The sequence below is a fragment of the Paenibacillus sp. J22FR83 genome (genome assembly GCF_059691955.1).
Genome location: NZ_JCAUAM010000001.1, coordinates 403,700 through 461,370, shown reverse-complemented (window position 1 = coordinate 461,370; position 57,671 = coordinate 403,700). Strand labels below are relative to the sequence as shown.

At 46.4% G+C, this 57,671-nt stretch carries 38 protein-coding genes (2 of these 38 running past the window's edge); 33 read left to right on the top strand and 5 right to left on the bottom strand.

The window, feature by feature from the left end; all coding sequences use genetic code 11:
• The 8 genes from AC58PV_RS01475 to AC58PV_RS01440 all read left to right on the top strand — a co-directional run.
• Positions 1–1,359, top strand: partial view of an extracellular solute-binding protein gene (locus AC58PV_RS01475; protein ID WP_497430521.1) — the 3' portion only. The gene continues 159 nt to the left of window position 1, outside the view; 1,359 of the gene's 1,518 nt are visible here — the last part of the coding sequence; the start codon falls outside the window, past its left edge; the stop codon is at positions 1,357–1,359.
• 196 nt (positions 1,360–1,555) lie between these two features.
• A complete protein-coding gene (locus AC58PV_RS01470) occupies positions 1,556–5,035 on the top strand; it encodes a right-handed parallel beta-helix repeat-containing protein (RefSeq protein ID WP_497430520.1) in 3,480 nt (1,159 codons plus the stop codon).
• 34 nt (positions 5,036–5,069) lie between these two features.
• On the top strand, positions 5,070–8,534 hold the full coding sequence (locus AC58PV_RS01465; protein WP_497430519.1) for an endo-1,4-beta-xylanase: 3,465 nt from the start codon (positions 5,070–5,072) through the stop codon (positions 8,532–8,534).
• Positions 8,535–8,597: 63 nt separating this feature from the next.
• Positions 8,598–9,515 (top strand): carbon-nitrogen hydrolase family protein, encoded by a 918-nt coding sequence (locus AC58PV_RS01460; protein ID WP_497430518.1) that lies wholly within the window; start codon positions 8,598–8,600, stop codon positions 9,513–9,515.
• Positions 9,516–9,537: 22 nt separating this feature from the next.
• Positions 9,538–10,329 carry a sugar phosphate isomerase/epimerase family protein gene (locus AC58PV_RS01455; RefSeq protein WP_497430517.1) on the top strand — a complete coding sequence of 264 codons (792 nt, stop codon included), beginning with the start codon at positions 9,538–9,540 and terminating at the stop codon, positions 10,327–10,329.
• A gap of 33 nt (positions 10,330–10,362) precedes the next feature.
• Complete coding sequence (locus AC58PV_RS01450) at positions 10,363–11,430, top strand: Gfo/Idh/MocA family protein (protein WP_497430516.1); 1,068 nt, start codon at positions 10,363–10,365, stop codon at positions 11,428–11,430.
• A complete protein-coding gene (locus AC58PV_RS01445; RefSeq protein ID WP_497430515.1) occupies positions 11,423–12,421 on the top strand; it encodes a hydroxyacid dehydrogenase in 999 nt (332 codons plus the stop codon). Before AC58PV_RS01450 ends, AC58PV_RS01445 begins: the two co-directional genes overlap by 8 nt.
• A gap of 53 nt (positions 12,422–12,474) precedes the next feature.
• Positions 12,475–13,509: a zinc-dependent alcohol dehydrogenase gene (locus AC58PV_RS01440; RefSeq protein WP_497430514.1), complete on the top strand. Its 1,035-nt coding sequence runs from the start codon at positions 12,475–12,477 to the stop codon at positions 13,507–13,509.
• Between the two features lie 67 nt (positions 13,510–13,576).
• Here the strand turns inward: AC58PV_RS01440 and AC58PV_RS01435 are convergent, their stop codons facing one another.
• Positions 13,577–14,674, bottom strand: coding sequence for an SGNH/GDSL hydrolase family protein (locus tag AC58PV_RS01435; protein ID WP_497430513.1), 1,098 nt, complete (start codon positions 14,672–14,674; stop codon positions 13,577–13,579).
• A gap of 144 nt (positions 14,675–14,818) precedes the next feature.
• Entirely contained in the window at positions 14,819–15,607 is a 789-nt protein-coding gene (locus AC58PV_RS01430) for a helix-turn-helix domain-containing protein (RefSeq protein WP_497430512.1), read from the bottom strand.
• 230 nt (positions 15,608–15,837) lie between these two features.
• Between AC58PV_RS01430 and AC58PV_RS01425 the strand changes: the two genes are divergently transcribed.
• From AC58PV_RS01425 to AC58PV_RS01390, 8 genes are all read left to right on the top strand, one after another.
• Positions 15,838–17,607, top strand: a complete 1,770-nt coding sequence (locus AC58PV_RS01425) for a sensor histidine kinase (protein WP_497430511.1) — start codon at positions 15,838–15,840, stop codon at positions 17,605–17,607.
• A 3-nt stretch (positions 17,608–17,610) separates the two neighbouring features.
• Entirely contained in the window at positions 17,611–19,278 is a 1,668-nt protein-coding gene (locus AC58PV_RS01420; RefSeq protein WP_497430510.1) for a response regulator transcription factor, read from the top strand.
• A gap of 182 nt (positions 19,279–19,460) precedes the next feature.
• Positions 19,461–21,158 carry a type 2 periplasmic-binding domain-containing protein gene (locus AC58PV_RS01415; protein WP_497430509.1) on the top strand — a complete coding sequence of 566 codons (1,698 nt, stop codon included), beginning with the start codon at positions 19,461–19,463 and terminating at the stop codon, positions 21,156–21,158.
• Between the two features lie 73 nt (positions 21,159–21,231).
• On the top strand, positions 21,232–22,131 hold the full coding sequence (locus AC58PV_RS01410; RefSeq protein ID WP_497430508.1) for an ABC transporter permease: 900 nt from the start codon (positions 21,232–21,234) through the stop codon (positions 22,129–22,131).
• Positions 22,132–22,145: 14 nt separating this feature from the next.
• Positions 22,146–23,030 carry a carbohydrate ABC transporter permease gene (locus tag AC58PV_RS01405; protein ID WP_497430507.1) on the top strand — a complete coding sequence of 295 codons (885 nt, stop codon included), beginning with the start codon at positions 22,146–22,148 and terminating at the stop codon, positions 23,028–23,030.
• Between the two features lie 188 nt (positions 23,031–23,218).
• Entirely contained in the window at positions 23,219–24,661 is a 1,443-nt protein-coding gene (locus tag AC58PV_RS01400) for an L-arabinose isomerase family protein (protein WP_497430506.1), read from the top strand.
• Between the two features lie 16 nt (positions 24,662–24,677).
• On the top strand, positions 24,678–27,170 hold the full coding sequence (locus AC58PV_RS01395) for a hypothetical protein (RefSeq protein WP_497430505.1): 2,493 nt from the start codon (positions 24,678–24,680) through the stop codon (positions 27,168–27,170).
• Between the two features lie 213 nt (positions 27,171–27,383).
• A complete protein-coding gene (locus tag AC58PV_RS01390; RefSeq protein WP_497430504.1) occupies positions 27,384–28,928 on the top strand; it encodes an ADP-ribosylglycohydrolase family protein in 1,545 nt (514 codons plus the stop codon).
• 2 nt (positions 28,929–28,930) lie between these two features.
• Here AC58PV_RS01390 and AC58PV_RS01385 read toward each other — a convergent pair whose 3' ends face one another.
• The gene (locus tag AC58PV_RS01385) at positions 28,931–29,836 is read right to left on the bottom strand and encodes an AraC family transcriptional regulator (RefSeq protein ID WP_497430503.1); all 906 of its coding nucleotides are present in this window, start codon (positions 29,834–29,836) and stop codon (positions 28,931–28,933) included.
• Between the two features lie 191 nt (positions 29,837–30,027).
• On the opposite strand from AC58PV_RS01385, the gene AC58PV_RS01380 reads away from it, so the two are divergent.
• The 11 genes from AC58PV_RS01380 to AC58PV_RS01330 all read left to right on the top strand — a co-directional run bounded on the left by AC58PV_RS01380 (position 30,028) and on the right by AC58PV_RS01330 (position 47,978).
• Complete coding sequence (locus AC58PV_RS01380) at positions 30,028–30,861, top strand: class I fructose-bisphosphate aldolase (protein ID WP_497430502.1); 834 nt, start codon at positions 30,028–30,030, stop codon at positions 30,859–30,861.
• A gap of 25 nt (positions 30,862–30,886) precedes the next feature.
• On the top strand, positions 30,887–32,044 hold the full coding sequence (locus tag AC58PV_RS01375) for a Gfo/Idh/MocA family protein (RefSeq protein ID WP_497430501.1): 1,158 nt from the start codon (positions 30,887–30,889) through the stop codon (positions 32,042–32,044).
• Positions 32,045–32,046: 2 nt separating this feature from the next.
• Positions 32,047–33,273 carry a carbohydrate kinase family protein gene (locus AC58PV_RS01370; protein WP_497430500.1) on the top strand — a complete coding sequence of 409 codons (1,227 nt, stop codon included), beginning with the start codon at positions 32,047–32,049 and terminating at the stop codon, positions 33,271–33,273.
• Complete coding sequence (locus tag AC58PV_RS01365) at positions 33,270–33,818, top strand: D-lyxose/D-mannose family sugar isomerase (protein WP_497430499.1); 549 nt, start codon at positions 33,270–33,272, stop codon at positions 33,816–33,818. The genes AC58PV_RS01370 and AC58PV_RS01365 overlap by 4 nt, the downstream gene beginning before the upstream one ends.
• A gap of 10 nt (positions 33,819–33,828) precedes the next feature.
• The gene (locus AC58PV_RS01360; protein ID WP_497430498.1) at positions 33,829–34,854 is read left to right on the top strand and encodes a DUF4432 family protein; all 1,026 of its coding nucleotides are present in this window, start codon (positions 33,829–33,831) and stop codon (positions 34,852–34,854) included.
• 44 nt (positions 34,855–34,898) lie between these two features.
• Positions 34,899–35,660, top strand: a complete 762-nt coding sequence (locus tag AC58PV_RS01355) for a DeoR/GlpR family DNA-binding transcription regulator (RefSeq protein WP_497430497.1) — start codon at positions 34,899–34,901, stop codon at positions 35,658–35,660.
• A gap of 261 nt (positions 35,661–35,921) precedes the next feature.
• Positions 35,922–36,821 carry an ABC transporter permease gene (locus AC58PV_RS01350; protein WP_497430496.1) on the top strand — a complete coding sequence of 300 codons (900 nt, stop codon included), beginning with the start codon at positions 35,922–35,924 and terminating at the stop codon, positions 36,819–36,821.
• A gap of 12 nt (positions 36,822–36,833) precedes the next feature.
• The gene (locus tag AC58PV_RS01345) at positions 36,834–37,742 is read left to right on the top strand and encodes a carbohydrate ABC transporter permease (protein ID WP_497430495.1); all 909 of its coding nucleotides are present in this window, start codon (positions 36,834–36,836) and stop codon (positions 37,740–37,742) included.
• A gap of 86 nt (positions 37,743–37,828) precedes the next feature.
• Positions 37,829–39,385 carry a DUF3502 domain-containing protein gene (locus tag AC58PV_RS01340; protein ID WP_497430494.1) on the top strand — a complete coding sequence of 519 codons (1,557 nt, stop codon included), beginning with the start codon at positions 37,829–37,831 and terminating at the stop codon, positions 39,383–39,385.
• A gap of 130 nt (positions 39,386–39,515) precedes the next feature.
• Positions 39,516–46,841: an Ig-like domain-containing protein gene (locus AC58PV_RS01335; protein WP_497430493.1), complete on the top strand. Its 7,326-nt coding sequence runs from the start codon at positions 39,516–39,518 to the stop codon at positions 46,839–46,841.
• 84 nt (positions 46,842–46,925) lie between these two features.
• Positions 46,926–47,978 carry a zinc-binding dehydrogenase gene (locus AC58PV_RS01330; RefSeq protein ID WP_497430492.1) on the top strand — a complete coding sequence of 351 codons (1,053 nt, stop codon included), beginning with the start codon at positions 46,926–46,928 and terminating at the stop codon, positions 47,976–47,978.
• 66 nt (positions 47,979–48,044) lie between these two features.
• Here the strand turns inward: AC58PV_RS01330 and AC58PV_RS01325 are convergent, their stop codons facing one another.
• Positions 48,045–50,426, bottom strand: a complete 2,382-nt coding sequence (locus AC58PV_RS01325; RefSeq protein ID WP_497430491.1) for a helix-turn-helix domain-containing protein — start codon at positions 50,424–50,426, stop codon at positions 48,045–48,047.
• A gap of 267 nt (positions 50,427–50,693) precedes the next feature.
• On the opposite strand from AC58PV_RS01325, the gene AC58PV_RS01320 reads away from it, so the two are divergent.
• The 3 genes from AC58PV_RS01320 (at position 50,694) to AC58PV_RS01310 (ending at position 53,462) form a co-directional block, all read left to right on the top strand.
• A complete protein-coding gene (locus tag AC58PV_RS01320; RefSeq protein ID WP_497430490.1) occupies positions 50,694–51,806 on the top strand; it encodes an SGNH/GDSL hydrolase family protein in 1,113 nt (370 codons plus the stop codon).
• Between the two features lie 169 nt (positions 51,807–51,975).
• Positions 51,976–52,908 carry a helix-turn-helix transcriptional regulator gene (locus AC58PV_RS01315; protein ID WP_497430489.1) on the top strand — a complete coding sequence of 311 codons (933 nt, stop codon included), beginning with the start codon at positions 51,976–51,978 and terminating at the stop codon, positions 52,906–52,908.
• Between the two features lie 71 nt (positions 52,909–52,979).
• Positions 52,980–53,462, top strand: a complete 483-nt coding sequence (locus tag AC58PV_RS01310; protein ID WP_497430488.1) for a GyrI-like domain-containing protein — start codon at positions 52,980–52,982, stop codon at positions 53,460–53,462.
• A gap of 66 nt (positions 53,463–53,528) precedes the next feature.
• Here the strand turns inward: AC58PV_RS01310 and AC58PV_RS01305 are convergent, their stop codons facing one another.
• Complete coding sequence (locus tag AC58PV_RS01305; protein ID WP_497430487.1) at positions 53,529–54,338, bottom strand: SDR family NAD(P)-dependent oxidoreductase; 810 nt, start codon at positions 54,336–54,338, stop codon at positions 53,529–53,531.
• Positions 54,339–54,639: 301 nt separating this feature from the next.
• On the opposite strand from AC58PV_RS01305, the gene AC58PV_RS01300 reads away from it, so the two are divergent.
• The 3 genes from AC58PV_RS01300 to AC58PV_RS01290 all read left to right on the top strand — a co-directional run.
• Positions 54,640–55,914, top strand: coding sequence for a glycoside hydrolase family 1 protein (locus tag AC58PV_RS01300; protein WP_497430486.1), 1,275 nt, complete (start codon positions 54,640–54,642; stop codon positions 55,912–55,914).
• A 22-nt stretch (positions 55,915–55,936) separates the two neighbouring features.
• A complete protein-coding gene (locus tag AC58PV_RS01295) occupies positions 55,937–56,698 on the top strand; it encodes an SDR family oxidoreductase (RefSeq protein ID WP_497430930.1) in 762 nt (253 codons plus the stop codon).
• A gap of 176 nt (positions 56,699–56,874) precedes the next feature.
• A protein-coding gene (locus AC58PV_RS01290) for an ABC transporter permease (RefSeq protein WP_497430485.1) crosses the window boundary here: on the top strand, positions 56,875–57,671 show its 5' portion. Its footprint extends 169 nt past the window's final position; 797 of the gene's 966 nt are visible here — the first part of the coding sequence; the start codon lies at positions 56,875–56,877; its stop codon lies off the right edge, out of view.

Genomic DNA, 57,671 nt, shown 5'->3' with positions numbered 1-57,671 from the left:
AAAATTGTGACGGTTTACAATGCGGCAGCGGAAACATTTAAAAGTGGGATGGAGCTCAATAATAATCCGATTTTTGCCTTGCATCAACAGAAATCGGGTTATAATCCGACGTTTGAATTGTTGCCCAAAGATGATTCCAAACAAAAGATTTCTTTGATCTTAGCTTCTGGCGATGTGCCAGATTGGCTGCCGATCGGAAGTAAGGAAGATTTCTACAAGCTTGCTCGTCAAGGCGCCTTCATGCCTTTGGATGATTTGATCAAGAAAGCACCTAATTACCAAAAACTGCTCTCTAAGGAAGAGTTGGATGTAGGGCGAGTGGATGGCAAACTATACGCTTTTCCTTACCCGAATACGACTTCATTGGCTAAAGGATTACTACTTCGAACTGATTTGCTAACAGAGTTGAATCTCAAACAGCCAACGACGCTCGATGAGTATTATCAAGTTTTCAAAACAATCAAAGAGAAAAAAGGGATGATTCCGTTTACCTTTGCTGCAGGAGGTCCAGAAGACATTGATACCTCATTAGGATCCATTGCAGGTGCCTTCGGAGTCAGTTCCAGAACCGTTGTGAAGAACGGCAAGCTGGAGTTTGCGTATACACAGCCGGAATATAAAGAATTTCTGACTTTTATGAAAAAGCTCTATGATGAAGGGCTCGTTGATCGGGAGTTTGCCGTTACCAAAATTTCTAACGTTAAAGACAAGATCATTGGCGGGCAAGCAGCATCAGCCGATATCGCCTGGTGGGAAGCAAAAACGATTGCTGACACATTAGCTACTAAAATACCGACAGCCAAAACGCAATACACAACGTTACCTGTTGGTGCATCCGGCAAATCGGGCATTATTCAAGAGACGGTAACCAATCGCTTCTCAACGATTCCGAAAGGAGCCAAAAATCCGGAAGGCATGGTGGAATTCCTCAATTACTTCTCGTCACCTGAGGCGCTAAAACTCCAGGATTACGGTATAGAAGGCACGGATTATAAAGTGGAGAATGGTAAGGTAAATCAAACGGTTGAACAAAGCACAGCTATTGGCTGGAGAATTCTGTATCAAATTATGGATACGAAAGAGAATTTCCAGAATCGACTAGCGGCTAAAGGCTTCGTTCCTTACTATGAACCGTTAACCAAAAATGCACAGGTAAAAGAAGAAACGTTCTATGCTCCTTCCATTGATGCTTATGATAAAAAGCTTACTGATCTGACTACGTTCAAAAATGAGAATGTTGTCAAATTTATTATGGGTGCTCGGAATTTAAATGAATTCGACACATTTGTTAAGGAGTTTAACTCCCGTGGAGGCACGGCAGCTATTGACGCGATGAATGAATGGTATACGAAAAAATAATGATTATCCTTATGAAATCCCGGCCTAGGTTCAGCCTAAGGCTGGGAGGGAACAGGGCTGTTCGGTACTAACATTAATTTACTGAATATTCAGACTAAATTATTTGTTCTGCGGACAGCTTTATTTTCTGATGCAAGAAATAGCGCTTACAAAGAAAGATGCAGCCAAATGATGTACCCAAAAGGAGGCAAATGATTTGTTAATCAAACAGATTCGCAAAGAGATCGTTCTCTTCTTGTTTCTGTGTGTTGGATTACTCAGTGTGCTGTCACTGTCGGATGTGACTTATGCTGCCGGAGCAACTTATTATGTGGATGCCTCAGCAGGAAATAACAGCAATGACGGTACTTCGTCAGCAACGGCTTGGCAAACGATTACGAAGGTAAATGGCGTATCGTTGCAGCCTGGAGACCAAGTCTTGTTTAAACGCGGCGAGATTTGGCAAGGCAGTACACTTCGGCCATCTAGCTCTGGCGTAGACGAAAATCCAATTCGATATGGATCTTATGGAGATCCAACGCTGGGCAAGCCCATCATCAGTGGTGGGACACGAATAGACACGTGGATCGGCCCAGATGTGAATGGTGAATACAAGAAAACCGGGCTGACCGGGGATGGCCTAAGGGTCACCGTGCTTGAGGATGGAAAAAGGCTGAAAGGCAATCATATCGATGCTAGATTGCCGGGACCGACAATCGGTTCTTTGACACCTGGCTCCTTTGTTGCAGATTCCGTAACTGGAAGCGTTTATTACAAACCGTCCACGGGTGTTGCCAATGATCATGTCATTGAAATAGCGAGTAAAAACAGCAACTTTGCCTTCTCATCAAATGGCAAAAATTATCTCCTCCTTGATGGAATAGACTTCCGTGGTGGGTACGACTTTGCCGTATTTATTGGTACAGGAAGTCATCATGTTACGGTTCAGAATTCTGCTATTCATGGTGCCGACAGAGCGGGGGTACGCATTAGCGGAGCCAGCTATAATCAACTTCTTAATAACCAAATCTACGATATGAATTACTTCGGGATTGCGCTAGAAGGAGGGGCATCCAATAATGTCATAAGCGGCAATCATGTACATGACATTGGTTTGCTTGATACAGACGATGGCGATACGGTCGGGATTCAAATCGTTGGGGGCGCGGCTGGATTAAATTCAAAGCAGAATACGATAGAGAAGAATGAAATCGAAGGGATTGGCCGTGATATTTACAAAGGCAAAGGAGGTACAACCGCACGGGGTAACTTGTATCACGCAGGTATTCTTGTGGATTCTTCCACCGATACGACGATTGTGCAAAACCACATCCATGATCTGTATCGTTCAGGAATTCTCATCTTTACCGCTACGGGAGATGCCACGAATACAGCTATCCGCAATAATGTCATCGACCATGTGGGCAAAGTTACGTCTGTCGATTTTTTCAATTCGGCTATTTATTTAAATACGAGATCGGGTTACATTGATGGCACAACCGTGTATAACAACACGATTGCCAATTCACGTTTCAAAGCGGATACAGTTAACAGGGAAGCAGCGGTGTTCATTCGTGTTCAGGGTAAATCCGTTACGGGAGCTTTGGGTAAGCTGAATGGTGTGAGCATCATGAACAATGTGATCGCAGGCAATGATGGCAACTATATGCTGTCCTTTCATGCCGATAATGAAGCGACGATCAGTGGGCTTGCCATTGATCATAATTTATACACACGTTCGGACGCCACTGCTGGCGGTGTGTACTGGAATCAGGATGGTACGGAGAAAATCTACAAAGCGAATCAAATGTTTGGAGCTCTAAGCAGTTATTCGGTTGAAAAAAGTCAGGATTCGCATGCGATAGTGGGGGACCCACTCTTCCTAAATGCGAATCAAGCAAACTATGCCTTGCAACCTAGTTCACCGGCTATTGATGCGGGGGCAAATGTCGGACTCACAGTTGATTACCTAGGGAATCCTAGGCCGGTAGGGGATGGGACGGATATCGGTGCCTATGAGGAACAGCATCCCATTGTCGCAGCTCCCGTTGTCTCAGGAGTGACGACTGGACAGATCTATCCAAGTGTGGTTTCGGCAACCTATGACCGTGGTGAGGCATGGCTTACTCGCAATAGTGATGCACCGATTGTGTATCTCTCAGGCTCTCCTATTACACAACCAGGTAATTATGAACTCCGTGTAACGTATAAGTCGCAGACGACCGTGGTCAGTTTCACTATCGAATTCCCTGGCGCACTGATCGAGGGCGTTCAAGACGGAGCCTCCTACAACCAACCTGTCAAGATCGTGTACAGTTCGGGACAAGGAACGTTGTCTCGCAACGGAGGCGATTATCAGACCTACACATCTGGTACATGGATTCAGCAGGAAGGTGCTTATATTTTCTCCCTGCTTGACTTAAACGGACATGTGAGACAGATACGATTCACAATCGACACGACCGCACCCGTTATATTGGGAGTCGTAGATGGCCAAATCTATTCGGAAGACGTTACTCCCATATTTACAGAAGGAAAAGCGAAGCTGTATCTGATGTCAACGTCAGAAGGAGAACAACAAACCGAGATAGGCACCTATGAGATTGTTTCACAGGTAGAGGCCTCTGACGGCATCTTAGATAAAGAAATAAGTGAATGGGTGAAAGATTACGTGCTATCCAATGTCATGTTGCAGACCGAAATCTTGGTGAACCCGAACTTCTTGTCAGGGACAGTGATCCATGAACCAGGTTCTTATCGTTTAACCGTAACGGATGCTGTTTATAACGTTGCGCAGGTTTCTTTTCAGATTCAGAATCATCCCGTGACAGAACCAGAACCTGAACCAGAGACAAATCCGAGCGTAGTCGTAACGGGGCCTACGAATGTCCACTCAGGTGCGGAAATGGCTGTAACGGTAGGACTTAAGAATGCGGTGAACGCATCTGCCATGCAATTTACAGTTGTATATGATCCGGAACGCTTCACCTACGTAAGTTCCCAAAGCTTGCGAAGCGGTATTGGCATTGTTCAGGAGCAGCATGATGCCGTACAGGGTAAGATTCATTTCATTCTGGCTAGTTTGGGCAGCAGCAATGTGATAACGGGAGCAGCGAGCATAGTGGAAATGAATTTCGTAGCCAAAGAAACGGTTACTTCGCAAGCTTCAAGTTTGGTAGTTAGGCAAGTGAAGATTGCCAACGGGCAAGGTGTTGAAACGAATGTGGCAGAGGGCAGTTATACAATTCAAATTCTCGGTAATGTAAACAAAGAGCTGCTGATTGCTAAGATCGCTGAGGGAGAAGCTCTCCTGCAAGCTGCCATCGAGGGCAATGCTATCGGCAACTACTTCCCTGGTTCGATTGCACTTCGAGGCCCAGCACTTACGGCAGCGATTCTTGCTGCGAAGTTAATTGTGCAATCAGATACAGTTACACAAGCTGAAGTGGATGCTGCTCTTCAAGCAGTAGAGACAGCGATTAACCATTTTGAATCAGGAAGAATTCTGACCGAAACAGGCAATCTCAATAACCAACCAGGTATTACGGTCGGAGACCTGGGCATTGTTGCTTATTACTATGGCAGTACGTCTTCAAGCGCCAATTGGTCAGAAGCTCAAATCGCTGATATTGATCATGATGGCGTCGTTGGCTTAAGTGATATGACGTTTATTGTATCGAGGATGAATAATGAATGAACATTTGTACAATTAGATTAGGGAGGTAAAAAGGATGAACATGAGTAACAGGCGCAGAGGTATGACAGCCCTGATATGGTTAATGATTTCAATTCTAGCACTTTCCGCACTACCGTTGATGCCCACTGTTGGGAACGCGGCCACCACGAATGCACAAAATACGTATTATTACCAAACCGATACGTTATTTAAGCATTACACGCGGGGGATTCTGCGACCTGATCAAGGCACCATTGAAATGACGATGCATCCTACGAAGCCGGCGGCGGAATCGGGAAATGATTTTGAATTCGCGTTCGCTGTTACACCTTCAAGGGATTTAGGCGAAGGTCGTAATACCTTGTTAGGTATTTATATACCGCCAGTCGAAGAGAACGCTCAGTTGAAATTTGTTATTCGTAAAGATGCCACGAATTCATTTAGCGGCGCACTTACATCATTTTCATACACCTCGGGAGAGCGTGTAAACGTGGCATTGACCTGGAATTACTCCCCGTCGACGAACATTAGCCGGATCCGTTTATATGTCAATGGGATGCAGCAGCAGCTCTCGATACCGAGTGGAGTGGTCAGTGAAGTGTCCATGACTGGGCCTTTAAATGAAGACTTGTATTCACATGTATTTCAAGTCGAAAAGGCAGAACCTTTCAATGTTGAGCAATTAAAAATTTCAACGAGAGAGTTATCTTCGTCGGAACTGCTAAGTATGCCCGACAGTAAATTTCAAGCGGACAGCGATACAAGTCTGCTTGTCAAAAATGATATGAAAACCGTGGAGCGGTATAGAACGAATTGGCATCGATCCACCAATTACCAAACATTAGCTCCCGCTTGGCGTGCTGAAACACAGCAATATGTTGTAGGAGAAAGCATTAGTTTTCCTATGCTTTCACTGAATTACAGCGGTGAAGATCTCAATTATAACGTTAACATTGAAGCCACAGCCGTTAACTTCGATGTTGCAAATACGAGCAGTCAACCGATCCTGAGCAAGAATTTCACTGTGTTGTCCGAAAATGGCGGTAAATATGCAATTCACGATTTGGCTTTGCCTGAGTTAAATGGTGAGGGATATTACAAGTTGAAAACGACGGTATCTTTAGGCAGCAGCCTCATCGCCGACTATGAAAATGCCATTGCCGTACTTCCAGTTAATGATACTTCGGTCACAGATGGGGTCTATGCAGATTTTTATGGATTTCATTCCAAATATGACTGGGATCCGAAAGTCTGGACGGATGTGAATGCTCGAATAACACGCACGTGGGCTGAAGCTAAAGTATTCCTCTGGAATGTTGTGGAACCTACGAAAGGCAACTTTAATTGGGAGAAAACAGATCAATACGTTACGAAAAGCAGAGCAGCGGGGCTTGAAGTTCTAGGCGTGTTAGGCTACCCGTCCCGTTGGGCGACGACGAAACCGACGGATGCGATCATGCTAACGAGCATTTTGGCAAATCGGCCTGAGCGCTGGGTCCCTAAAGATTTTGAGGGCGAGTGGGCCAATTATATCTATCAAACGGTAAGCCGCTATAAGGGCGAAGTAAAATATTGGGAAATTTATAATGAAGCCAATTTCAATGCGGAGTCGAGTGTTGCTGCGACGTTAACGGGAACAGATGCCCAATACATGGAATTGCTCAAAATTGCTTATCGGGAAGTCAAACGAGCAGATCCCAATGCACAAATTTTGACGAGCGGGTATTCGGATCACGCCGATAATGTGAAACTGCCGACGGTTTTCTTCGATAATGCGGCTCAGTATCAGAATGGCGTCGACTATTTTGATATTTATAATGTTCATGGCTATGAGGGGGCCAAATCAAACTCGAAAACGACACCATGGGTGAATAAATTAAAACAAGCTCGTCCGGGAACCGAGTATTGGATGAGTGAGCAGATGCATTTTACAACATCAGATCGAGATACCCGGTTATACATGACGGTGGAATGGCTCGTCGACTATTTGAAGATGGGTTACAGCAAATTTATTAATATGGGCACGTTTGAAGTGTTCTTTAATCGCTATACCCTATCACCGGAACCCGATTACTATGTGTTAGGTGTATTCAATAACAAAATTCGTAAAGCGAGTTCCATTAAAGAGACGTTGACGTGGCCGGGAATCTCAACGAATACATTCAAAGTCAGACAGTCTTTTGAATTAACCAATGGGAAAAGGCTTTCTATTCTTGGAGCGAACAATACAACGGCAGGTGCTTACGAGTATGAATTGAGCGGAGATATATCGTCTGTTGTCGATCTTTATGATCACCCGATTACAATAACAACGAAAGCTAACGGCAATAAAGTGATTCAGATTTCGAATATTGCTTATATCGAAAGCACGGGTCCGATACAAGTGGCAAGTGCAGTCGCCTTAGAAGCGAGGCCGCTGCTCAGAAACGCTGATTTTATTAATTTAACCGGGGATGCCAATATGAATTTGTGTACGGCAATTCCGCAAGAATGGGAGTATTTATTTACGGCTTCGAAAGGTGGCAGCGTCTGTACGGTTCATGGTCAGCAGGCAGGAAACTATGCGGTTCAAATGAGTGCGACTGGCCAGGAGCGGGTAACGATCAGACAGACAGGGATCATGCCTCCGGAGCCCGGCACGTATAGATTATCTGCGAAAATCAAAAAAATAACTGAAAATCCGAATGTCTACTTGTGGTATCAAGGTACGGCTTATGCTGCTAAGCAAATAACGGATTTAGGGACGGATTACGTGACGATTACCAAAGATATTGTGATAGATCCAGTGCCAACGAGTGCGGTTTCTGTAGGGATTGGCATAACAGCAAACAGCAGCGGCTCCTTTGTCGTCGAATCACTCGACTTCGTCAATGTCGTTGATATACCGCAAGAGGTGACGATGCAGTTGGACACGTCTAAAAAATCGTATATCTCCTTATCGTCTTTGGCCAATCAGTCGTATAGTGACGAAACGCCTGCAGGAGATGGGCAGGGGGGCTGGGCAGACTTTGGTCCAGAGAACATTGCCAACTCGAATTTCCAAACGGGGGAGCAAGTGATCGGCGGTATTCCTTATCAATTGCCAACGAGCACGACGGATCCCAGCGTTGTGATGATTGCTGGTGGTTCGACAATCAGGCCGAACTTGCCAGTAAGTTTGACGGGGATTCCTGTGAATCAAAAGTTTAGCAAAGTTGGATTTCTTCACACCCTGATGTATCCGATCGCACCAAGCGGTACAACGATTGGGAATTATATCATTCATTATGCCGACGGCACACAAGTGGCTCAACCTATTGTGTTCCAACAAAATATTGATGATTGGTATGTGCCTTCCATTAATCCTGCAGTCGTCATTGCCAAGAAATATACCATGTCAGCTGGGGGAGAACGTGCCGTGTTTAACACGTTGTTTACGAACCCGAATCCAGAGAAAACAATTACTACAATTGATTTGAGCGGTCAGTCCAAAGCGATTATTGCATTGCTAGGCATTACGGGAGAGCTTGCAAATTCGTAGTGTGATAACGAAAGAGAATGGTGGGGCCGTCCTATGACGGCCCTGCATGAAGGAGTAAACAGCATGCCAAGAAAAGTGAATGTCATTAGCACCTGCTTTAACGAAGAACTCATTCAAGGCTCTACACAAGAAGACAATTTGCAAAGAGCTATGAACATGCTGAATGCTTTCACAGAGCTGAAGCCAGATCTTGTCTGTTTCCCTGAAGTGTTTCTCGTAGCCGGGGGCGACCATCTCCATGAAACTTCAGATGAATTGACGCAGCAAACGTACCATGCCCTCTCCAAACAAGCCGAGCGACTCAACAGTTACATTATCGCAAGTGTCCACGAATGGATCGGTGGCAACAAATATGTCGCTGCTTGGTTATTTGACCGAGAAGGCAATCTGGCCGGGAGATATCTCAAATATTATCCGACCGATGGTGAGATGAAGCTTGATGGCATAACACCCGGTACTGAAATACCTGTGTTTGAGACGGATTTCGGTAAAGTCGGCATTGCCATTTGTTTTGATATCGGTTATCCGGATCTATGGCATTCACTGAAATTGAAGGGCGCTGAACTTGTTGTATGGCCATCCGCCTATGATGGCGGCTTTCCGCTTGAGGCACATGCCTGGTTCAATTCGTACTATGTCGTCTCCTCGGTAAGAACGAACCATTCCAAAATAATTGATAAGACAGGCAAAATTCTTGCGTCGACTTCCAAGTGGGGAGGATGGACGGCAAAGACAATCGATCTGGAGAAACAAATCTTTCATATCGACAATCAGTATGACAAGCTTCTAGAAATTCAAGGCAGACTGGGAAGCAAAGTGACCATCGAAAGCTTTTCTCAAGAAAATATATTCACTATGGAGTCCAATGATCAAGAGTGGCCCCTAGCGAGGATACAAGAAGTATTCCAGCTTGAAACATATAAGGAATACCACAAGAGGTCTGAGAATGTTCAGCATGCCAAAAGGAAAGCAGATGTTTAACTCAAAAAAAGGAGTGTTACAAATGACGCAGTCACCTGTACAATTTTCTGTTTTTACCAAACCGTGGAGAACGACGCCCGTGCAAGAGTTAGTCAAGTTTGTGAAAGAGAGCGGCTTTGATGGTGTAGAGTTTCCCTTACGAGAAGGATTCCAACTGGAGCCCGCTGATGCGGCAAAAGGCTTACCGAAGCTCGCTTCTTATTTTGCCGATCATGGATTGCGGATATTTAGCGTGGCTAGTCAAACTGATGAACGCATTTTTTCGGCTTGCGCAGAGGCTGAGATTCCTAGCATTCGAATTATGCCGGCCATTTCACTTGAAGAAGGCTATCTCCAATCGGTCGCTAAGCTGCGTAAGCACTTAGAAGACGTATCTCATCTTTGTGAGCAGTACGGGGTTAAAGTTAGCGTTCAGCAGCATTACGGTGACTTTATTCCGGATTCTTCGGGTCTGATGCGCTTGCTGCAAGATCTCAATCCTAATTATGTAGGAGCTGTCTGGGATTGCTCCCATGATGCTTTGGCTGGTCAACAGCCTGAATTTGGGTTAGATATTGTGTGGTCACATCTGCATATGGTTAATCTCAAAAATGTCTTTTATACACGCAGCAACGGACCGGAAGCAGAGCAAGCTCAATGGGAGCGTCATTTTACATCCGGGCGTCAAGGCATGGCTTCTTGGGAACGTGTTGCGGCCTACCTAACCAAACGAAAATATGAAGGGGTTATCTGTTTGACGGCAGAGTATACGGCAGAGTCGGAAGTTGATCGACTAATTCGGGATGACATCCGTTATGCCAGAACACTCTTTTAATCTAACTAATGTGCAAGGAAGGATGGCGTGTGTATGGCGGATAAAATACGCTTAGGAGTCGTTGGATTGGGCAGGGTAGCTAGCTCGCATTTGCCAGCGATTGAAGAGTTGCGAGATAAAGTCACTTTACAGGCCATTGTTTCCCGTGACCCGGATAAAGCGGATCGGGCGGCGGCAGGTTGGGTTGGCGTAAGCCTATACACTTCCTTTGATGATGCCCTTGGGGATCCAGCAATTGATGCCTTTCTGCTCCTGCTGCCGCATGATTTGCATGCACCTTATGCCATTAAAGCGATGGAGGCAGGCAAGCATGTGCTAATTGAAAAGCCAATGGCACTCAACTATTCCGAAGGCAAGCAAATGGTCGAAACCGCCGAGCAGAACGGAGTAACCTTAATGGTCGGACAGAGTCGAAGATTTTTCGGTCCTGTGATGAAGTCGATTGACAAAATCCATAGGGGAGAGATTGGCGATTTATTCACTATTCATGCCATGCTGTTAGCATATATCGATAAACCGGCAGCGGATTGGTGGAAGGATGTTAAGCACATCGGAGGCTTTATCATTCCCCTGTGGGGCAGTCATATCTTGGATTATATCGTTTGGGCATACGGCGAACTGCCGGAAACCGTCTATGCGCAAGGCTACTCCCATAATCCGAATTGGGAAGGGGAAGACGAAGTTAGCATCTCGTTGAAATTTTCGCGCAATCGGATGGCAAACGTGATGATGTCTTTCAACGCCGGAAGAGTTCCGGGCGACGAGGAAGGACTTGGCAGCGAACGGATCTGGCGTACGCAAGACAGCGTATACCTCCGTTACATGACAGGAACCAAAGGTGTATTGCATCTGAAGGACGAGTATGAGCTTTGGGACAATGGCGAGAAAGTAGAATGCTGGGGCAAGCATGCTTCAAACTTTACATGGCAGCTAGAGGAATTTGTTGATTCGCTATTGGAGAAACGCAAGCCTTTGGCGGCAGGAGATGAAGTGCTGGGAGTTATGCGTGTGATGGATGCCATATTTACGTCTATGACGACGAATTCGGTGGTTCGGCTAGATGATGCCTTACAGGAGAGAAGGGAAAAAGACTGTGACTAGGAAAATTGTTGCGCAGATACAACAAAATGAGCTGTCTGCTTTTTTGGAACCGGACGTAGTGGAGAAGTTAAAACAGGTAGGAGAGCTTGTATTAAATCCATTCGATCGTCCATTCACTCCGGCTGAACTGATTAGTCATCTTGAGGATGCTTCCGCTTGTATTTCCACGTGGGGGAGTTTACCCATTACGAGGGATATGCTTGACTCAGCTCCGAAGCTTGAGTTAGTCGCTCATATGGCAGGCTCGGTGAAACATGTCGTAGCGGCTGAAGCTTTTGATAGAGGCATAACGGTGTTATCAGGAGGTCACGCAATTGCTGAATCAGTTGCGGAATCGATCATGGCACTAATCCTTGCTGTAGGTCATCGGATTAAGCTTGTAGATGAGTCGATGAGATCGGATGTCAGCTGGAAATCTCTCGCGATGGAGGCGGATGAGCTGCGAGGGAAAACGGTAGGTTTTGTCGCGCTTGGCATGGTGGCTCAGGAGGTCATTCGCTTAATGAAGCCGTTCCAGGTGCAATTTATCGCATATGATCCTTACATGAAACCAGATAAGGCCGCAGAGCTCGGCGTAGAATTGCTTCCCTTGCATGATGTATTGAAGTGTGCACACGTAATCTCCCTACATTTGCCTATGATTCCCGAAACGGACCACATGATCGGACGAGATGAGCTTCGCTTGATTCAAGATGGCTGCCTCCTCATTAATACGTCTCGGGGAAGCGTCATTGATGAGCAAGCACTGATTGAGGAACTGCGAACGAATCGTATTTTTGCTGCGTTGGATGTATTTGAACAGGAGCCGTTGCCACTGAACAGTGAGTTGCGTCAATTGCCTAATGTGCTAATCAGGCCGCATATTGCAGGTGTGAACCCGTCTTCCCGGAAACGAATTGGAAGATCTTTAGTTGAGGATATATATCGTTATTGGCATGGAGAACCTGTCCAGCACGGCGTGAGCAAAGCTCGCTTAGCGCTAATGACATAATTGTTTCTTACTTCTAGTCGTAACACTGAATTATCTCAGAGAGGTGTGGATGTATGGTTAGGAAAATGTCTGTTCCTCCCATGGAACTAGTTGACGATAAAGGACCACATACGCAAGTATGTGCCGTAATGGACGGAATTGGAAAGGTTAGTAATCGCATAGCGTTGATCCCTGAACCGAACGAAGGTGAAGTACGTGTCAAAGTGAAATGGGTAGGGATTTGCGGTAGTGATGTCGAGGTGTTCCGGGGGGCCCGCGAACCCGAATTTATTTCGTATCCGACACGCCTTGGTCATGAGGTCGCAGGCGTTATTGATAAAGTCGGCAAGAATGTTACGGGAATCAAACAAGGCGATCATGTGGCATTGCGTTATGTGTGGGGAGCCTTTGCGGAATATGTCTGCTGTGAGCCGTTCTCGGTTAAAGTGCTTCCTAAAGATTTGCCGCTCATCGAAGGCTCCTTAATCGAAGTGTTGCCAGGCATCATCCACGCAGCCGAGCTAGCTGAAATCTCGCCGAATAAGAATGTGCTGATAACAGGACAAGGGGTTAGTGGGCTTATCATGACGCAAGTGGTCAGCTTGTACAGTCCGCGAAATCTAGTCGTAACAGACTTATTCGATGAAAAGCTTGCACTTGCTCGCAAATACGGCGCAACGCATACGTACAAAATTCCCCATGAGCATGCCGATACCATGGAAATATTAAAGCATGATTTTCCTGATGGTTTTGACGTCGTAATTCCTTGTCTGCTAGAAGGCGAAGGCATGGTAGACGCCATCCAAGCAGCTGCTCAGAATGGGCGAATTGTCATGTACGGTTGCATCGGCACCTGCCATAAGCCTGTAGATTTTTTTAAGATTCACAAGAAAAGATTGGACATCCTCTCAACCGAGCCGAAACGTGATATCGACAACCGACGATATTTCGAGGAAGGGCTCCGGCTTGTACTGGATGGACTAGTGAATACGGAAGAAATGATAACGCATGTGGTGCCGCTCAATGAGGTGGAACGTGCCTTTCAATTGCGGAACGAGCACAAAGGCGATACGATTCATGTGATGGTTGACTGTGAAATCAAAGAGTAGTTACATGCCAAAAGCAAAGGAGCTAAGCGCAAAACCGCCTAGCTCCTTATTCGTATCTTGATTTGCCTCAAGTTTGTAGAAGTTTCGCTATAACCGGTTGAAGTCTTTCGGCCATGTTCTTATAGCCTAAGTCAGAAGGATGAATGCCATCCGTCGTGGCTTCTTGGAAGTCTGCCCCCAGCAGCTCTGAGCCGTCACAGAAGTGAACATGAGCATCCCCCTCTTGATTCAAGCGTTCTACCGTTTCACGCTGCAGTATTTTGAGGCCTTCTTGACGTTGACGCAGTTCCTCGTCAAAGGCTTCTTTGGCGTAAGGAATTTTGGAGATCACGAGGATAGGGACATCCGGATAGACATCGCGATAGATGCGAATAAAAGTGGGCAGCGATTGTGCCAAATGCTCTTTGCTTGGCGTATTCCCTTCATAATCGAGAACAAGCAAGGCGGGATCTTGGATTTGGCTAATGAGATGAGCCAATTCGGGCTCACCCTGTGCGTTGCCTGAGAACCCGAGACTTACGATCTCGAGGGGAAACATGCGGCTTAACTGATTAGGATAAGCCATGCCAGGTCGAGAGGCACAAGCACCATGGGTGATGGAGGTGCCATAGATCAGTACTTTTTTATCGGAGGCGAACCCTTGAAATTCAGCTACGGAAGAAGTAGGAGAAGTACCAATCCATAGCTCCTTGACCCCTTGATACAAGGGGAGATTTAACGTAATCTCCCGCATTTCCTTGGAGAAGGATTCGAAGAGAACGCTCTCATATTCCGCTTGCGCAAGATCGAAGCGCGTGGTGTTTATATACTGCTGAGCTCCTGACGGACCGATATAACAATCGATGCCGCATTGCGCCGTAGCGGGCATTTGGTACATCGTGGCTCTGTCCGCCAGTACGACTCTAACGGCAAGCTTCGGGGAGTTCGTTGCAAAGCGTACCTGCACACCGGTTGTATAGTTGGCAAGACGATCCACTTCGGATCGAATGGGGTGGCTCGGATGCAGCGGCAATCTTCGATAAAGTCCATCCTGAGCAAGCCAAGGAAGACCGGTGATTCGGAAGGGGGAGACAAGCGGCGAATGCCATTCCCACTGATCCGTACGAGGTTCGTCGGGCTGTAAGTTCGCGTCAAGCTGATGTGTGGCATTAGCGGATGTGTCCATCGGTGATTCCTCCAGTCAATGGGTAGTAAGATGATCTGATTACCTTTCATTGTAGGAAAAAACCAGCACGGAAACAATGAACACCGGGATGGTTTTTGGAGTAATTCTACGATTTTTTGACATGTGGATTCATAGCTCGTGAACTTACTGCCATACCTTCAACCGCTCTTTTACATACGCGGAGGGCATAGTTCCCGTTACTTTTTTGAATACTTTATTAAAATAGGATTGCTCACAAAAGCCGAGGAAATCGGAGATTTCTCCGATGCTCATCTGAGAGCCGGTCAAGAGATCGCATGCGGCAGCGATTCGAATTTGCTGGATATAAGCTGTAATCGTCTGCCCAGTAGTTTCACGGAAAACAGTGCTGATATAGTTCGGTGTTCGACCGATATGATTGGCCATTTCTTCCATGTCGAGTTGTTCGCGGTAGTGATGCAAAATATAGTCCTTCAGCTGCATGGTAATGCCATGAGCTTTAGGATGTGAAATTGCTCCTTTATGAGCTTCATCATTGATAATAGCGATGATTTCTAGCAGTACACTATGGCAAAGCGTATGCGTATAGGTAGATTTTTGAAGCCAGTACTGCGTGAGCGAAGAGAAGCGCTGCTTAATGTATTCAAAGTTGTGCGGTCTGGAAAGTTGACAAGCGGGCTCGGCCAGCAGCGGCAACTCGTCTCCAGTCCCCTCATAACGAAAGTGTGCAACATACATATCGTGGTCGCGCTTGGAGATGTTCAGCGCGCTTCGAATATGGCCTTCCGGCACGAATAGCAGATCCCCTTTTTTGAGGATAAATGTTTGGTTGCCAACGGTATATGTGATTTCGCCGCCAGTCATCATGATCAGGATATGATTATTCGCTGCTGCACGGGGGACATGCCATTCCGCCTCGCAGTGCTCGAAGTAAATAGCGATTGGGTGAATCATCGTGCAATCCTCCTTACATTCTCAATCCTTAGAAGTCTAGCTGATTATATCAAAATCGTAGCATTCCTCCAATAATGATTGTGATTTTCATAGCTTAATTGAAGTGGAGTTGATTATGCTGAAAGAAATCCAACAGTATTCGGTAGACGCAGTCTCCTATATAATAAAAAGAAAAGAAAGATGCGGGTGAATCTGTGCGAAACGGATGGGGAAATAGAAGGTTTTCAATTTTGAGTAAACTGATTGTAACGTTCTTGATCGTCATCTCCCCGATGTATGTTGTCGGTACGCGGATTAACGATTGGGGCTCCACACTCGTGCGCAAAGAGATTTTTAAATCGCTCCAGTTCCAACTTCTCTTCTATCGCACATCGCTTGAAAATGAGATAGATCGCTTGCAGCGCCTGCAGCGGGAGTATGTGAACGACGAAGATTTGGAATCGCTCAGCATTACGAGTGAAAGTTTAACGGATTACCAGAAGCTTGCCGCCATCAAGCGATTTCAAGCCAGGTTGAACGTGATGAAGCAGTCAAGCCTTTACGTTGCTAGAGCCAGTGCTTATATTCCGCCAATCGGGAAGACCATATCGTCGGACGAGCTGTCCGGTAACTTGCTTCAGGATAAGTTGCTAAAGTTGAAGAAAGACGCTGCCATTGCGCACCGCGGACTCTTTTATCATGACGAGGAAAAGGTGCTGTTGCGGGAATATTACCCAACAACGCAAGTCGCGGACGGGCGCGACCCGATGTTCGTTTTGGAACTAGAGTTGTCCATTCCGAAGATCAAACAATACTTGGCCCAGATGTCCGATAGTAAACTGGGGGGCGCGGCCGTTATTCACCCGGATTGGGCCATCGTAAGTACGAGTAACGAAGCAGCGTATGAATCGATCAGCCTTCGGTTGCGAGAACAAGCTTTACAATTGGAGAAAACCGGAACGATGGAAGCTCCAGCAGATATGAGGACCATTTCCATAGATCGGCAACCGTTTTTAACAGTTTCGGCTTATTCCCCCGCGCTCGGGATCACGCTGCTTGCCTTTGTGCCTGAAAACGCTGTTATGGGTGCGCTTGACCGATATCGGTTATATATGTGGCTGATCACGCTCGTCGCCATCGTAGTTGTCGTGCTTTTCTCGCTGTATATGTATCGGTTGATTCACAGACCGCTGCAAAAGTTGATCCGTGCCTTTCGGAAGGTGGAGTCCGGTGATCTGCAGGTCGCACTAACGTACAAAAGCAGTGATGAGTTTCACGATTTATATGAACAATTCAACTTCATGGTGACCCATCTCAATAAGCTTGTATTTGAAGTCTATGAGCAACAAATTCGCGTGCAGCAGTCGGAGCTTAAGCAGCTCCAGTCGCAGATTAATCCGCACTTTTTATATAACAGCTTCTATTTGCTCTATCGAATGACCAAGGCGCATGATTTTGATAATTCGACCCGGTTTTCCAAATATTTGGGTGATTATTTTCAATATGTCACGCGAAACGGTGTGGATGAGGTACCGATAGAGCAGGAACTGCAGCATGTTCGAGCACTTTGTGAAATTCAAACGATTCGATTCTCCGGACATATTACATTCTCAATCGAACAAGTGGAGGAAGGGTTGAAGAAGGTCTTGATTCCTCGCCTCATTCTACAGCCGATTGTTGAGAACGCCTACCAACATGGCTTCGAACTTGAGCATGAGAATAGGCATGTCACAATAGGTTTCACTGTCCATACGGAACAAAGTGGGAATGAACTATTGCTCATCCATGTTGAGGATAACGGAAAAGGGATGACGGAAGATGAACTTGAACGTTGGCACGGCTTGCTGAATGGCAAAGACCAACCAACTGAAATTACAGGCGTATTGAATGTTCATCGCAGGCTCCGGCTCAAATACGGTGATCTAGCGGGTATTCGCATAGCGACAATACCTAGCGGAGGACTGCGTGTATCGCTTGTTATTCCGCTCCCCGCAATAGCCATTGAAGAAAGAGGGGCTTAAGCCATGATGAAGGTAATGATTGTTGATGATGAACCTTTAGCTGTTAAATACTTGGCAGACGCCCTCATGGAGCTGGAATGGCTGGAAGCCGAGATCGTGAAGGCATATTCGGGAAGAGAGGCTCTTCAGAAGTTTGACGAAGGAAAAATGGATATCCTGCTCACCGACATTCGCATGCCCGGCATGAGCGGAATGGAACTGGCGGACCTTGCACGTGGCAAATGGCCTCGCTGTCGCGTGATTTTCCTGACCGGATACGATGATTTTGGCTATGCTCAGTCAGCGATTCGCAAGGGAGGTATCGACTATGTCCTCAAAACAGAGGGGGACGAAGCGATTATTCGTGCGATTCAGAAGGCACTTGACGATATCGCGCGGGAAGTTGACAGTGAAGCCATTTTGAAGAGATCTCGCGAACAGCTGCATATCGCTGTCCCCTCACTACAGCGTGATTATTTGTTGCAGCTGGCACAAGGGGAAGTGGATTCTCTCGATGCACGGATCCGGCGGTTCGCTGAGCTGGAGATTGGACTGGACGCTAGGTTACCGGTGCAGATTGCCTTGGGACGCATCGATGAATGGGGTTCCTTCACCTTGCCTGGTGATAAAGCGCTGCTGTATTATTCCATTCAAAATATTGCGGAAGAATATTTGAAGGACACGCTGAAATTTGCGGCTTTCCCCTATGACCGTGGCAGGTTCATATGGCTCGTGCAGTTCCCCTCAGGTGAAGAAGGGGCGCTTGCTGAAGAACAGGCATACAAGCTGCTTGCGGGAAATGCTGAGCTTATTCAGAATGCCACAAAGAGCTCACTTAAAGTTCCTATTTCGCTCATACTTGCTTCTACGCCATCTAAGTGGGAGGACTTGTCCACACGCGTGGATATGCTCAAGATTCAGCTGGCAGGCGGCGCGTATAACGATCTCGAGGTATTGATGAGAGAGCTTCCTGAATCAGCAGGCGAAGAGCAAAGGTCAAGCCGAGATTTCTTCGCAGAGAATGATATGCGAGCTTATACGCGTAACCTCGACTTACTGGAAACCTATCTCGATAACGGTGAGAGAGAGGCTTGCCGTAAGTTGTTTGCCGAACTTGCGGTTAAGGCGTCTGTTCTGCCGGATGGTCAAGAGGGAGAGCTCCTGAAACTGGAGATGGTCGTCAATATGTCCTCCTTTTTCATTACCTACATCAATAAACGTCGATTAGCTTCACTGATTGGTGCGGCATTTAGCCTAGAAGCGCTCGTTCAACTGCCTGGGCAAGTCGACCTCCGTGCCACCGTACACCGACTGGCTGCCATTGCCGACTCCCTGGCTGAGTATAACGGACGAAAGCAGGCGGAGCGGACGACCGACTTGATTGGGCGGATCAAGCAATATGTCAACGAATTCCTGAATGAGGAATTGTCCTTGACGAAGATTTCCGAACTCGTTCATCTGAGTTCCCCCTATCTGTCTCGGATGTACAAGCAGACGACGGGGCAAGGCTTACTGGAGTACGTGACGGAAGTTCGAATAACGAGAAGTAAACAACTGCTGCGAACAAGCGATCACAAAATCCAAGAGATTGCCGCACTTGTCGGCCTAGATTCGGCAGCCTATTTTACTAGACTATTCAAGAAGGAGACAGGGGTAACTCCACAGGAATACCGAGAATCCGTGATGAAATAGTTTGTTTTAGCGACCATACTTTGGCCGCTTTTTTTCCATTATTTTGCTAGAAATAGCCATATGGAAAACTAGTTAAAAAAAGTCAACTGGCGCAAAAATGTCCCGTTTCGAACAGGGATCACTTGATTTTATAATAAAGGAGTACCAAACAAGATCGAATTGCCAAATAGGGGGAAACGGAAATGAACATGGGAAATAAAAAGTTGGGAGCTGCATCACTAGGCGCGGTTCTTGCCTTATCAGTTCTCGCAAGTGCCTGTGGAAAGACAGAAGATCAGCCGGCTGCAACCAGCACCACATCGGTAAGTCCTTCGCCAACGGCAGCGACTAGCGCTCAACCATTAGCCAAGTACAATCCGCCAATCGAGGTTTCTACGGTCCGCTCTGTTGATGCAACGATGAAATACGCCGAGGGGGACTCCATCGATAGTAACATTTGGACAAAGATTTTCGAGAATGACTATGGCATTAAAGTGAAGAATGTATGGTCTGTCGATGCTTCGCAGTATCATCAGAAGTTGAACGTCTCGGTAGCATCGGGCGATCTTCCTGATTTTCTGGAAGTCAATAAAGAAGAGATGAAACGGCTTATTGATGCAGACATGTTGGAAGATCTTACGAAAGTGTGGGCACAATATGCTACCCCTTACTTGAAAAACGTCCTCAATCAGGACGGCAGTGTAGGGTTCAAAGCTGCAACAGTTGGCGGCAAACTGCTCGGTATCCCTAGAACATATTCCAACGGTGGTACTAGCACAGCCGCTATGCTTTATGTTCGAACGGATTGGCTGCAAAAGCTTAATTTGCCAGAGCCAAAAACGATGGACGACGTGTTCAAAACCGCAACAGCATTTGCTAAGCAGGATCCAGATGGCAACGGTAAAGCAGATACGATCGGTCTTGCCTTGAACAAGGACTTCATGGATGGGGGACATGGCTCGCTAAACGGATTTTTTAACAGCTATCATGCTTATGTCGATCTGTTCGTCAAGGATGCAGGAGGCAAGCTTGTATACAGTTCTGTTCAGAAAGAGCTAAAGGAGCCTCTCAAAAAGCTGCAGCAGTTGTATAAGGATGGCGTGATTGATAAGGAGTTCGGTGTGAAACCGGCAACAAAAATTCAAGAGGATGTGGCAGCGGGACGTGTCGGCTTGGCTTACGGGACTGTAGCAGATGGCGGCTATATCCAAAAAGAGAACCATACGAAGGATCCGAAGGCGCAATGGAAGGCGTATCCGCTCATTTCCGCTGATGCACAGCCCGCTATTCCGCAGCTCGGGGATACCGCCAACACATTCTATGTAGTGAAGAAAGGCTCGAAACACCCAGAAGCTGTCATTCAGTTGGCTAACATTTATATGAATCGTTATTACGAAACCTCTTATGCTCCTAATCCGAATCCTTTTATCACAGACAGCAAGACAGGGATATTCCCAGGCAAGTATGCACCAGTCATTATCGATCCGTTGAATACCAATCTTGAAGCGTTCCGCAAAGTACAAGAAGCGCTTAAGAAAGGTGACGGAAGCAAGCTCGATTTCCCAGCGACCATTCATTTCGAACGCTTGTCGAAATTTAAAGCAGGCGATGATACGATGTGGTTTTCGAATATGGTATTTGGTGCCGACGGTACTTTCAGTGTGATTGAAAAGTACGAACAGGCTAAACTTGGTCAGTATAACCAGTTCCTGGGTTCTGCAACACCTGCGATGTCGGAGAAATTGCCAACCCTCAAAAAGAAAATATACGAGACGTATACGAAAATTATTATGGGTGACACATCCATCGACGACTTTGATAAATTCGCTGATGAGTTTAAGAAGCTTGGCGGCGATGCCATCGAGAAAGAAGTAAATGACTGGTATAGCAAGAATAAATAGAGCTATCAGGGGCGGAGCTTAAGCTCTGCCCTTTATGCTTTCATTACGAATGTTGGAGTGGAGGGAAGACAGAATGAAGGGTAGAAACTGGAGAATCCAGCTCCCACTGCATATGATGTTGATTCCGGGATTGGCAGCTATCTTCATATTCAGTTACTATCCAATGGCAGGTGCGGCCATTGCGTTTCAGAAGTATATACCGACGAAAGGATTATTCCATTCCAAATGGATTGGTTTAGATAATTTCCGCTACGTCATGGAGCTCCCGGATTTTTATCAAGTGTTGTGGAATACGGTTTACATTGCCGTTATGAAAATTATTGTTGGGCTCATTATACCGATTGTTGTAGCGTTGCTGCTAAATGAAGTTCGTAAAGAAGCGATGAAACGGTTCATGCAAACGCTCATTTATTTGCCGCATTTCTTATCCTGGGTCATCTTGAGCGGTATTCTGATCGACGTGCTTTCACCGAAAACAGGGATCGTAAACGCTGGACTTCAGAGTCTTGGTATCGAACCCATATTTTTCCTTGGCGATAATCGTTGGTTCCCATTCACATTGGTTATCTCCAATGAGTGGAAAGAATTTGGGTTTAGTACGATAGTCTATCTAGCAGCCATTCTAGGCATTAATCCTGCTTTGTACGAAGCTGCAAGGGTAGACGGGGCAGGTCGCTGGAAACAGACGCTCCATATCACACTGCCCGGTATGGCACCCATTATCGTGTTGTTGGCTACGCTCAGTATTGGTAACGTGCTCAATGCCGGCTTTGATCAGGTATTCAATCTATATAGCCCCATCGTTTACCAAAGTGGGGACATTATCGATACATTTGTCTATCGTATTGGGATGGTTGATGCACAGTATGGGGTTGCAACAGCGGTTGGGTTATTTAAATCACTCGTGTCACTTATCCTCATCTCGACTTCTTATTTCTTAGCCTACCGATTTGCCAACTACCGAATCTTTTAAAAGGAGGACTCGTGATGCTCGATTCTACATCATGGCCGCGAAAAGTGTTCGTCATCTCGAACTACACGGTTCTTTTGGGCTTATCCATTTTATGTATCTTGCCGCTCATCCACTTGCTATCGATGTCGCTTAGCTCTAACAATGCTGTGGCAGCAGGCGAAGTAAGCTTTTGGCCGATTGATTTCACTTGGAAATCATATGATTTTATTTTGAGTAAACCAGAATTTCTAACATCGCTATACGTCACACTTCAAAGAGTGGTACTGGGTGTTACGCTGAATATGGTACTGACAATCTTGGTCGCGTATCCACTCTCTAAGGAGGCATATGCGCTCAAAGGGCGGACAATTTACGTCTGGCTATTCGTGTTTACGATGTTGTTTAGCGGTGGTATTATTCCGCTCTATATGACAATACGCTCACTTGGGCTGCTTGATTCGATCTGGGCACTCGTGCTGCACCATGCAGTTCCGGTATTCAACGTCGTGATTCTGCTCAATTTCTTCCGCAGTTTACCCAAGGAATTGGAGGAAGCTGCTCTGATGGACGGCGCCGGACATTGGCGCATTCTGTGGCGCATTTATGTACCGTTGTCTACGCCATCCTTAGCGACATTGACGCTATTTGCCATAGTTTCACATTGGAATTCTTGGTTTGACGGCATCCTCTTCATGAATTCGCCAACGCATTATCCGCTTCAAAGCTACTTGTACACGGTCGTGGTCGGCCTCGATTCGCTGGTTAAGAGTAATATCGATCTAGAGGTTATCGCGCTCGTTTCTGACAGAACGGCACGCGCAGCGCAAATCTTTCTTGGGGCGTTGCCAATCTTGATTGTATATCCATTTCTACAACGGTATTTTACGAAAGGGATTGTTCTGGGCAGTGTGAAGGAGTAGGGCTTGTCATTCGTTTGTCATACAAAGGAGGATTTAAAACAGTCAGCTGAACAATAGCTGACTGTTTTTCTTTTGTGAATTACAAATTCGTAGAATTACTCTAATAATAATTGTACTGTTCATTGTTATAAAAGCGCTGATTTTATACTCTATAAGTGTAGTCATTACCAATCAAAGGGGAACTGAAAATGAGTGTATCATTCAAACGTGCATCAGCGCGTGTAGGCGTCATTAACGTTGGGCATGAGCCCTATTGGGAGCAATTTCCCGGACTTCGGGAAGAATTGATCGGTTACGGTAAAGAGTTCGAAGCGATGCTAGGCGTTCATGACGTTGAAGTCGTTTCGGCTGGCTTTGTAGATAATGTTGATAAATCATTCGCGGCAGCTTCGCATTTGAAGCGGCAAGATATCGATTTTCTGTTTGTCTTTTTGAGCACTTATGTAACCTCATCCTCGGCAGCAACTGCCATTCTGAACGTCGGCGTGCCAACGGTTCTCGTCGCGCTTCAGCCGAGGAAGCGGCTTGATTACCGCAATACGACAACGTACATGCAGCTAGCCAACGATAATATATGTTCGCTTCCTGAAATCGGAGGAGTACTCATCCGCGCGGGTAAACCTGCGGCTGGCATGATCGTGGGCACGCTGCATGATGATCCACGAGCTGCGAGTGAACTGAAGTCATGGTGCCAGGTCGCGAATGCGCGTCGTGCTTTCAAGCATGCAAAGATCGGCTACTTGGGTCACACTTACGAGGGTATGTACGATATGAATTCGGACCCGACAGCATTTACAGCTGCATTTGGCTCCCATGTGCAGATGCTGGAGATGTGCGATTTGGCTAAGCTGGTGAACGGGGTAACCGCCGCCGAAACAGCAGACAAACTTGACGAGATCAAGAGCATATTTACGATCTCGGATCCGTTCATTGATCCAGTTACAAGACCGATTAAACCGGAAGACTTGGATTGGTCGGCCAAGGTTGCTGTCGGGCTTGATAAACTTGTGGCGGAGAATGGTCTCACGGGACTCGCGTATTATTACCGAGGTTTGGACGGAAATGAATACGAGCGAATCGGTTCCAATATGGTGCTGGGGAATTCCCTGCTGACAGGTAAAGGCATCCCGCTTGCGGGCGAAGCGGATCTCAAAACATGCGCAGCGATGCTGATCATGGACAGGCTCGACGCAGGCGGTTCGTTCGCAGAGCTGCATCCATGCGACTTCGTGGATGATATCGTACTGGTCGGCCATGATGGTCCGCACAATATCAAAATCAGCGATGGCCGCCCAATCATTCGCGGGCTGGATCTGTTCCACGGCAAGCGAGGATCCGGCATCGGCGTCGAATTCAGCATTAAGTCAGGCCCCGTCACGTTGTTGGGAGTTTCACAAACGGCTGACGGCAAGTTCAAGATGATCGCGACGGAAGGCGAGTCGATCAAAGGAGAAATTCCGCAGACAGGCAACACGAATACGCGCTGCAGTTTCGGCTGCTCCGTTGCCGAGTTCGTTGAGAAGTGGTGTTCAGCTGGTCCAACTCACCATTTCGCGCTAGGTGTTGGGCATGTCGCACCGAAAATCCGCAACGTTGCTAAAGTGCTGGGCATTGAACTGGAGATCGTTTAAGGGAGAGTGAACTGGCTTGAACAAGGTGACGCACAAAGCAAACAGCGGTACTAAGCAGTTGAAACGCGCAACGCTGGAAATGAGTCTAAAGCCGTTCAAGAGTCTTGAACAGGCTGCAATTGATGAAGTTTGTACGGAAGCACTGCGGCAATGGCAACCGCTCATCGGCATGGCAGATTCAGCTTCGGTGCTGCTGTGGGTTTCGGATGGCAGTGAAATTCTAACATGGAACGGTCAGCATGAAGACGAATTCGAGTGGGGTCGCTATATCGGTTTTGCCAACGAAGAGATGTTCAGTCATATCAAGGACAAGAGCGATCCTCACATTGCCCGCCTGTATACCGACAATCCGGTTCGATTTACCTACGGTGATTTGCGCCGAGTCGTCGATTCGTTCAAACGGATTGCAGCAGATCAATTCGGTGTTCAACTTGAGATCGGTATTCCTTTCGATGCGGGTCCGGAGTTTGCCTATTCGGATTTTAAATATAAAGATCATCCAGAGATTAATCGCGCGGAGCTTGGCGGTACGTATGTATCGCTGAAGGCCGATTATACCGTTGTCTGTCCCTGGTCTAAGTTAACTGAAGATCACACGGCTTATGCCGCATATCCAGACGGAATTCCAGAAGGCACGCCATTCGGGGAGTTTCTTGGGCGCCAATGTGCAAGTTTCCTCCCTGCGATCGGTTTCGATTATATTTGGTTCTCGAATGGCTTTGCCCTATCTTATTTCCCTTGGACATACCTCGGCGCCAATTATAACGGGACAGAGCTACCGTTGGCCGATTATAGCGAGCTTTCCTCTAAAGTCATGTCGTTCTGGGATCTGTTCAAGAAGGAATGCCCAGGAGTGCGGACAGAGGTGAGAGGGACCAATTATGGAACCGGCATGGACTTGGCCAAAGATTACATTCCTTTTCTTGAGCTATATGAGAAGAAGTATTTGGAATTCCCTCCACCAAACTCGCCTTGGGGAGCGCTCAATTACGATTTCGGGCTGGAGCTGACAGGCTATATGTCAAGAATTGCCGAGCTGCCGGGGGAAACTTTCCCATACCGTTTTTACGTGAATGATCCATGGTTTTGGCAAAATCCGTGGTGGGATTACTATGATCGGGAGCCTCACGATATTTACGGGCCTCTGTCGGTAACACGCATTAATGCTGATGGTGCAGCCGAAATGCCGGGCATCGTGGAAATTCTGACCATTGATACGGAGAAAGGTGAGCTGTGGGGTGACGGGCCTGCGGAGGTTATTCCTCATATTCAAAAGGCTTTCCGTGAAGCGCCGGATGAACCGGGGCTTGTCACTTGGCTTTATCCGTTTCGTGAACTGCATGAGACGGTTGAAGGAGATAACGAAGCTTCAAGCCGCGTGTTTTTCCACGATTGGTTCGTGCGCTGCGCGATTAATCAGGGTTTCCCGGTCAACACGGTAATCGGCACAGACACGTTCCGTGAAATGTCAGTCGAAGCTCGGCGTAAGCTCAAAGATACGATCCTATTCGTATCGGCATTGTGGCTGGACGAAGCTAGGATTGCGGAGTTGGCAGCGATTGTCCAAAACGGCGGCAAAGTGCTGCTGTACGGCGATGTGCGGCAGCCGCAGCTGTTGGATCTGTTGAATTTACAAGCTGCCGACGGCGGCGGACTGGAGGGAGATTTGACCCTCGCGCTTTCATTCGAGGAAGATAACGTATACAGCGACAGTGGTGAACGCAAGCTGCGGCATCGTGCCGACATCGGAGATGGTACGCTGGGGGTAACACTGCGCAACAAGGAAGATGCCGGTACACGGGTTGGTGCAGTCGCAGTACAGGACGGGGAAGAACGGATCTTCGCCTTATCCCGTTCGCTGCCCGCATGGAACGGCGGCCGCATTGGCTGGGTACGAGGTTCGCTGCCGTTCGTTCAGGCTGGCATTACACATCTGCCGGTTCGGCAGGACCTCGAATGGATGGATACGTCCCTGATTCTGCGATACATGCTGCAGGACTTTGGCCTCTCGCTGCGCCAAGTGAAGCAAGATCCGGAATCACAATCGGCCCTTCTATTCGTATCGCGGCATCAGAACGGTTTCATTGTGACAGGTTGCAAGCAGGATTCGTCGGTACAGCTCCAGATGCGGTTTCCCGATGGAGTCCCATTGTTCACAGGACAAACGGTCATTCTTGGCAACGGAAACGCTGGGCAGTATGCGCTTGACCGAACGTTTCGCGATGAATGCCGTGTGTTCGTGAACCAGCAGGAACGGAGCCGGGTGACGTGCCGCGAGAATCAGCCAACACCGTCCAAGATGAAGCAGACGATCCGCACGATCACTGTTAGTAATTTGTTGGATGCCGAAGTGACGGTATATCCTCCCCTAGACATGTTAGATTCGGGGGCCATTGAAATTAAACATGGAGATGGCCGAGAAGGCAGTATTATCAATTGGAGCGGCATGCAGGAAGACAATCGGTTGCGTCTTGTAGGTATAACAGGAACGATCCACGTTTCATGGTAATGAGCTAAATCTTAGTAGTTCCAGTAATTGAGATCAAAAGCATGTCATCCTACAATGACATGCTTTTGGTCTCATTTTGCATAGTAAGCATGGACAGGATGGACAAAAGACAGATTTTTAACAAATAGAACTATCCTTCCTTCATGTTAACCGTATGACTTTGCTTGCTATACTTCATGTAGCAAGTATGACGATATAGGAGGAATTATCACGATGAATCAAAGAAAACTAAGTTTACAGGAATACAGATCCAAATTAATGGGCTGTTGGATTGGCAAAAATGTAGGTGGCACTTTAGGAGCGCCTTTCGAGTGCAAACGTGGCGTATTCGAAGTTGATTTTTATACACAAGATTTGAATGGAGAACCGCTTCCGAACGATGACCTCGATTTACAATTGGTGTGGCTGAATGTGGCAGAGAAGTATGGCCGTAATGTCACAGCAACAATTCTAGGTGAGTATTGGCTCTCTTATATTGTTCCTAATTGGGGCGAATACGGAGCTGGGAAAAATAATTTGCGACAGGGACTCGTTCCTCCACTTTCTGGTTATGTAAATAATGTATTCGGGGATAGTAACGGGGCATTTATTCGATCCGAAATTTGGGCTTGTCTCGCTCCTGGAAATCCAGATGTAGCCGTTAAATACGCGTATGAGGATGCTATTGTCGATCATTGCAGCGAAGGCGTATATGCCGAAATATTCTTTGCAGCTATTGAAAGCGCAGCCTTTGTAGAGAGTGATCGAGATACCTTAATAGATATAGGCCTATCTTATATCCCTGCCGACTCAGGTGTAGCCAAAGGAGTTGCGTCAGCGAGAGATGCCTATGCAAGGGGATTGTCATGGAAGGAAGCCCGAATTCAAGTGCTCAACGATGTACCGGGAAGTTTTGGCATTATCTCTATGCGACCGGAAGATTTACCAACGGATGTACCCATCGGTCGAATGGGCTATGATGCGCCAAGTAATGTAGGCATTACTATTATTGGATGGTTGTACGGCGAAGGCGATTTTGGCAACAGTATTTGTATTGCGAATAATTGTGGCGAAGATACGGACTGTACAGCTGCTACGATAGGTTCAATCTTAGGAATAATCGGCGGAGCTGAACGTATTCCGAGCAAATGGACGGATCCTATTGGAGATTCGATCAAGACATTGTGTTTAAATCTAGGTGATCAGGGACTGCGCATTCCCAAAACAGTAACAGAATTGACGGAGCGGATTATTCGATTAACGCCAAGTTTTCTCGGTAGTCAAATCGTTGATGTCGTAACGCCTACAGATGGGTATACCATTGAGGTGAAAGAGAAGGAGCAACTGTTTAGTCAACCTAAGCAAATCAATGCTTGGACGAAGCGGAGTTTTGCCGATAAACTGAACGAAAGTCCGTTTCAAGTTGCCTACGATTTTGTTATTTTCTCTGCATTAGTTGATTACAAAGAGGCGCCATTCATTCAAGAAGGCACCCCAAAAACGATCAAAATTATTATAGATAATCAGTTGTTTATGCAGCAATGGTTGCAATTCAAATGGCATCTGCCATCAGGGTGGACGATAACTCCCGGAGCGAAAGTAGCTGCTTCCCTTGAACAATATCATTGCCATGTTGGTAGAACCGAACTTGAGTTTGCATTCACGCCAAGTGGATTGGAAGAAGCGAGATATGATCTCATTGTAGAAATCACTTCGCAAGGACGCCCAACGAAAGGCCTGATCCCTCTTGTGTTTATAAATGGCACTTCCTCTCTTTAGAATCATTCATTTGTTTGCCTATTTAATACGGAATCTCGAAATTGCTGGGGGCTAATGCCTTCCAGCTTTTTGAATATCCGGGAGAAGTAGAAGGGATCTTGGAATCCAACCTCTTCCGCAATCGTTCGAATGATGCTGGTGGTGCTCGAGAGCAGATGCTTTGCTTTCTGTACTTGTAATTGATGGATGTAAGAACCAATCGTAATGCCCGCGTGTCGTTTGAAAAGTTGACTTAGGTAGTCATAACTATGATGGAGCGTTTGCTCCAATTCCTTACTGGAGGGATTGGTCGTATAGGATTCATCCAGCTCATTCACCAGTCGTCTGTATAGCAGAAAAGTAGAAGAAACTTCCTGTTTAATATGTCTCTGATCTAGCAAATCCTGTGCCAGCAGTTCCAAGACTTGTCCAAGCCATAGGGAAGCGCGATAACGAAAATACCCCTTCGGCGAGCTGAATTGTTGTTGGATCTTCTCGAAAATACCCAAAATCTCATAGCGATTGAAGGGCTTGCTGCGACGAGGCAATAGTAGAAAGTCAGTTAGATTTTCTGTCGAGGAAGTTCTCAAATCTTGATGCGCCGCAGATGTGAAAGGCACTCCCTCTTCCAACTCTTCCTTATGCAGGATCAGCCCAGGTTCAGCAGCAAACTGAACCCAATAGAATCCGCTTTGTTTAGCAATGGGTTGCCAGCCCCCATGCTTCTCCCACGGCATCAGCAGGAACGTTTCCCCGCTTTGAAGTTCTAAAGCTTCCTCACCTACTTGCAAATAGATGGGCCCCTCGGTCACCATAATAAGTTCAAAAAAGGGGTTGGATTTGTGCAGTCCAAAGTGTTCATTCCCCTGTAATTCGGAGATCCATTTCACATCTAGCCGGGTTAAACGTGATAGCAGCAAATATTCCATATAGGCACCTTCAAGTTCTATAGAATAGCATGACGTAATCCAGTCACTTTATATCATACCTTAGTTTTCCATCGTGGCAAGATCACGAAAGGAAATTCATATAGACGAATGTTACAAAATAACGTAAAATAATGTTATAAATTAACTTATTGATGTTATTTTAAAACATCACAAAAAAGGGGATGGCGCACATGTCCGTACAACCAAGATTAAACCGAATGTTTAGCGAGCAAGGGAAATGCTTTGATGTTGCGATTGATCATGGCTTTTTTAATGAAATTCAATTTCTAACGGGTATCGAAAATATGAAGGAAGCTATCGAAACCATTGTAGACGCGGCTCCCAACTGTATTCAACTGAGCCTAGGTCAAGCCAAACATCTGCAATCCATACCCGGCAGTCATAAACCGGGGCTTGTCCTTCGTACAGATGTTGCCAATATTTATGGGGTGGTGCTGCCGAAGTTTCTGTTCAGTGAAGTGATTGATAACGCCATTGAGCAAGCCGTTCGCATGGATGCTGTAGCAGTTTGTGTGAATCTCTTGCTACTACCGCATCAGCCGGAACTTCATTATCAGTGCGCACGCAATGTATCACTGCTCAAAACAGCATGCGAAAGATTCGGCATGCCGCTCATGGTCGAGCCTTTAGTTATGCTAGCTAACGAAGTGAAGGGCGGCTATGCCGTCGATGGCGATATCAACAAAATTTTGCCGCTCGTAAGGCAAGCTGTAGAGCTTGGCGCAGATGTGATAAAGGCGGATCCTTGTGACGATGTGGCAGAATACCATCGTGTCATAGAGATCGCATCCGGCATTCCTGTTCTTGTTCGGGGTGGAGGAAGAGCCAGTGATGAGGAAATTATGAGTCGCACGGTGGAGCTGATGAAGCAAGGCGCGTCTGGTATTGTCTATGGCCGCAATGTCATTCAGCATCCCAATCCAGCTGGTATGACCAAAGCCCTTATGTCCATCGTTCATCATGGGGCAACGGAAGAGCAGGCACTTGCGCTATTAAGCAAATAAGTGACCAAAAGGAGGACATCTCGCGATGCATAAGAAAATAATTCGTTTTGGCGTTATCGGCTGTGGACTCATGGGCAAGGAATTTGCCAGCAGCGCAGCAAGATGGTGTCATCTTACCCATATTGACAGTGAACCCAGAATTGTAGCGGTTTGCGATGCTAATCCTGCAGCGACGGGGTGGTTCCAAGACAACATAACTAGCGTGGAAGCAACCTACACGGATTATAAAGAAATGCTTGCTAACCCTACAATCGACGCCATCTACTGTGCGGTTCCCCACAATCTTCATGCTGGAATCTACATCGATATTATTGAATCGGGTAAACATTTGCTTGGCGAAAAGCCATTCGGTATTGATCAGACAGCCAATAAGCTGATTATGGAAGCCATTGAACGAAATCCGGATGTCATCGTCCGATGCTCATCGGAATTCCCCTTTTTCCCAGGCGTTCAGCAAATGGTGGAATGGGTGGGAGAGAATAAATTCGGCAAGATTATTGAAGTTGAAGCTGGATTCTGGCATTCAAGCGACTTGGATCCTACGAAAACCATCAATTGGAAGAGGCGTATTGCGACGAATGGCGAATATGGTTGTATGGGCGATCTAGGGATGCATGTGCTTCATTTGCCAATGCGTTTCGGCTGGAAACCGAATTCGGTACGAGCGCTGCTTTCCAAGATTATACCGGAACGTCCCAATGACAAAGGGGAGATGGTTCCTTGCGAAACGTGGGACAATGCCATATTGGCTTGTGAGGTTGAAACGGGTGATCAGCAGTTTCCGATGGTCTTGTCGACCAAGCGTATCGCTCCCGGACATGCAAACACGTGGTTTATTCGTATTATGGGCACGGAATTCTCTGCTGAATTTACAACGAAGAATCCAAAGCAAGTTCGTTCATTACCGTACAAATCAGGTGGTGTACAATCCTGGCACATCACAGATACACCTTATAAATCGGCCTATGAAACCCTTACAGGAGGCATCTTTGAATTCGGTTTCTCAGATTCCATCTTGCAAATGTGGGCTGCTTTCTGTGACGAGTTAACACATCGTAGTGAGATGGCGCAGCCTTTCTATTGCGCTACGCCAGAAGAAGCGGCCGCGAGTCACCATGTGTTTACTGCCGCTCTAGAATCCAACAGAACAGGCCAAACCATATCGCTACATTGGGAGGAATAAATGTGAGCGGACCAGCGGATATCATCGTGGCCGGGCATATTTGCTTGGATATGATACCGACCATGCATGAGTCACAATCAGATATAACGGCCCTGCTTCTGCCAGGCAAACTTGTTACCGTTGGCCCTGCCGTTATGTCGACAGGCGGCGCGGTTTCAAATACGGGCATTGCGCTTCACCGTCTGGGCAGCCAAGTGAAATTAATGGGCAAGATTGGCGCGGATCCCTTCGGCGAGACCATTCTTACCCTGCTTAGACAGCAGGATCCTTCGCTCGTCGAAGGGATGATTGTATCGCCGAAGGAAACGAGTTCGTATTCCATCGTGATCTCCCCGCCGAATAGGGACCGTACATTCCTCCACGCGACAGGAGCCAATGATACATTTTCGGCCTCTGATTTGAAAGAGGAACAGCTGCAAGGAGCAAGACTCTTTCATTTTGGTTATCCACCCCTGATGAAGAAAATGTATGAACAGGAAGGGGCGGAACTTCTTCGTTTATTGAAGAAAGTGAAAGAGAGTGGCGTAACCGTGTCGCTTGATTTGGCTAAACCGGATCCATCATCCCCTGCTGGCAGGGCAGATTGGCGTGCTATACTGACACAGGCAATGCCATTTGTTGATGTATGTTTACCTAGCTTCGAGGAACTGGTGTATATGCTCGATCGGGAACGGTTCGATGTGATGGAACAAGAAGCGCCAGAGGGGGATCTGCTATCTTATGCAGACGGTGAATTATTAGCTCGTCTCTCCTCCGAACTCATTGGCATGGGCGCGGCGATTGTGGTCATTAAGCTCGGAGAGCATGGGATCTATGTACGAACAACATCGGATGAGAGGCGATTAGCCCGGATGGGACGAAGTGCCCCTAACCAGAATCAAGTGGAAGATTGGTTAAACTGCGAGTTGCTTTCCTCCTGTTATGAGGTTGATGTTGTAGGTACGACTGGTGCAGGCGATTGCACAATAGCTGGTTTCCTTTATGGAATAACCCAAGGTTTAACGCTGAGTGAGACGCTGCATTGCGCCGTTGGCGTTGGTGCATGCAATGTTGAATATGCCGATGCGACGAGTGGAATAACGGAATGGGCAGCCATAAGAGAACGAATGAACAACGGATGGAAGAAACAAGCGATGAAATTGAACCTGCCCCATTGGTACGCGAATGGGGATCAGATATGGATTGGCCCCCATCATAAGTCCCCGAAAGCGAGTGTGGTTAGTGAATGAAGCGAAGCGAGATCAAGGGAGCTCAGCAGCGGGCTGAGCATATGTTAAACGCAGCCAACATTCAATTAACGCAAGATGAGATTGCGCGTATCGAAGTGGCAGACTTTGGACTGGGACAGCTTGACACGCAAGGATTAGAGCTCATAACCTACATAAATACCGACCGCTATTGTGCGAAGGAATTGGTTCTTTTTCCTAGACAAACATGTCCAGAACACCTGCATCCGCCAATCGCTGATGACCCTGGCAAACAGGAAACATTCCGCTGCCGCGGGGGACACGTATATCTCTATGTGGAGGGTGAACCGACGCCTGAGATTGCTGCTAAACTTCCTCCAGGCAGTGAGGAGTACTATACCGTCAGGCATGAAATCATTTTATATCCTGGCGAGCAATACACGATTGAACCTGGCATCAAGCATTGGTTCCAGGCTGGCGAACAGGGCGCTATCATTTCTGAATTTTCAAGTACGAGCCGGGATGAGTTCGATATTTTCACAGATGTCCATATCCAACGGATGCCTGTTATTCATGAGGATGAATAGGTGAATTCCCATGAACTTATATGGAAGAGAATGGTCACGGAGAGAGTTGGAAGCGCGTGTAGGCAAGATGGAACAAATAGCTGGCATCAAACGGTTCATTAGCGTAGAAGGTAAAGAAGCTGGCGTTGAACATATTCAGGTGCGCACAGGTGCCGGCTTGAGTTACAACGTAACCCCTTCCAAGGGCTTAGACATTTCATTGGCTGAGTATCATGGCGTGCCGATTAGCTGGCAATCGCCCAATGGGAATGTCCATCCTGCGTACTATGCGGCGGAAGGTAATCATTGGCTTCGGACTGCTTCCGGTGGACTTCTCATGACATGTGGTCTTATGCAAGTAGGGGCTAGTTGTGATGACGAGGGCGAGCATCTAGGACTTCATGGACGCTATCACCATACACCAGCAGAAGAAGTATGTGCACGAAGCAGTTGGCAGGAAGACGAGATGGATCTACGTATTACGGGTCTAATTAACGAAACGTCGATATTCGGTGGATGGCTGCAATTATCTAGGGAAATAAGCAGCCGGGTTGGTGAGAATGCGATTCTCATTAAGGATACCGTTCGGAATATGGGGTTTGCCCCATGTCCGCACATGATGTTATATCATTTCAACTTTGGGTTTCCGTTACTTATGGAAGGGACGCTTATTCGATTTCATAGCAACAAGGTGAGCCCGCGTGAGCCTCATACTACTCCGGCAGGGATAGAGCAAATGTGGCAATCTCCTGAAGCTGCGTTCCAGGAACAGGTTTATTATCATGAGACATCGCATCATCCTTCCGTGCAAATTATGAATCCGAGCTTCCCGCTGAACGGTGGAACGACGAAGGTTCAAGTGTCCCTCGCATGGTCATCGCAAACGCTTCCAAATCTTATCCAGTGGAATATGCCAGGCGCAGGTACGCATGTGCTCGGCATTGAGCCTGCTAATTGTCATGTAGGAGGACGGCAAGAAGAACGTAAGCAAGGGAATTTGGTTTATCTAGCACCGGGTGAAACAGTCGATTATGAAATTAGGTTGAACCTCAGTTAAATGACTGGGATAATGAGGCTAAGATACATTGACGGAGGTTCACCATGAGTACGAATCAGATAAACGGGCGGCAACAACAAATCCTTGATCGTATGGCGCTTGATGGAGAGATTAGAATTGCTGAATTGAAAGAAATGTTCGATGTCACGGAAATGACGATACGTCGTGATATCGAGAAGCTTGAGACCATGGGGCTGCTCCGACGTACGTTCGGAGGCGCTATTCTCGTAGGCAAGGATATTGCTCTGCAGGATCGTACAGGCGTCATGATGGAAGAGAAAATGAGAATGGGTCTCCGCGCGGCGCAGCTTATTGAAGCGGGGGAGTCCATTTTCCTCGATGGCGGCTCAACGACGCTTCAAGTTGCGAGATATTTAACGCCTGCGATGCCAATCACTGTCGTTACCAATGCGCTGAACATCGCTGTTGAGCTGCAAGGCAAGCAGATTACGACCATTGTCGTCGGAGGCATGCTGTTGGATAAAACATCGACGATGGTCGGACCGGTGGCATCCGTTGCCCTTGCCAAGATGGCATTTGACCGCGTTTTTATAGGAACAACAGGGTTCACGACGAAACACGGATTCAGCAATTCCAATATGCATGAAGCTGAAATCAAAAGACTTGTCATCGAACAAGCGTCTGAGGTAAACGTGATGATGGATCATACGAAGTATGGTGTGCGTGATTTATTTTCATTTGCTGATGCAGGCGCTGTTCATCGTATCATTTCAGACAGGCAACCCCAAGGTGAACTTCTGACGACTGTGGAGGAAGCTTCTGTCAAAATGCTCGTTTGTTCATAGTGAAATCATTGTAATTCGATAAGCGTTCAAGTGACTGCCCTGTAGTCATTTGAGCGTTTTTTGTGTTCTGTACATTCAATCTCCCTGCTAATGCGTAATTATCGGAGATATAGGCAGGAATCGAAGCCTATTCATACGCGAGAAAGTCATTTTTCGAAGAGAAAGACACTTTTCAAAATATACATTTGGACCTCAACTATCTACAGTAAAGGTATCACTAACGCAATCATCACAGGCACTCTAGCAAGAAGGGGCAGATACATGAGAACTTTTAAAAAGAACTTCAGTTTAACCTTATTGGCTTTTCCGGGCATTGCGCTACTGTTTATTTTTGATTACGTGCCACTCTACGGATTATTGCTTCCTTTCAAGGATTACAAATACGATCTGGGGATTTGGAACAGCCCGTGGGTAGGCTTGGACAATTTCCAGTTTCTATTTAAGGGCGATGTCTTGCAACGCGTGCTAAGGAACACACTGCTCTACAATTTGGCATTCATTACGTTAGGCACCATGATTTCGGTCACATTTGCACTGATGCTTCGGGAGGTCTCTAAGCGGTTTGTGAAGGTGTATCAGACCGTATTGTTCATTCCCTATTTCATCTCATGGGTCGTCGCTGGGTTTGCTTTCCGGGCGCTCTTGGATATGGATTACGGTGTTTTTAACAAGGGATTGGAGATGCTCGGTATTGCCCCTGTCATGTGGTACAACGAACCGAAGTATTGGCCATTTATCCTCATTATTGGAGCGGTATGGAAGGGACTTGGGTACGGGGCGGTTATCTATTATGCAGCACTGATGGGTGTGGATGCAGAGTATTATGAAGCGGCCAAAATCGACGGGGCAGGCAAGCTGCGGCAGGCGATTTCGATCTCCATTCCCATGATTAAACCGATCATCATCATGATGGTTATCCTACAAATTGGTAAAATTTTCTATAGCGACTTTGGATTATTTTATAACGTAACCCTGAATTCTTCCTCTCTGTATACAACAACAGATGTCATCGATACCTTCGTGTATCGGTCGCTAGTTGATATGGGTGATATTGGTATGGCAGGAGCTGCAGGCTTCTTCCAATCAACGGTCGGTTTCATGTTGGTCCTGTTGACGAATTTTATCGTGAAGAAAATTAATCGTGAAAATTCATTATTTTAAGGAGAATGTCCTATGATGACACCACGGATTGCTAACACTCGTTCACCATTTATGCTCAGTACATGGATTATTCATGGCATTTTTATGCTTGTCTGTATCGCTTGCCTGTATCCCTTTCTAGTTATAATAGGCACCTCCTTTCAGAACGAAAGCGATATTCTGAAGTATGGATATTCTATCTTGCCAAAGAAGATCGATTTAACTGCGTATCGTGTGATTCTCCATGATCCTGCTGTCTTGCTCCATGCGTATATGGTGACCATTTATACCACGCTTATAGGGACTGTGGCAGGGCTGTGGATTACCACAAGCTTCGCCTACACGATCTCAAGGAAAGATTATGCTTATCGGAAGGGACTCTCGTTCTATGTATTTTTTACCATGCTGTTCCAAGGTGGGCTAGTTCCATCTTACATATTGATGGTGAGTTGGCTGGATTTGAAGAATAACCTCTTGGCACTGATTCTTCCATTCCTCATCACAGGTTGGCATGTGTTGTTAATGAGAGGCTTCTTACAAACACTACCAGATGCATTATTTGAATCGGCCAAAATCGATGGCGCAAGCGAACTTACCATTTTCACACGTATCGTCATTCCCCTTAGTAAACCGGCGTTGGCGACACTTGGCTTATTCCTGGTCTTGCAGTATTGGAATGACTGGTGGCTGACCCTGTTGTATATCGACCACGAGAATAAGATGAAGCTGCAATATTTGCTCATCCGGGTACTGCGCAACATGGAGTTCCTTAATAGCGCCGAAGCGATGCAATATGGTCTGGTTAAGCCAGGACAACAAGTACCGAGTTTAGCAGCGCGGATGGCGATGTGTATTCTTGCAGCAGGCCCGATGCTGGTCATCTTTCCATTCTTTCAGCGTTATTTCGTTCAGGGGTTGACGGTTGGATCTGTCAAAGGGTAGCGAATAATAGTAAGTCCAGCGCATGGATCTTTCGTCCTGTGTCTGTTATATATAAATGAACATCATATTCTTAGGGAGGTATGTTTGTGAGCAGGGGAAATAAAAAGACAAAGCAAGTGGTAGGCAGCGTAGTGTCGATGGGGTTAATGGTTTCCGTGGTACTTAGCGGGTGCAGCACAGATAAGAAAGATGAGCCAACTGCCACGGGCAGCAGCTCAGCAGTTCCCAAGACGACCGCAGCAGTCGAGCCAACCAAAGAGTTAGTGAACCTGAGTTGGTACATGCGTAAACCGATTGATACGATGAAGGATCAAGAGGCAATTGAAGCAGAAGCGAATAAAACGATTAAAAGCGCTGTAAACGCGAATGTGCACTTTAACTTTATTGACGCAGCAAGCTGGGAAGACAAAATGAAGCTGATGTCAGCCTCCGGCGAACCATACGACCTTGTATTTACTTCGAACTGGACGAATGCGATCGATTCCAATGTGCAAAAAGGTGCATTCCTGCCATTGGACGATCTTCTGAACAAATATGGGCAGGATATTCTCGCGAAAGTGAATAAACGTGCTTGGAAGTCCGTTACGTATAATGGCAAGATTATGGCGATTCCAGGTCAGGGACCTTTTACCACGCCGAATGGCATTGTGTTCAAAAAAGATTTGGCGACGAAGTACAATCTGGATTATAAGAAAATAAAGAATTTGCAGGATCTCGAGCCCTATTTAGAAACGATTAAGAAGAATGAGCCTACGATAACGCCATTGCTGGTCACGAAAACAGTTTCTGCTCCAGGGGACTTTATCGCAGACCATACCAATGTAACCAAAGGGATCCGATATGATGAAAAGGCGAACCAATTCGTATTGGAAACAGACATTCCCCAATTCGTCAATAACTATCGCACTATGCACGATTATTATGTGAAAGGGTATGTAGCCAAAGATGCGGCAATCAAAACGGATTTCACTGCTGAAGCCAAGTCTGGGAAATATGCGGTCATGCGTGATTCCGGCGGATATACGGAGGATGGTTCGAAGTCGACAGCGTTGTTTGGGTTCCCGACCGTGGAATCGCTTGCATTTTATCCCATCATAGCAACAAGTAATATGGTAGGGGCGGCAACCGCCATCTCCAAAACATCCAAAAATCCAGAAAGAGCAATGGAACTGCTTAATTTGGTCTGGAAAGATAAGAAGCTGTCCAACACGCTAGCTTATGGGCTAGAAGGAAAGAACTACACGGTTAAATCCGGCGCTGGCACAGATGCCATGTCTGTAGATGCGAAGAGCGGAGCAGAACAAACCTGGGCCATCTGGCATAACTGGCTGGGGCCGCTATGGGATCAATGGGATTCAGGCTGGAACTCGAAGGCATCCCTAGAGCAAATGCAAAAAAATAATAATGAAGCCAAAACATCGTCCATCCTCGGATTCCTTTTTAATGGGGAAGTCGTGAAATCCGAAATTGCTCAAGTTAATGCCGTATATACGGAACTGCAACCCATTTTATATTCAGGCGCGATGCCTGATTATGATAAGTTCTTGGGCGATATGAAGCAGCGTTTGAAAGATGCTGGCTTAGAAAAAATTAAATCTGAAGCACAGAAGCAGCTCGACGCTTGGAGGACGCAAAACAAGTAATCGAACAATTGGAACCGGGCTATGTCTTTACTCGGTTCCAATTTCATATGGGAACAATAGATATAGGGGGACTTCATGATATGAGATTGGAAACGCATTCATTATGATGGATAAGGGAGCGTGATCATTAATGAACAAGAGAAGATGGGCCGCTGGGGCGATCATCTATGCTTGCATGCTAATGGTACTTGTATTCATGCTACAATCCCCTACCGCGAAAGCGGAGGATGTTCCGGTAGGGGCAGGCTATCTGGTTGACGAGAGTTTTTCCTTTCCCAATAACAACACGATGGATGTCTTGCCATCTAGTTGGGATGTTCGTAAGGCGGGGGGCAGTCTTTCCTCTTCCTATCTGAACTGGTTCAAAATGAGTGATACGAATACAACGTTGCCGGTCTCTATACGCAGGGAATTCATCGAACAAAATGAAGGTGTAATAACACTAGAGTATCGCTTTAAACTATCCGCCATGATGGACGGCGTTAAATGGCTCCTCAGTAGTAACGATACAGAGGCTGTCAGCATCGTGACGGGAAATGGCGAGCTTCGTCTGGAAACCTCTGGCGGTACGAGTCAGACCTTGCAATCCTATACGGCGAATACAGAGTATGGTGTTAAAGTCATTGCAAATATTAGTACCAATTCGACGGATGTTTATATTAACGGTGCTCATAAAGCCTCCAATGCAAGCTTTAAAAATGCTGTCACCCGTCTCGATCACGTGCAGATTCAGACAGGTGGGGCTTCGAAAGGCGATATGTTTCTGGCTCCTGTTAAAATTCACAAGGGATACGCGGTCAATGAAAGATTCATTTCCCTGATGCCGGGATTTCTGCCTGAAGACTGGCAGATTGCTGGAGCTGGCGGAATAGCAGCGGTCGAGGAAATGAAGAGTGCAGTGCGTCCAGATGTATTTAGTCTGAAACTGAATGCGGCTGGAGCCACTGGAGAGATGAGCCTTAAGAAAAATGTGCCTTCCACCTCAGCGAATACCGTATTTGCCTACAAGATACTCATTCCGCAAGGGCAGGACGGCTATTCCGCAGAAGTCTTGAGTGGCAGTACGATGGTGATGAAGCTGTTAACCGCGAACGGCAAGCTCTCCTACATCAATGATGTAGGCCAGCCGGTCCCCTTTTATGATTACAAGGCTAATCTGTGGTATGAAGTACAAGTGAAGTTGGATATGGCGAATGCTACGGCGGACCTATACATCAATGGAAAACGGCAAGCACAAGGGGTGCCATTGGCAGCTGCCTCGGCAAGTTTGGACGGTATCGCATTTAAGGTATCGGCAACAACGCAAGGTGTGATCTGGCTGGACGATATTCTCGTATATGAAAATTTGACGCTTCCAGCGAATTATGTACCTGCTCCAACGCCTGCAATCTCGACAGATCAGGCAATCGGCATTCAGAGCTGTCCTATCTGGCGGGAAGGCAACCATCTCGGGTGGGATACCATTACGCCTTACTCGGATCGTGAACCCTATCTGGGATACTATGACGAGGGGAACCCAGAGACGGCTGATTGGGAGAATAAATGGTTGGCTGAGCATGGAATTGATTACCAAATCTCATGTTGGTTTAGACCTTCTTATGGGGAAGGCGTTCCAGTCAAAGAACCTTATCTGCATAACTCGCTTCATGATGGGTATTTCAATGCCCAATATAGCAATCAGACGAAGTTCGCTATCATGTGGGAGAATGCAGCATCCAAAGTGAAGGATAGTCAAGATTTCCGTACGAACATCGTGCCATACTGGATCGAGTATTATTTCAAAGATCCGCGTTATATGGTGATGGATAATAAACCGATCATCTCCATTTATAGCCTAAGTGGACTCAAAAGGGATTTCGGCGGCACCTTGGAAGGCGTCAAGGCAGAGATGGATTATTTGCGCAATGAAGTCAAGGCGCTTGGGTTTGATGACATCATTCTCTTGACGACCACTTCCGCATCGGATGTAACATCCATGAGTGATCGCAAACTGGCTGGATTCGATGCCGTCTATGCCTATTCTTGGGGCAGTGTAGGCGGGCATGCAGACGTTCAGAAATCCTACATGACGGCACAACGCGATACAGGCATCATCGATGCGCTGCCCATGCTCAGCATGGGAAGAGATGATGTGGCTTGGGGAGGTAATGCCGGTTACTACACCACGCCTTCGGATTTCCAATCAGTTGTACAGTGGACCAAGGATACCTTACAACCATCGTTGCCAGCCGGTAACTTAGGCAAGAAAATGGTCATGTTGGATAATTGGAACGAGTTAGGGGAAGGACATTTCATTATGCCTGCGGGCTTAGCGGGGTTTGGCTACTTGGATGCGATTAGCCATGTATTCACAAGCGGTACAGCGCATTCGGATGTACAGCCAACGCAAGCACAGAAGGATAGAATTAACATCCTGCATCCGCCGGGGAGAGCATTGCCATTAAAGAACCCAGTGCCTCCAGCGGTTACAGACCAATACGGGTTGTTCTGGGGATTCAATACCAACGGCGATCCTGAAGGTTGGCGTGTGGAGAAACAGGTCATCAACGCTGGGGTGAGCGATGGCGCTTACTCAGGAACAGCGAACAATATCGATCCTGGCCTCATGTCTGCTGACAACTTGAATATTCAAGCTGCATCGCATCCTTATCTGAAAATCAGAATGAAGAGTACGAAGAATTCCTCAGGTCAGGTGTTCTTTATTACTAATGAGGATACGGCCTGGAACGAGGTCAAGTCCATTAGCTTTTATGTAGAACGCAACGAAACTGGCTATACCGACTATGTCGTGGATATGTGGAAGATTGCCAAATGGGAAGGGATTATTCGGCAAATCCGGTTCGATCCGATGACAGTTCCCGGAGATTTCAGTATTGATGCGATTGGCGTTGTGTACTCACCAGATGGGGGCATTAACGTGAAAATCGACGGCAAGAAAGCCCAGTTCTATGAAAAACCAGTAGTGACGAATCAAACGGTCATGGTTCCAGCGGGAGAGATGCTCAAGCTAATCGGCGCCAGCACAGAATGGGAGGCATCGACACAAACGTTAATTGGCGTGAAAGACAATCGGGTATACCGACTCAAGGTTGGTGATCAGACAGCGTATAAAGATAGCCAAGGTATCTTACTGGAGCGTGCTCCTGAATTGAAGCCATCAGGCGAGTTGTTAATCCCAGCTACTTTCTTCAATCAAGCCTTCGGGTATGTTGTGAATTGGGATTCGAATGTTCAGAGTGTCGACATGTATACCACAGCTAAGGTTTGGGATTTTACCACCTTGGAAGGTTGGACGACGAACAATCAAGTGACAGGAGGTCAGACAGCAGGCGGAATCTATCAAGCAACCTCAACGGGTAGTAGCCCTGAGCTCATATCGCCAGACAACATCAATTTCGCTGCTTCAGCCATTAAGCGGATTAAGATCAAGCTCAGGAACGACACAAGCGGGAATGAAGCCCAAGTGTACTTCAGGACGACGGCATCTTCCGAATGGAACCCACTAAATAAACTAACGACATTCGTGCTGCCGAATGATCCGAACATCAGGGAATATGTGTGGGACCCTAGTAATCATCCGGCTTGGACGGGTACGATCAAACAAATCAAAGTCATTCCGACGAATGCCCAGGGAGACTTTGGCATTGATGCCATCACGCTGGATACGGCGGCAAGCGTAGCTGTGAAGGGAGATAACCTAATCGCTAACCCGGGTATGGAAGCGGCTGTTCTTCCGATCGGATGGGAGACGATCAGGGAGATGAACACGGAGCAGTATCATAGCGGACACCAATCCCTGCAAGTTACGAAGACCAATCAACACGGCAGTATTCAGTTTCCCGTGAATGTCGAGATAGGGAAGGAATACGAGTATTCCACGTGGGTGAAGCTACAAACCAATTTGACACCTGGCAAAGTGCTAAGGCTTGCTCTCTCCTATAAATTAGATGGCGTAGTGAAACAGCAAATTCTTAACTCCAGTCCTATTCTGAGCAGTACGGATTGGAAACAGGTGAGGGGCACTACTACCATTAACGAGACAGGAAACGTTACGAATGTCACGATGTTTGTTTTTACAGACCAACCAGCTGAGAATGACGTCTTTTATTTGGATGATGTAGAAGTAAGACCTGTCACCTATAAGGAAACACCTGCATGGATGTATGTGACGGATATGACCCTGAATACAAGTTCTACGACTGTTATGGAAGGTAAAACCAAAACGTTGCTGCCTGTCATTCAGCCTGTTGATGCGTTTAACAAAGAGGTTGTCTGGTATTCGGATCATCCGGAAGTGGCCACCGTTGATGTGAATGGAGCCGTATATGGTCGAAGTTTGGGTGTCGCTCAAATCACGGCAATCACGATGGATAGTGGCAAAATAGCAACCAGTACGGTGACCGTCGTTGAAAGAACGAACGAAATCGTCACGATAACAGTGAAGCCTGACGGCACAGGGGATTATATCTCACCGAAGCTGGCGAATGACAGCATTAAGGATAGCAGCGCCGAGAAACAGTATGTGATTGAGATTTATCCAGGCGTGTATACGGAGAAGAATTGGGTCGTGAAGCCCTATGTGACGCTTCGAGGCACAGATCGGGATTTAGTGTGGCTCAAGGGAGAGAATAGCCCATCAGCTACGAATAGTGAAATTACAGAACAATCGACACTGTGGTTGCAAGGAACGGCTAATTTAGAGAATCTGAAGATTACAGCCAAAAATATGAGATATCCACTTCACAGCGAGGAATCTGGTCGAAATAAAGATGCTATCCATATGATCAAGAATGTCTACATTGAGCATTATGGGAATCTGGAAGCGGTTGACTATCGGAAGAATTGGATAGCTGCACATCCAGGTGTGACACCTCCAGCGGATTTAGACCCCGCTCAAGTCTGGGGAGGAAGCAGCGGGAATGGTTCCCATGCTTGGGGGTATGGTTCAGCGAGTGGTGTAGTAGAAACCTTCTACGATAGTACCTTTGTTTCTAAGGCTACCGGCTGGTATGTGCATAATCGTGAGGATTTTACTACACCTCAAATAAATATCATCAATAACAGCCAAGTTGTTTCAACGGTAACGTCAAACCCCATTGTTATACAATCCTTGGGAAGCGGAACAGAGGATGAAGTAATCTTCAATAACAGTGAATTCTCAGGCACCTATCTGCTTCAAAATGACTCGCCATGGATCACCCAGAAGCCGGAGAACCAATATGCGAATCATGCGGACTATAACGTTACGTTCAATCACAGTACACCGATCGGTTATGTAGATGGGCACAGAGGAAGAGCGCTTGCACTGTTTAGTTCATCGGCGGGAAGCAGCTCCAATGTGAAGGTGAGTGGAAGTGCTGTGTCAGATATTCTGGGAGCGTATACTACTCGTGATGGCGGCGGAGGCCTGAAAGGTTACTTATACGGCTACTGGGATATCTCGGGGATTAAAGTTGGTGTGAGCTCCAATATCCAAGTGAATAATACGCTGGGTAGAAGGCTTGGGGACGGTACAGTCAACCCGAAAACGTTGCAAGTACTTTTTGAAAATGGCACGACTAAAACCATCCTGTTTAATGAGAATTATACGGAACAAACCAACGCTTATATCATCAATGTTATAAATAGCGTGTTGGGCACTTCAGGCTACGCGGTAGAGTATAACGTCACCGGGAACGAATATTATCCGCAAGTGCCGGATAAACAAATGACGCTTCAGAACCATACGCAGGTGGGCATTCCGCGGTTTACCGCTGTATCTTTTGACACGGATAAAACGACATTGCGCCTCATGACACCTGGTGATTCTGCGGAGAGCTTCATCGGCATTGCACTAGAGCCCATTGCACCGGGACAGTCAGGAAGAGTATTGACGGAAGGCATCATGAGAAAGGATCAATTATATGGATTTGCGGGAAGCATCAATGTAGGAACCAAAATCTCGATTGGAAGTCAGGCGGGCAGCTTGCTAGGAAACGCGAATAAACCTGCCTTACTAACGGGCGTTTTGACGGACTGGGCTTCTTTTAAAGGAAATACGAGTTGGACTGAAGTCACTGAAGTAAACCTGAACAAGGCTTCGCTGAGCTTAACCTTGGGTCAGTCAGAAGCGCTCGTTGTGACGGTGCTGCCGTCGGATGCGAGCAATGCGGTAACGTGGAGCTCGAATCAACCAAATGTCGCGACGGTAGATGCGACGGGAACTGTGCATGCAATTAGTTCCGGTACAGCTACGATTACAGTGACAGCTTCTAAGGGCGGGAAATCGGCAACGGCTGTCGTGACGGTGCTTGCTCCGAATCTAGGCAGCAACTTAATTAATGATGCAGGTATGGAGGGGGCAACGCCGCTTTATACCGGTTGGGAAATTGCGAGAGAAATGAGTACGCTTCAAGCGCATAGCGGAAGCCAGTCGTTAAAGATCACGAAGACGAACGCTTTTGGCAGCGTCAACTTTCCTGCCAATATCCTGAAAGGAAATGCGTATTATTACTCGGCTTGGGCCAAATTGGCGCCTGAATCCACATCTGGGGTGGTACTGCGGTTAGGATTGGCTTACAAGGTAGATGGCGTAACGAAGCAGAAGATTATTCTAACAAGCCAACCTTTAAGTGCCTCGTCGTGGACACATGTAGAAGGCATGTATACGCTTCAAGAGACCGGCAATATCACGAATATGGCCATGTACATGTTCACGGATTTACCTTCTGGATTGGATACCTATTATCTAGACGATGTGGAAGTTCGACCGGTTGTCACGGATCCGACGCCACCGGTAACGACATCGCCGTTAGTGGTGCAGCTTCAAGACAGTACTGGCAATCCGCTGAGCGGAGGCATCGTGACATACTATGATGGGGGATGGAAGGATTTTGGCGTGACGGGGACAGACGGCAAAGTAAGTAAAAACCTCCCAGCCAACAGCTATACGTTTAGCATGACCTATGGAGGAACGTATAAAGAACAAGTACAGCATACAGGAACGAATGGCTTGGTTGCCTTTCAGACGGTTAAGGTGAAGGCACAGCTGAAGGATAGTCAAGGCCATCTGATCGACAGTGGCCATGTAAGTTACTATGCGGGCAGCTGGCGGACGTTGGGCAGTACCGTTGGCGGCGAAGCCAGCAAGGAGTTGTTGCCTGGTTCCTACACCTTTAGCATGACCTATGAAGGGACGTATAAGGAGCAAGTACAGAACGTAGGCATTGATCCCGTAGTTGCCTTCCAAACGATCAAAGTGAAGGTTCAGTTGAAAGACAGCCAGGGGAATCCCATCGATGGCGGCAGCGTGAGCTACTATGCGGGAAGCTGGTTGAACGTAGGAACTACAACAGGCGGCGAGATTAGCAAGGAACTATTGCCTGGTACGTATACGTTCGGAATGACCTATGGCGGTATTTATAAAGAAGTGGTTGCGGTAATTACAACCAATCCAACAATCATATTTGAGATGTAACCTTGCGAGGACGACGAAACGAAGGTCCACGGATCTTCGTTTCGTTTATCTTTACACAGGGATTTATAAGGGAGGCTAATAGCCATGACGACAACAATTCAAGCTATCGTATTTGAACGTGTAAACGAGGTGGGTTTCGGTACCTTTACGCTGCCTGAAATGAATGAGAATCAAATGCTTGTGAAAACACGCTATACCTTTGTTTCAAGTGGAACGGAAACGCGCGTACTTGGCGGGTATTATGGCGCTGCTGACAAATTTCCACTTATTCCAGGCTACACGGCTGTTGGTGAAGTGGTTAGCGTGGGTGGAAATGTAAAGGGGTACCGCGTCGGTGACCTGCTGAGCTACAATCCGCAAACGAACCTGAAAGAGATCAATTCGCAATGGGGAGGGCAGGCGAGTATGCATCTGGTTGGCGTGGATGAAAAGCCAATGCTGCTGCCCAGAGGATCAGATCCCTTGGACTATGTCGTGAGCCCTGTGGCGGCGATCAGCTTGCGAGGCGTCATGGCAGCACAACCACAACGTGATGAATGCGCAGTGGTCATCGGACAAGGGGTCATTGGGGCTTTCTCCGCGGGCTTTCTTGTCAATAAAGGATGTCGGGTGATCGCTGTTGATCTTTCAGAAGCTAGACTTCAGCGTTCATTGAGCTATGGTGTTCACGCATGTGTCCAAGCTTCTGACTCCGATGCCTTGGAAAGAATACTTGCCTATTGTGATGGCGGTGCCAACATTGTGGTTGAAGCTTCAGGCTCCCCACAGGGTGTAGCGCTTGCTCATAAGCTAATTCGGAAAACCCCGCACGTGTATCGGGATCCCAATAAGTATTACGTAAACCCTATGTCAGGTATTGTCGGTCATTGGCCGCGTATCGTCTATCAAGCCACCTACATAGACAAACTTAGCCTTGACCCCAGAGTTGATTTGCAGTCGGAAGGTGTTCTCCTTCTCATGCCTGGGGACCGAGGAAATGAAGATCGATTGAATGCGATTGAAGCGATTCGAAGTAAAGCGATTGATCCCCGGCTGTATATCGATCGCGTGGTTCCATATACAGAAGCAGCAGCAGCCTACGAACAATTGCGTTTACACCCGAATGACGTCTTTTCAGTTGTATTTGATTGGACGTAATAAAGTATAAAGACCGAACAAGGTACCCTGTGATCTGGTACCTTGTTCGGTCTTTTATGTTCTGTACTAGAATTCCAAATCGTTCTTTGCATGTATCAATTGCTTCACATTGCTTTTTAACGCGTATTCTTTAGGGGTTACGCCAAAATGTTTTTTAAATAAACTAAAGAAATACGTTTCATTAATAACGCCTATTTTTTCTACAATTTCGCGCACACTGATATTATTTTCGCTCAGTAATTGGGCTGCTTTCGCGAGTCTTACTTCATTAATATAGTCAGAAACGGATACTTGCTTGGCTTCTTTGAATAGGTTGCCTAGACGTCGCTGCGATATTTTCATCATGGTTGCGATGGATGCTAAACAGAGGGAAGGATCTTGATAGTGGGTCTCAATGTAATCAGATACGGTATCTACGACATAATGATTTAACTTTTTCGCTGGCTCCCCTGGCGCGGTTTGCAAGGAATCTTTCAGTGCGTCCATGATCGTTTCATAGATGCTGTCTAACGTCTCTTTCTCCATAAGCTGAAGCGAAAAACTGGAGAGATCGATCATCAGAGAGGGCATGGCTGGTTCTGAGCTTGATTCTAATGTTTTTTTCACCGTTTCTAAGAGCCGGAAGGTCGAAGCTAACGCATTATAATAGTTGAGTTGGCGAATTTCATGAAATATCGGCTTCATTGCGTCATCTATTGCAGTTAAGTCCCGTTTGCGGAGGGCGTCTTGCAAGTTTTCTTCTAACTTCTTTGCATATCCTGTTTTGGCGTTGTTTTCATGTAGAAGTAAAACTTTCGCATCCAGAATGGCATGATGACCATAATGAAAACGATATACTGTTTGATCCAGCGATTTGTTGTAGAGATTATGTAAGGATTCAATCGTATTGGATAATGGGCTGATGGACGTCGTAAACGTAATTTTATAAAACTGATGGACGTATTGCTGGGCCTCTTGAATCAATGATGTCACCGTGGATTCAACATGTTCATCCTCGTGCGGAATGCTCAGAATGAGGACAACATGGTCATCCTTTAAGTCTAAACCTTCATTAATATATGTTCGAGAAATACATTCCGAGGTAATGTTGATCATCGCATAGCGTATGGTTTCCTTGTCTTTGGAAGAAAATCTTTGCTGGAAGTCCTTATAATTGTCTATTTTCAAAAGTAAAACCATATAGGATTTGTCCAGGGGTAAGGCTATCTTCATTTCGTGAAAAATGCTTTCCAGCTCCGAAGTGTCCAATTTCAAATTCTCCGTAAGGATACGGTTTAACCAGTAATGCTTCATCACATCTCCGTACTGGTAGAGCTGTTTATCATAGAGCTTCAGCTTTTCCATGGATTGCTTATAAACATAATCTAAATAGGAGATTTCATCGACTTTTCCTCTTTGTTGAAAGGGATGAAGGCGATTAGATGAAATCGTTTGCACCAAATTGCCGATAGGACTATAGATTTTACGAGAAATGCTGACAGAAATAACAATAGCCATGACAAGGAAAATGAGCGTAATAAAGAAAATACTTGTCTTAAAGCCCTGAATATACCCGTATACTTCAAGGGTTGGTTGGATCTTCAACAGCGTCATGTTAATACTATCGATATATAAGTAAGTAACTAAATATTGCGTGTCCATGTATTTGCTTTTGAACGAACTTTCAGATTCTGCTGACGAAGTTTCTTGCGTGTGGCGTTCAACCTCAGCCTTCAACCATTGTAGTTTGGCGGGATCTTCTTGGTTGTCATCCTCATTAATGTAGTTTCCATTGGGATCGAGGATATAAATATTATTTCCCTTCTGGCGATCAACCATATTGATTTGCTTAATGTTGCCCAGCAGCCATTCTGGTTTCACATTGATAACTACAGCGCCATTGGGATTTTCAATCTTCGTGGCCGTCTCATACATAAAATAGGAAAGAACGCGTTCACTTTTGTTATCGCCATTTACGACTTTGTGAATATCACGAAATATCGGTTTTAATTTGGGCAGGATTTGATCTGATTTAAACAACGCTAACACTTGCGGATCATCAAAGAAAATGGGCGAACCCGCATTATAGAATTGATTGAGATTCCGGTTATATACACTGATGGAGTGAATGTAGGGGTAGGAGGAGTTTAGTGAGTTAACGACGTTATTTATGCGTGTGATGACATCAACCATATTCTCCTGCTCCGCATACATAATGGAAGTAATATCGTTATTAATATACAGGGACTGCGTGAGTCGGCTTATGGTTTCATTCATGAGGTTCGTATTATATTTGACTTGGAGCAATATTTTTTTGCTATTGTCGGATTCCTTGCTGATCATTAAGCTTTGTGCATTCCAATAAATGATGACAGACAGAATGCCAACGATGAGAAGAACGGAGGCGCTGATCCACATGACGATTTTCAAAAGAAAGCTTTTCGAGGCAAACGAGGTGTTTAATTTCATGAATGATCTTACTCCTTCCATGCCTTGTAGAAGTGAGAATACCTTAAACAAAAGTAAAAGTAAATAATATTTACGAATCTCATAGTAATGAACATAAATCATATAGTTTTTGGGTGCAAATTCGGCAACGCTTCACTACACTTTTTAGAAGTAACGGCGCAATTTATAGTATACAATCCAGCGTGAATTCGCTATGTTTAAGCTAACGAGTATACGGCTTACTAGCGTGCTCACCCTACTCGTAATTCACGTGGAGATGAATGGGAAATGGAGATTATACAGCTTCGAAATCGTTTAACACAAGTCCGACGTAAGCTGCAATCTGGGCAATTAACGTTGGGATTCATTGGTGGGTCTATTACAGCAGACAGCGGAGTGATGGCGAATTGGCCGGAGCCAGTGGCGCGTTGGTTCGTAGAAACATTTCCTCGGGCACGTATCACGGTAGAGAATGCTGCAATTGGTGCGACAGGCAGTGATTTGGCTGTTTTCCGTGCAGAGCGGGACTTAATCGAACATGAATGTGATCTGATTTTCATTGAATTTGCCGTTAATGACTTCCTTACACCTTCTGAACAGCGGATGAGGGCGAGAGAAGGATTAATCCGCAAGCTCTTGGCAGACGGTCGAAGTGAGCTCGTCTTCATTTATACCTACAGTCAGAGAATGTACGAGGATATGTCTCAGGGGAAAGTTCCTGCCAGCATCGCCGAATTTGAGGAGCTAGCCGAGCATTATAGTATTAGTACAGTTTGGGTCGGGCTGCATGCCTGGCAGGAAGTGAAGAGGGGCCGAATGACCTGGGACGAGTGGCTGCCGGATGGGCTGCATCCTACACATCGGGGCAGTCTGAGTTATGGACAGTGTGTGATCGACTATTTGACCAATGATTTGTTAGAGGCTCCGGAGGTTGCCCTGGGTGACGGGAGGCGTGAAAGTTCTGCGGCTCCGCTCGCAGCGCCACTTAACAATAATCATTGGGGGGATGTGTGTACGCTTTCCTTCAACGAGGTTCAGTTGGAAGGACCTTGGCTGACTAGACGGGCAACGGCTCACATGCCTTGGGTGGATCAAATCTTAAGTACATCCGCAATCGGGGCGAAGCTATCATTTTCATTTACAGGCAAAGGTTTGGCACTGGCCTTCGATTATGGCAAAAAATCAGCAGAATTCACGTATACGCTCGATGGAGGTTCCCCGATTACGACGTGTCGGGATCGGCCTAACTGGTGCGGAGATAGCGGCTGGTTTCGCATCTATTGGATCGCGGATGATCTGGAGGACGGGCCGCATCATATAGAACTGGAAGTTGTTCATGGCAATAGAGAGGAATGCACGGGGACGAATTTCCATTTGGGACTTATCGGCATTGTGAAGTGAGAACGAAATATGCGATCCCACTAACGATCCCGTGAGAAGACCGATCAAACAAGTGGATCTCGCATAGCGCTGTAGAGGGTTTTTCTGGGATAGTGCCAGAAAGCCCTTTTTCGGTTAAAATAAGTCGGAGTATAAGTAATGTGGAGTCTAGTGGGGTGTACGATCTGATATGAAAATTGACCGTTTGCTGGCAATGACGGTGCTGCTCCTGAATCGCGGGCGTGTCAGCTCCAAAGAATTGGCGGACCGTTTCGAAGTGTCGACGAAGACGATTTACCGGGATATGGAGACCTTGAATCAATCGGGTATTCCCATTGTGGCCCATCAGGGTGTTTCTGGCGGATTTGAAATCATGGAACCCTACGCGATGGCTCGGCAATTCCTAACCCTCAGTGAAATTGAAGCGATCGTCGCAGCGGTTAAAGGGATACATACGGCGATCGAGGACCGGATGATCGGTACGCTACTGGATAAGGTGAAGGCGCTGCTCAACCGAGGAGATCGACTTCACATGGAGCAGCAGGGAGCGGGAATCGTTTTTGATTTCAATCCGTGGGGCCAAGGGCCTGCTGCACGTGATAAAGTGAACAGCTTGAGAAAGGCCATTGTGCAAACCAATAAGGTTGAATTCAGGTATTTGAACATGAACGGGACAGAGAGCAAGAGAGTCGTCGAGCCCCTCGCTTTAATTTTAAAAGGATACTTATGGTACTTGCAGGCTTATTGCACGCTTCGAAGTGAATTCCGAGTGTTTCGACTCTCTCGTATTCAGGAGTTGCTGGTACTGGAGCAAACCTTTGTAAGAAAACAGGCTCCTTCCCTAGAGGGCTACGCCTGGGAGTCCGATTGGTCAAACGCAAATGTGCAAGAGATGACATTTCTGTTCCATTCGAAAGTTCAATATCGCGTTTGCGACACCTTCGATCCAGCACAAGTGACAAGAGGGGAGGATGGTTCTTTACGGGTAAAAGGCTCCTTTACCGAAGATGAATGGCTGTACGGCATGCTGCTGAGTTACGGTGCACAGGTGAAAGTCGAAGAACCGCACCATATAGCTGAAGAAGTTGTGAATCGCGCACGAAAAATTATTGAGCGCTACTAGAAACTGGACAGATAGGTGTCCACTTTCTCCCTGTATACTGATGATAAATACAAGGAGATGAGGACGAAATTATGCATACATTTATGACGGAACAGCCAGCAATAAGGCTAACAGGTGTTCATATACGAACAACAAACGCAGCGGAAGCAGGACCGAATCGGAAGCTGCCGCAGTTGTGGGAAACCTATTTTCAAAGCCAAATGACATCGTTAACCCCGACCATCCATTCTCATCTGATCTATGCGCTATATACCGATTATGAAAGTGATGCTTCAGGCGCGTACACGACTCTGATTGGACACCAAGTAAACGCCACTAACTCACCAGGTGAAGACATGTTTCATCAGGTGCAAGTACCAGCAAGCAAATACTTGGTATTTACGACAGAGAAGGGCCCTGTTTATGAAGTGGTGGCACAGGCATGGGCAAACATTTGGGCTTATTTCAAGGAATCAGAGGAAGTGAGGGCGTATACGGGGGATTACGAGTTGTATGACGCCAGAAATTTAGATCATTCACAGGCACAGATTCAGATCTTTATAGCAATTAAGTAAGAACGAAAGAGAGCGCTGTTGAAAAGCCAATTCCAAGCTGTGGGCTGGAGATTGGCTTTTTAACATTTATTCCAATATTTCCGGATGCGCCCACTGAGTAGGGGTAAGCTTGCCAGCGCTAGAACCAGCATCGACTGTGATTGCTGAACCACTCAAGTAACGAGCTAAATCAGAGGCTAGGAATAAGGCTAGATGTGCAATTTCCTTTGGATCACCAAGTCTTCCATTCGGAGATAGCAACTTTGCATATTGTTGAATAACTTCTTCAGGAGCATCTCCCCAAATTGAAGTTTTGATGGTTCCTGGGCAAATTGCATTAACGGTAATATTGTACGGTGCATAATCGAGTGCTGCAGATTTGGTAAGGCCAACGACACCATGCTTAGCTGCCGTATAAATTGCCATGGAACTATTGCCTAACAATCCAGCTAAGGAGGCAACATTGATTACGAATCCTCCAGATGCTTTCGACCGGAGAATCGCTTCAATGCCAAACTTCATACCAAGGAATACACCTTTAAGGTCAATAGAGGTTAATTGATCAAATTCAGATAGTGAATATTCATGAGTTGGCCTACTTTCGGCGCTAATGCCGGCATTATTTACAATGCCATCTAAACGACCATAGGTTTTAATTGCAAAATTAACCAGATCTTTAACCTCTTCCTCTTGGCTTACATCTGCTTTAAAGAATGTTGCCTCTCCGCCTGCAGTTCTAATTTCATCTACTACCAGAGCTCCTTTATCGGCATTAATATCCGATACAATGACTTTCATGCCATTATCTGCATAACACATGGCAATTGCTTTACCTAAGCCATCAGAAGCGCCGGTTACAATGGCAACTTTGTTTCGTACACTGGTAAAGTCCGTCATGAATACATTCCTCCTAATGATTAAGTATCTGCTGAATCGCATGCATGCCAGTTTGACTTGCATCTATGTCTAGCTTAAGTCAATTCTTTGTTCTTCACTAACGTTTTGCCGACTAATTTCTACGACTCAAACGACATTTTAATCAGTTACTCCTATAATGGTGGCCTTGCCAATAGGTCATCTTTTGTTTTCGCGAAAGTCGTCAAAACGTTAGAGAAGCGTCGTTAGATTGTTAGTTGCCACTATAGGATCCTTATAAAATGAGGTTGTAGCAATTAACAGGAATCAAGGAGGAGTAAGCATGGCACATTTTCCGGAAGGCTTTTTATGGGGAGCCTCGACAGCTGCACATCAGGTTGAGGGCAATAATAGGAATTCTGATTTTTGGCTGATGGAGAACTTAGAGGGATCAGTATTCGCAGAACCGTCGGGTATCGCCGTAGACCACTATAACCGTTTCAAGAGTGATATTGCTGAGATGGCTAAAATGGGTTTAAACTCGTATCGTTTCTCAATTGAATGGGCTCGAATCGAACCGGAAGAGGGGAATTTCGAAGCATCAGAAATCGAACATTATCGGGAAGTTCTACTTGCGTGCAAAGCAAATGAGATAACTCCGATTGTGACACTTCATCATTTCAGCTCTCCACAATGGCTTATACGTCTTGGAGGATGGGAATCGAAGGATACACCTGAGCGGTTTGCACGATATTGTTCACATGTCATGCGTGAATTAGGCGATTTAATTCCCTATGTATGTACCATTAATGAAGCAAATATTTCCATCGGGATTAAGAAAATTATGAAGCGGTATGAACTCAAAGCTGGGTCACCTGGCGCGCAGGTTGGCATGAATTTGGACAAAATGGCGCAAATGCAAAAATATTATGAAGAGCTAAGTAAAGCATTTGGCGTACCTCCTACTGAGGTTCACTCGTTTTTAGCTCCACGTTCGGAAGAAGGCTTGGCTGTTATCTTTCAATCGCATGTGGCAGCGAGAGCAGCCATTCGTCAGATCAGTCCACAAACGAAAGTCGGAGTTACCTTATCACTCTATGATATCCAAAGTGTCCCTGGCGGTGAAGAAAACGCGAGTCATGCATGGCAAGAGGAATTCGTTCAATTTGTTCCCTATTTACAGGAGGATGATTTCTTCGGGCTGCAAAATTATACACGTGCGGTGTATGGAGCTGATGGCCTTCTTCCTATACCAGAAGAGGCAGAGACGACGCAAATGGGGAACGAATTTTACCCCGAGGCGCTTGGGGCTGTGGTCCGTTATGTTAGTTCGCATTTGAAAATGCCGATTATGATTACTGAAAATGGCACAGCAACGGATGATGATACACGACGCGTTGCTTTCATTGATCGAGCTCTAAAGGGTGTACAAGATTGCATTTCGGACGGATATCACATTTTGGGCTATATGCATTGGTCATTAATGGATAATTTCGAGTGGCAGCTTGGGTTCTCTAAGACTTTTGGATTAATTGAAGTGGACCGTAACACACAGGAACGGACCACGAAGCCTAGTGGCAGGCATCTTGGGAAAATTGCTAGAGACAACGCGATCTAAAAGGGAGGAAGAGGAAATGGGAATGAAATTGCACAAAAAAGTAGCGATTGTAACGGGAGCAGCCTCAGGTGTTGGTGAAGCGATAGCACGTCTGTATGCGGAGGAAGGCGCTAAAGTCGTAGTTGCCGATTTGAATCAAGAAGCTGTCTTGGCAGTTGTGGACGAGATAAGGGAAAAAGGGGGAACCGCTATAGGCGTTGTCGCTAACGTTATGAAGGAAGAGGATATTCAGGCGATGGTTGACAAGGCCGTCGAAGCATTCGGAAGAGTAGACATCCTCGTGAACAACGCAGGGATCATGGATGGCTTCAGATTAATAGAGACGATCGAGGACGATTTATGGGAGCGGGTAATCGGCATTAATTTGACAGGTCCAATGCGTGCCATTCGCAAAGCACTTCCGGTCATGTTGCAACAGGGAGAGGGCGTTATTGTAAATATCGCGTCCGCCGCTGGTATAACTGGTGGGAAGGGTGGAGTTGCCTACACATCCTCCAAACATGGACTAGTTGGTCTTACCAAAAATGTAGGTTACATGTACGCGAAATCCGGCATTCGCTGTAATGCTATTGCTCCTGGCGGTGTTCTAACCAGCATCATGAATTCAATGGGCGATATGGACATGGCAGCTCTGCAGGAGTTCCAAATTGGAGCAGGTACTCAACGTCGCGAGCCAGTAGATCCAAGTGAAATTGCATCCGTGGCTCTATTCCTTGCATCGGAGGATTCAAAGTTTGTGAATGGGACTGTTATCACGGCTGATGGTGGCTGGACGTCTTATTGAGGTAAGTTAAAGGCTGAAAGGGTAGATTCCCGATCAGTCTTTTTTTTATTTCAGAAGGTGAGAAAGTCGTTAAAACGCTACTACGAAGTCGTTAGATTGTTAGATGGGGGTAGGCATATCTATTATGATCAAGATAAGTCATTCGAGTAATAAACGGAAAGGGAAGGGATTGTAAGATGGAAAAAGCCGTATCGGCAAATGTACCGCATGTGGGTATTCAGATCAAGAAAAAAGAAAATAAGTTCCGTAAATATTGGCCGCTGCTGACAATGATGGCCCCTGGTCTGCTCTACCTGCTATTTAATAACTATCTCCCCATGCTCGGGATTGTCATTGCTTTCAAAAAAATTAATTTTGCTAAAGGTATTCTAGACAGTGACTGGGTTGGCTTTAAAAACTTTGAATATCTCTTTAAGACATCGGACGCTTTTATCATTACGCGAAATACAATTCTATACAACCTCGTGTTTATTGTGTTGGGCACCATTTTGTCACTCGCTTGCGCGATCTTGTTGAATGAGATTAAGAACAAAATCTTACTCAAGTTTTATCAAAGTATCATCACGCTTCCGCATCTCATTTCGATGGTCATCGTCAGCTACTTGGTCTATGCGCTCTTAAGTGCAGATACGGGATTCTTGAATCACACGGTACTTCCTTGGTTCGGTATAAAAGACGGCATTTCCTGGTACACCGAGGATAAGTATTGGCCTTGGATTTTAACAATCGTTCACTTCTGGAAAAGTGTTGGCTATTCGAGCATTGTATTCTTTGCAGCCTTACTAGGCATCGACGAGGAGTACTACGAAGCGGCAAAACTCGATGGTGCAAGTCGATTGCAGCAAATCCGCCATATAACGCTGCCGATTCTAACGCCGGTGATTATCATGCTGACTCTGCTCAGTATCGGACGCATTTTCTACTCGGATTTCGGCTTATTCTATCAGGTTCCTATGAATTCAGGATCATTGTT

Excerpts from the sequence above, each read along its gene's own strand:
- AC58PV_RS01465 (WP_497430519.1), top strand. The coding sequence starts at position 5,070 with ATGAACATGAGTAACAGGCGCAGAGGTATGACAGCCCTGATATGGTTA.
- AC58PV_RS01460 (WP_497430518.1), top strand. The coding sequence starts at position 8,598 with ATGCCAAGAAAAGTGAATGTCATTAGCACCTGCTTTAACGAAGAACTC.
- AC58PV_RS01455 (WP_497430517.1), top strand. The coding sequence starts at position 9,538 with ATGACGCAGTCACCTGTACAATTTTCTGTTTTTACCAAACCGTGGAGA.
- AC58PV_RS01450 (WP_497430516.1), top strand. The coding sequence starts at position 10,363 with ATGGCGGATAAAATACGCTTAGGAGTCGTTGGATTGGGCAGGGTAGCT.
- AC58PV_RS01440 (WP_497430514.1), top strand. The coding sequence starts at position 12,475 with ATGGTTAGGAAAATGTCTGTTCCTCCCATGGAACTAGTTGACGATAAA.
- AC58PV_RS01435 (WP_497430513.1), bottom strand. The coding sequence starts at position 14,674 with ATGGACACATCCGCTAATGCCACACATCAGCTTGACGCGAACTTACAG.
- AC58PV_RS01430 (WP_497430512.1), bottom strand. The coding sequence starts at position 15,607 with ATGATTCACCCAATCGCTATTTACTTCGAGCACTGCGAGGCGGAATGG.
- AC58PV_RS01420 (WP_497430510.1), top strand. The coding sequence starts at position 17,611 with ATGATGAAGGTAATGATTGTTGATGATGAACCTTTAGCTGTTAAATAC.
- AC58PV_RS01415 (WP_497430509.1), top strand. The coding sequence starts at position 19,461 with ATGAACATGGGAAATAAAAAGTTGGGAGCTGCATCACTAGGCGCGGTT.
- AC58PV_RS01410 (WP_497430508.1), top strand. The coding sequence starts at position 21,232 with ATGAAGGGTAGAAACTGGAGAATCCAGCTCCCACTGCATATGATGTTG.
- AC58PV_RS01405 (WP_497430507.1), top strand. The coding sequence starts at position 22,146 with ATGCTCGATTCTACATCATGGCCGCGAAAAGTGTTCGTCATCTCGAAC.
- AC58PV_RS01400 (WP_497430506.1), top strand. The coding sequence starts at position 23,219 with ATGAGTGTATCATTCAAACGTGCATCAGCGCGTGTAGGCGTCATTAAC.
- AC58PV_RS01390 (WP_497430504.1), top strand. The coding sequence starts at position 27,384 with ATGAATCAAAGAAAACTAAGTTTACAGGAATACAGATCCAAATTAATG.
- AC58PV_RS01385 (WP_497430503.1), bottom strand. The coding sequence starts at position 29,836 with ATGGAATATTTGCTGCTATCACGTTTAACCCGGCTAGATGTGAAATGG.
- AC58PV_RS01380 (WP_497430502.1), top strand. The coding sequence starts at position 30,028 with ATGTCCGTACAACCAAGATTAAACCGAATGTTTAGCGAGCAAGGGAAA.
- AC58PV_RS01375 (WP_497430501.1), top strand. The coding sequence starts at position 30,887 with ATGCATAAGAAAATAATTCGTTTTGGCGTTATCGGCTGTGGACTCATG.
- AC58PV_RS01365 (WP_497430499.1), top strand. The coding sequence starts at position 33,270 with ATGAAGCGAAGCGAGATCAAGGGAGCTCAGCAGCGGGCTGAGCATATG.
- AC58PV_RS01360 (WP_497430498.1), top strand. The coding sequence starts at position 33,829 with ATGAACTTATATGGAAGAGAATGGTCACGGAGAGAGTTGGAAGCGCGT.
- AC58PV_RS01355 (WP_497430497.1), top strand. The coding sequence starts at position 34,899 with ATGAGTACGAATCAGATAAACGGGCGGCAACAACAAATCCTTGATCGT.
- AC58PV_RS01350 (WP_497430496.1), top strand. The coding sequence starts at position 35,922 with ATGAGAACTTTTAAAAAGAACTTCAGTTTAACCTTATTGGCTTTTCCG.
- AC58PV_RS01345 (WP_497430495.1), top strand. The coding sequence starts at position 36,834 with ATGATGACACCACGGATTGCTAACACTCGTTCACCATTTATGCTCAGT.
- AC58PV_RS01335 (WP_497430493.1), top strand. The coding sequence starts at position 39,516 with ATGAACAAGAGAAGATGGGCCGCTGGGGCGATCATCTATGCTTGCATG.
- AC58PV_RS01330 (WP_497430492.1), top strand. The coding sequence starts at position 46,926 with ATGACGACAACAATTCAAGCTATCGTATTTGAACGTGTAAACGAGGTG.
- AC58PV_RS01325 (WP_497430491.1), bottom strand. The coding sequence starts at position 50,426 with ATGAAATTAAACACCTCGTTTGCCTCGAAAAGCTTTCTTTTGAAAATC.
- AC58PV_RS01320 (WP_497430490.1), top strand. The coding sequence starts at position 50,694 with ATGGAGATTATACAGCTTCGAAATCGTTTAACACAAGTCCGACGTAAG.
- AC58PV_RS01315 (WP_497430489.1), top strand. The coding sequence starts at position 51,976 with ATGAAAATTGACCGTTTGCTGGCAATGACGGTGCTGCTCCTGAATCGC.
- AC58PV_RS01310 (WP_497430488.1), top strand. The coding sequence starts at position 52,980 with ATGCATACATTTATGACGGAACAGCCAGCAATAAGGCTAACAGGTGTT.
- AC58PV_RS01305 (WP_497430487.1), bottom strand. The coding sequence starts at position 54,338 with ATGACGGACTTTACCAGTGTACGAAACAAAGTTGCCATTGTAACCGGC.
- AC58PV_RS01300 (WP_497430486.1), top strand. The coding sequence starts at position 54,640 with ATGGCACATTTTCCGGAAGGCTTTTTATGGGGAGCCTCGACAGCTGCA.
- AC58PV_RS01295 (WP_497430930.1), top strand. The coding sequence starts at position 55,937 with ATGAAATTGCACAAAAAAGTAGCGATTGTAACGGGAGCAGCCTCAGGT.